The sequence below is a fragment of the Lachnoclostridium sp. An118 genome (genome assembly GCF_002160985.1).
GTDB classification, from domain to species: Bacteria; Bacillota; Clostridia; order Lachnospirales; family Lachnospiraceae; genus Claveliimonas; species Claveliimonas stercoravium.
The window spans coordinates 56,876-114,546 of record NZ_NFLQ01000009.1 but is presented as its reverse complement, the minus strand read 5'-3'; the positions used below and the strand labels follow the sequence as shown (position 1 = coordinate 114,546).

The 57,671-nt window shown below is 50.9% G+C and carries 52 protein-coding genes, 1 tRNA gene and 1 pseudogene (2 of these 54 running past the window's edge); 44 read left to right on the top strand and 10 right to left on the bottom strand.

Going from position 1 to position 57,671, the window contains the following annotated elements; genetic code table 11:
* From B5E62_RS09665 to B5E62_RS09630, 8 genes are all read left to right on the top strand, one after another.
* Window positions 1-426, top strand: the 3' portion of a protein-coding gene (locus B5E62_RS09665; protein ID WP_087174378.1) for a zinc-dependent dehydrogenase. Its footprint begins 615 nt before the window's first position; the window shows 426 of its 1,041 coding nt (coding positions 616-1,041); its start codon lies beyond the left edge, outside the window; its stop codon occupies window positions 424-426.
* Between the two features lie 55 nt (window positions 427-481).
* On the top strand, window positions 482-1,327 hold the full coding sequence (locus tag B5E62_RS09660) for a class I fructose-bisphosphate aldolase (RefSeq protein ID WP_087174377.1): 846 nt from the start codon (window positions 482-484) through the stop codon (window positions 1,325-1,327).
* Between the two features lie 54 nt (window positions 1,328-1,381).
* Window positions 1,382-2,932: a xylulokinase gene (locus B5E62_RS09655; protein ID WP_087174376.1), complete on the top strand. Its 1,551-nt coding sequence runs from the start codon at window positions 1,382-1,384 to the stop codon at window positions 2,930-2,932.
* Entirely contained in the window at window positions 2,929-3,900 is a 972-nt protein-coding gene (locus tag B5E62_RS09650; protein ID WP_087174375.1) for a D-2-hydroxyacid dehydrogenase, read from the top strand. The genes B5E62_RS09655 and B5E62_RS09650 overlap by 4 nt, the downstream gene beginning before the upstream one ends.
* Before the next feature lie 13 nt (window positions 3,901-3,913).
* Window positions 3,914-4,972 (top strand): 2-keto-3-deoxygluconate permease, encoded by a 1,059-nt coding sequence (locus B5E62_RS09645; RefSeq protein WP_087174374.1) that lies wholly within the window; start codon window positions 3,914-3,916, stop codon window positions 4,970-4,972.
* 263 nt (window positions 4,973-5,235) lie between these two features.
* On the top strand, window positions 5,236-6,939 hold the full coding sequence (locus tag B5E62_RS09640; RefSeq protein ID WP_087174373.1) for a hypothetical protein: 1,704 nt from the start codon (window positions 5,236-5,238) through the stop codon (window positions 6,937-6,939).
* A 419-nt stretch (window positions 6,940-7,358) separates the two neighbouring features.
* Window positions 7,359-9,893 carry a cation-translocating P-type ATPase gene (locus tag B5E62_RS09635; RefSeq protein WP_087174372.1) on the top strand — a complete coding sequence of 845 codons (2,535 nt, stop codon included), beginning with the start codon at window positions 7,359-7,361 and terminating at the stop codon, window positions 9,891-9,893.
* A 1-nt stretch (window position 9,894) separates the two neighbouring features.
* Window positions 9,895-11,073, top strand: a complete 1,179-nt coding sequence (locus B5E62_RS09630) for an AI-2E family transporter (protein WP_087174371.1) — start codon at window positions 9,895-9,897, stop codon at window positions 11,071-11,073.
* 152 nt (window positions 11,074-11,225) lie between these two features.
* On the opposite strand, the gene B5E62_RS09625 is transcribed toward B5E62_RS09630, so the two are convergent.
* Window positions 11,226-12,167 carry a LysR family transcriptional regulator gene (locus B5E62_RS09625; protein ID WP_087174370.1) on the bottom strand — a complete coding sequence of 314 codons (942 nt, stop codon included), beginning with the start codon at window positions 12,165-12,167 and terminating at the stop codon, window positions 11,226-11,228.
* Window positions 12,168-12,197: 30 nt separating this feature from the next.
* On the opposite strand from B5E62_RS09625, the gene B5E62_RS09620 reads away from it, so the two are divergent.
* The 3 genes from B5E62_RS09620 (at window position 12,198) to B5E62_RS09610 (ending at window position 15,775) form a co-directional block, all read left to right on the top strand.
* Window positions 12,198-13,148 carry an aminotransferase class I/II-fold pyridoxal phosphate-dependent enzyme gene (locus B5E62_RS09620; RefSeq protein WP_242957812.1) on the top strand — a complete coding sequence of 317 codons (951 nt, stop codon included), beginning with the start codon at window positions 12,198-12,200 and terminating at the stop codon, window positions 13,146-13,148.
* A gap of 195 nt (window positions 13,149-13,343) precedes the next feature.
* Window positions 13,344-13,964 carry a nucleoside recognition protein gene (locus tag B5E62_RS09615; protein ID WP_087174390.1) on the top strand — a complete coding sequence of 207 codons (621 nt, stop codon included), beginning with the start codon at window positions 13,344-13,346 and terminating at the stop codon, window positions 13,962-13,964.
* 155 nt (window positions 13,965-14,119) lie between these two features.
* Window positions 14,120-15,775, top strand: a complete 1,656-nt coding sequence (locus B5E62_RS09610; RefSeq protein ID WP_087174369.1) for an RNA-binding domain-containing protein — start codon at window positions 14,120-14,122, stop codon at window positions 15,773-15,775.
* Window positions 15,776-15,857: 82 nt separating this feature from the next.
* Here B5E62_RS09610 and B5E62_RS09605 read toward each other — a convergent pair whose 3' ends face one another.
* Window positions 15,858-17,246 carry an MATE family efflux transporter gene (locus B5E62_RS09605; protein ID WP_087174368.1) on the bottom strand — a complete coding sequence of 463 codons (1,389 nt, stop codon included), beginning with the start codon at window positions 17,244-17,246 and terminating at the stop codon, window positions 15,858-15,860.
* 126 nt (window positions 17,247-17,372) lie between these two features.
* Here B5E62_RS09605 and B5E62_RS09600 point away from each other — a divergent pair, with 126 nt between their 5' ends.
* Window positions 17,373-17,903, top strand: a complete 531-nt coding sequence (locus tag B5E62_RS09600) for a spore maturation protein (protein ID WP_087174367.1) — start codon at window positions 17,373-17,375, stop codon at window positions 17,901-17,903.
* 238 nt (window positions 17,904-18,141) lie between these two features.
* Here B5E62_RS09600 and B5E62_RS09595 read toward each other — a convergent pair whose 3' ends face one another.
* Window positions 18,142-18,609, bottom strand: coding sequence for an HAD family hydrolase (locus B5E62_RS09595; protein WP_087174366.1), 468 nt, complete (start codon window positions 18,607-18,609; stop codon window positions 18,142-18,144).
* Window positions 18,610-18,825: 216 nt separating this feature from the next.
* On the opposite strand from B5E62_RS09595, the gene B5E62_RS09590 reads away from it, so the two are divergent.
* Window positions 18,826-19,143, top strand: a complete 318-nt coding sequence (locus tag B5E62_RS09590; RefSeq protein WP_087174365.1) for a helix-turn-helix domain-containing protein — start codon at window positions 18,826-18,828, stop codon at window positions 19,141-19,143.
* Window positions 19,113-19,370 carry a hypothetical protein gene (locus B5E62_RS09585; RefSeq protein ID WP_087174364.1) on the top strand — a complete coding sequence of 86 codons (258 nt, stop codon included), beginning with the start codon at window positions 19,113-19,115 and terminating at the stop codon, window positions 19,368-19,370. The genes B5E62_RS09590 and B5E62_RS09585 overlap by 31 nt, the downstream gene beginning before the upstream one ends.
* Before the next feature lie 604 nt (window positions 19,371-19,974).
* On the opposite strand, the gene B5E62_RS09580 is transcribed toward B5E62_RS09585, so the two are convergent.
* On the bottom strand, window positions 19,975-21,690 hold the full coding sequence (locus tag B5E62_RS09580) for a DUF885 domain-containing protein (protein ID WP_087174363.1): 1,716 nt from the start codon (window positions 21,688-21,690) through the stop codon (window positions 19,975-19,977).
* A 271-nt stretch (window positions 21,691-21,961) separates the two neighbouring features.
* On the opposite strand from B5E62_RS09580, the gene B5E62_RS09575 reads away from it, so the two are divergent.
* From B5E62_RS09575 to B5E62_RS09560, 4 genes are read left to right on the top strand one after another with little or no spacing between them, the layout of a single operon-like run.
* Window positions 21,962-23,290, top strand: a complete 1,329-nt coding sequence (locus B5E62_RS09575) for a Wadjet anti-phage system protein JetA family protein (protein ID WP_087174362.1) — start codon at window positions 21,962-21,964, stop codon at window positions 23,288-23,290.
* A 7-nt stretch (window positions 23,291-23,297) separates the two neighbouring features.
* Complete coding sequence (locus B5E62_RS09570; protein ID WP_087174361.1) at window positions 23,298-23,942, top strand: DUF4194 domain-containing protein; 645 nt, start codon at window positions 23,298-23,300, stop codon at window positions 23,940-23,942.
* Window positions 23,893-27,249 (top strand): ATP-binding protein, encoded by a 3,357-nt coding sequence (locus B5E62_RS09565; protein WP_087174360.1) that lies wholly within the window; start codon window positions 23,893-23,895, stop codon window positions 27,247-27,249. Before B5E62_RS09570 ends, B5E62_RS09565 begins: the two co-directional genes overlap by 50 nt.
* A 44-nt stretch (window positions 27,250-27,293) precedes the next feature.
* On the top strand, window positions 27,294-28,547 hold the full coding sequence (locus tag B5E62_RS09560) for a Wadjet anti-phage system protein JetD domain-containing protein (RefSeq protein WP_087174359.1): 1,254 nt from the start codon (window positions 27,294-27,296) through the stop codon (window positions 28,545-28,547).
* Here the strand turns inward: B5E62_RS09560 and B5E62_RS09555 are convergent.
* Both B5E62_RS09555 and B5E62_RS17745 read right to left on the bottom strand, forming a co-directional pair.
* A pseudogene (locus B5E62_RS09555) lies at window positions 28,540-28,811 on the bottom strand (Fe-Mn family superoxide dismutase). The gene B5E62_RS09560 and the pseudogene B5E62_RS09555 sit on opposite strands and share 8 nt — an antisense overlap.
* A complete protein-coding gene (locus B5E62_RS17745; RefSeq protein WP_330398088.1) occupies window positions 28,798-28,935 on the bottom strand; it encodes a hypothetical protein in 138 nt (45 codons plus the stop codon). The pseudogene B5E62_RS09555 and the gene B5E62_RS17745 overlap by 14 nt, the downstream one beginning before the upstream one ends.
* Before the next feature lie 180 nt (window positions 28,936-29,115).
* Here B5E62_RS17745 and B5E62_RS09550 point away from each other — a divergent pair, with 180 nt between their 5' ends.
* The 5 genes from B5E62_RS09550 to B5E62_RS09530 all read left to right on the top strand — a co-directional run bounded on the left by B5E62_RS09550 (window position 29,116) and on the right by B5E62_RS09530 (window position 35,933).
* Window positions 29,116-29,892, top strand: a complete 777-nt coding sequence (locus B5E62_RS09550) for an SDR family oxidoreductase (RefSeq protein WP_087174358.1) — start codon at window positions 29,116-29,118, stop codon at window positions 29,890-29,892.
* A gap of 208 nt (window positions 29,893-30,100) precedes the next feature.
* The gene (locus tag B5E62_RS09545) at window positions 30,101-30,802 is read left to right on the top strand and encodes a hypothetical protein (RefSeq protein WP_143468836.1); all 702 of its coding nucleotides are present in this window, start codon (window positions 30,101-30,103) and stop codon (window positions 30,800-30,802) included.
* A gap of 188 nt (window positions 30,803-30,990) precedes the next feature.
* Complete coding sequence (locus B5E62_RS09540; RefSeq protein ID WP_087174356.1) at window positions 30,991-33,270, top strand: hydratase; 2,280 nt, start codon at window positions 30,991-30,993, stop codon at window positions 33,268-33,270.
* A 175-nt stretch (window positions 33,271-33,445) separates the two neighbouring features.
* Window positions 33,446-33,928, top strand: a complete 483-nt coding sequence (locus B5E62_RS09535; protein WP_087174355.1) for an RNA polymerase sigma factor — start codon at window positions 33,446-33,448, stop codon at window positions 33,926-33,928.
* 16 nt (window positions 33,929-33,944) lie between these two features.
* Window positions 33,945-35,933 (top strand): beta-propeller domain-containing protein, encoded by a 1,989-nt coding sequence (locus tag B5E62_RS09530; protein WP_087174354.1) that lies wholly within the window; start codon window positions 33,945-33,947, stop codon window positions 35,931-35,933.
* 26 nt (window positions 35,934-35,959) lie between these two features.
* On the opposite strand, the gene B5E62_RS09525 is transcribed toward B5E62_RS09530, so the two are convergent.
* Complete coding sequence (locus tag B5E62_RS09525) at window positions 35,960-36,520, bottom strand: biotin transporter BioY (protein ID WP_087174353.1); 561 nt, start codon at window positions 36,518-36,520, stop codon at window positions 35,960-35,962.
* 682 nt (window positions 36,521-37,202) lie between these two features.
* Here B5E62_RS09525 and B5E62_RS17415 point away from each other — a divergent pair.
* From B5E62_RS17415 to B5E62_RS09500, 7 genes are all read left to right on the top strand, one after another.
* Entirely contained in the window at window positions 37,203-37,337 is a 135-nt protein-coding gene (locus B5E62_RS17415) for a hypothetical protein (RefSeq protein WP_275532584.1), read from the top strand.
* A gap of 295 nt (window positions 37,338-37,632) precedes the next feature.
* On the top strand, window positions 37,633-40,755 hold the full coding sequence (locus tag B5E62_RS09520) for a hypothetical protein (RefSeq protein WP_242957810.1): 3,123 nt from the start codon (window positions 37,633-37,635) through the stop codon (window positions 40,753-40,755).
* A 124-nt stretch (window positions 40,756-40,879) separates the two neighbouring features.
* The gene (gene glgB / locus B5E62_RS09515; protein WP_087174352.1) at window positions 40,880-42,799 is read left to right on the top strand and encodes a 1,4-alpha-glucan branching protein GlgB; all 1,920 of its coding nucleotides are present in this window, start codon (window positions 40,880-40,882) and stop codon (window positions 42,797-42,799) included.
* A 182-nt stretch (window positions 42,800-42,981) separates the two neighbouring features.
* Window positions 42,982-43,641, top strand: a complete 660-nt coding sequence (gene trmB, locus B5E62_RS09510) for a tRNA (guanosine(46)-N7)-methyltransferase TrmB (RefSeq protein ID WP_087174351.1) — start codon at window positions 42,982-42,984, stop codon at window positions 43,639-43,641.
* 88 nt (window positions 43,642-43,729) lie between these two features.
* Window positions 43,730-43,864: a hypothetical protein gene (locus tag B5E62_RS17410; RefSeq protein WP_275532583.1), complete on the top strand. Its 135-nt coding sequence runs from the start codon at window positions 43,730-43,732 to the stop codon at window positions 43,862-43,864.
* Between the two features lie 26 nt (window positions 43,865-43,890).
* The gene (locus B5E62_RS09505) at window positions 43,891-44,205 is read left to right on the top strand and encodes a thioredoxin family protein (RefSeq protein WP_162610291.1); all 315 of its coding nucleotides are present in this window, start codon (window positions 43,891-43,893) and stop codon (window positions 44,203-44,205) included.
* 175 nt (window positions 44,206-44,380) lie between these two features.
* A complete protein-coding gene (locus B5E62_RS09500) occupies window positions 44,381-45,640 on the top strand; it encodes a DUF1002 domain-containing protein (protein ID WP_242957808.1) in 1,260 nt (419 codons plus the stop codon).
* A gap of 125 nt (window positions 45,641-45,765) precedes the next feature.
* On the opposite strand, the gene B5E62_RS09495 is transcribed toward B5E62_RS09500, so the two are convergent.
* Window positions 45,766-46,305 (bottom strand): DUF6512 family protein, encoded by a 540-nt coding sequence (locus B5E62_RS09495; RefSeq protein ID WP_087174349.1) that lies wholly within the window; start codon window positions 46,303-46,305, stop codon window positions 45,766-45,768.
* 174 nt (window positions 46,306-46,479) lie between these two features.
* Between B5E62_RS09495 and B5E62_RS09490 the strand changes: the two genes are divergently transcribed.
* Both B5E62_RS09490 and B5E62_RS09485 read left to right on the top strand, forming a co-directional pair.
* Window positions 46,480-46,552 (top strand) — tRNA-Lys (locus B5E62_RS09490).
* A 130-nt stretch (window positions 46,553-46,682) separates the two neighbouring features.
* Window positions 46,683-47,807, top strand: coding sequence for a hypothetical protein (locus tag B5E62_RS09485; RefSeq protein WP_087174348.1), 1,125 nt, complete (start codon window positions 46,683-46,685; stop codon window positions 47,805-47,807).
* A 511-nt stretch (window positions 47,808-48,318) separates the two neighbouring features.
* Here B5E62_RS09485 and B5E62_RS09480 read toward each other — a convergent pair.
* Window positions 48,319-48,471 carry a toxin-antitoxin system protein gene (locus B5E62_RS09480; protein ID WP_076779718.1) on the bottom strand — a complete coding sequence of 51 codons (153 nt, stop codon included), beginning with the start codon at window positions 48,469-48,471 and terminating at the stop codon, window positions 48,319-48,321.
* Window positions 48,472-48,606: 135 nt separating this feature from the next.
* On the opposite strand from B5E62_RS09480, the gene B5E62_RS17250 reads away from it, so the two are divergent.
* Window positions 48,607-49,410 (top strand): hypothetical protein, encoded by an 804-nt coding sequence (locus B5E62_RS17250; protein ID WP_083582588.1) that lies wholly within the window; start codon window positions 48,607-48,609, stop codon window positions 49,408-49,410.
* Between the two features lie 68 nt (window positions 49,411-49,478).
* Here B5E62_RS17250 and B5E62_RS09470 read toward each other — a convergent pair whose 3' ends face one another.
* Window positions 49,479-50,366 carry a hypothetical protein gene (locus B5E62_RS09470; RefSeq protein ID WP_076779716.1) on the bottom strand — a complete coding sequence of 296 codons (888 nt, stop codon included), beginning with the start codon at window positions 50,364-50,366 and terminating at the stop codon, window positions 49,479-49,481.
* 297 nt (window positions 50,367-50,663) lie between these two features.
* On the opposite strand from B5E62_RS09470, the gene B5E62_RS09465 reads away from it, so the two are divergent.
* The 11 genes from B5E62_RS09465 to atpH form a co-directional block, all read left to right on the top strand.
* Window positions 50,664-50,945: a hypothetical protein gene (locus tag B5E62_RS09465; protein ID WP_076779714.1), complete on the top strand. Its 282-nt coding sequence runs from the start codon at window positions 50,664-50,666 to the stop codon at window positions 50,943-50,945.
* An 11-nt stretch (window positions 50,946-50,956) separates the two neighbouring features.
* Window positions 50,957-51,640, top strand: coding sequence for a hypothetical protein (locus B5E62_RS09460; protein ID WP_087174347.1), 684 nt, complete (start codon window positions 50,957-50,959; stop codon window positions 51,638-51,640).
* Between the two features lie 81 nt (window positions 51,641-51,721).
* Window positions 51,722-52,603, top strand: coding sequence for a rolling circle replication-associated protein (locus B5E62_RS09455; RefSeq protein ID WP_143468835.1), 882 nt, complete (start codon window positions 51,722-51,724; stop codon window positions 52,601-52,603).
* A gap of 21 nt (window positions 52,604-52,624) precedes the next feature.
* A complete protein-coding gene (locus B5E62_RS16925; RefSeq protein ID WP_157888458.1) occupies window positions 52,625-52,765 on the top strand; it encodes a hypothetical protein in 141 nt (46 codons plus the stop codon).
* 17 nt (window positions 52,766-52,782) lie between these two features.
* Window positions 52,783-52,995, top strand: coding sequence for an excisionase (locus B5E62_RS09450; RefSeq protein WP_076779707.1), 213 nt, complete (start codon window positions 52,783-52,785; stop codon window positions 52,993-52,995).
* A gap of 201 nt (window positions 52,996-53,196) precedes the next feature.
* Window positions 53,197-54,273 carry a tyrosine-type recombinase/integrase gene (locus B5E62_RS09445; protein ID WP_242957806.1) on the top strand — a complete coding sequence of 359 codons (1,077 nt, stop codon included), beginning with the start codon at window positions 53,197-53,199 and terminating at the stop codon, window positions 54,271-54,273.
* A gap of 963 nt (window positions 54,274-55,236) precedes the next feature.
* A complete protein-coding gene (locus B5E62_RS09440) occupies window positions 55,237-55,743 on the top strand; it encodes a DUF2798 domain-containing protein (RefSeq protein WP_087174346.1) in 507 nt (168 codons plus the stop codon).
* A gap of 393 nt (window positions 55,744-56,136) precedes the next feature.
* A complete protein-coding gene (locus B5E62_RS09435; protein ID WP_087174345.1) occupies window positions 56,137-56,799 on the top strand; it encodes a F0F1 ATP synthase subunit A in 663 nt (220 codons plus the stop codon).
* 35 nt (window positions 56,800-56,834) lie between these two features.
* Window positions 56,835-57,062 (top strand): ATP synthase F0 subunit C, encoded by a 228-nt coding sequence (gene atpE / locus B5E62_RS09430; RefSeq protein WP_076779695.1) that lies wholly within the window; start codon window positions 56,835-56,837, stop codon window positions 57,060-57,062.
* Window positions 57,063-57,117: 55 nt separating this feature from the next.
* The gene (gene atpF, locus B5E62_RS09425) at window positions 57,118-57,621 is read left to right on the top strand and encodes a F0F1 ATP synthase subunit B (protein ID WP_087174344.1); all 504 of its coding nucleotides are present in this window, start codon (window positions 57,118-57,120) and stop codon (window positions 57,619-57,621) included.
* Window positions 57,599-57,671, top strand: the start of a protein-coding gene (atpH, locus tag B5E62_RS09420; protein WP_087174343.1) for an ATP synthase F1 subunit delta. Its footprint extends 464 nt past the window's final position; 73 of the gene's 537 nt are visible here — the first part of the coding sequence; the start codon lies at window positions 57,599-57,601; its stop codon lies off the right edge, out of view. The genes atpF and atpH overlap by 23 nt, the downstream gene beginning before the upstream one ends.

Sequence of the window (57,671 nt, the reverse complement as noted above, 5' to 3'; positions counted from 1 at the left end):
GGCAAAGCGCTTGAGTGTGGAGCGGATATCGTTGTGGACTCAGCGAAGGAAGATTTAAAGGGGATCGTGATGAGTGAGACAAACGGAGTGGGAGCGGATGTTGTCATTGTCGCCATCGGCATCCCGGCTCTGGTCAATCCAAGCATTGAGCTTGTCAGAAAGAATGGAAGCATCTGCCTGTTCGCCGGATTTACAAAGGGCGTGAAGGCAGAGATAGACCCGAACCTGATCCACTACGGCGAGATCAGGATGTGCGGCTCCAGCGCTTACCGGCGCCAGGACTACCAGGAGGCGGCCCAGATGGTCATGAGCGGAGCGGTAGATATGAAGCCGATCATCACAAATGTATTTAAAATAGAAGATTTTCAGAAGGCTTACGAGGCTGTAAAGAGCGGAGCGGACCTGAAGGTAGAGATCGAACCATAATAAACAGAACAATTTATAAATCCAGATAAAAGATATAAAAAGGAGTGTATGAACAATGGCAATGATGGGAAAAGAAGTAAGACTTGCGAGACTTGTTAATCCGAAGAGCAACAAGATGATGGCGATCACAGTGGATCACGCAATTTCAAGAGGGATTGCACCGATGACTGGTATCCATGATATCCAGGGAGCTATTGACAGGATTGTTGCCGGAAGACCGGACGCTATGACAATGACAAAGGGAATCCAGGAGAGATGCTGGGGACCTCACGTTGGATCCGGAATTTCCGTACTGCAGAAAATCTCCAACTACTCTCCCACAGCTCCGACCAACGACATTGTATTCGGGTCTGTGGACGCCGCCATCAGAATGGGCGCTGACGCTGTATCTATGGGAGCCATGACACTGGGCGACTTCCAGAACGAGCAGTTCGAGCGTATCGGAGAGGTGTCTGACTACTGCGACAAGATGGGCATGCCTCTGATCGGACATGTTTATCCCAAGGGAGAGAGCGTTCCGGTTGACAAGAGGACCGCATGGGAGAATATCGCTTACTGCGTGAGAAGCGCCTGCGAGCTTGGAATGGACGTTGTAAAGACAACCTATACAGGAGACCCTGACAGCATGGCAAAGGTCATCGCTTGCGTGCCCTCCTCCTTCCGCGTGGTGATCCAGGGCGGCGATGCCTGCAAGACGCTGGATGACTATCTCCAGATGACACGAGACGCCATGGACTGCGGAGTAGGCGGTGTCACAATGGGACGCTTTGTGTGGGATTACAGGGATGTAACGGCCCTTGTCATCGCCCTGAGATATATGATCCACGAGGGATACAGCGTAAAAGAGGCAAAGGAGCTGCTGGCACAGCTTGAGAACGACAAGAATTACGATCAGTTTTGATCAGACACGGTCAATTTTAAGTTTTAAAGGATAATTTTACAGGCGGGATGTTGTATGGAAAAAGAATATTTACTCGGCGTCGATGTGGGAACGACCAGCATCAAAGTGGCCATCATCGACAAAAATGCTGATCTGCTGGGCATCAGCAGCAGCTCTTACCGTCTGATCACGCCAAAACCGGACTATGTGCAGATTGATACGGAGGATATGTGGGAGGCCTATCTGAAGTGTATGAGGCTTCTGTTCGAGGGAAAGGGGATCGATCCAGGAAAGATCGCCGGCATAGGAATCTCAAGCCTCTGTCCGGGGCTGGCCGCGTTTGGCGAAGACGGGGAGATTCTTGTAGATCCTATTATTTATTCTGACAGGAGAAGCACAAAGGAGGCTGAGATCATCCTGGATGCAGTGGGAGAGAAGAAGCTCTTTGAGATCACGGCCAACAAGTGCATGTCCGGGGCTCATTCAGGAACCTCCATGCTCTGGATCAAGAGAAATCTGCCGGATATCTACGAGAAGACAAAATACTTTGGCCATGTCAATACGGTCATGGCCCAGAAAATGACAGGGAACTATGCCATTGATTACTCCAACGCCTCCTACACGAATCTGTTTGAGACGGTGAAGGGGCACGACGGACAGTGGTCGGATTACCTTTGCGAAAAGATAGGGATCCCCAAAGAGAAGTTGCCGCCGCTGATGGACTCCGCGGATGTCGTGGGAGGTCTTATCAGCAAGGAGATGATCAGGATGGGTATCCCGGAGGGAACGCCCGTCGTGATAGGCGGAGCCGATACCCCCTGCGCCACTCTTGCGGCCGGGGTAAAGAAAAATGGGGATGCCTGCGAGTCTGTGGGGACCACGGATGTCCTGACAATCTGCGTGGATAAGCCCAACTTTGACGAGAGCTTCATCAACCGCTGTCATGTGGTGAGGGGCACCTGGATCTACCAGGGAGCCATGTCCTACACCGGGGCTGCCTACCAGTGGTTCAGGGATAAATTCTGCAGTGACATGAATGAGAAGGCGGCAGGCAGCAATCAGAACGCGTTCATGCTGATGAATGAGGAGGCGGCCCGGTCAGAGCCGGGAGCGGGTGGAATCGTATTTCTTCCCTATATGCAGGGAGAGAGAAGCCCGGTGTGGGACTCCTACGCAAGAGGGGTGTTTTTTGGCGTGTCCCTGCGAAGCTCCAGAAAGGACTTTAACCGGGCTGTCATGGAAGGCTGCGGCTACGGCCTGCGGCAGCTCTGTGAGATCGCGGAGCGGGTGACCGGCCACAGGATGACAGGCTTTTCCTCCATAGGCGGCGGGGCAAAGAGCGAGCTGTGGGCCCACATCAAAGCGGATATCACAGGAAAGGATATCGAAATCCTGGATATGAACGACACGGCTCCGGTGGGAGCGGCTCTGCTGGCCGGAGTGGGAGCCGGAATATACAGGGATGCAGTGGAGGCGTCCGACAAGGTGAAAAAGACCGTTTACAAGGTGATCAGAAGCAGTGGCGAGAATAAGGACGCCTATGAAAAGGGATACCAGGTCTACACGAACCTGTATCCGAGGATAAAGGACCTTTACAGGATCGATCAAGGGAGTTTTGCTGAATGAAGATTGTAGTATTAGACGGATATACAGAAAACCCCGGGGACCTGAGCTGGGATAAGCTGAGGGAGTTTGGTGATCTGACCGTATATGACAGGACCCCGGTGGACGATGAGGAGGAGATCATCAGAAGGATCGGTGACGCGGAGGTGGTATTTACCAACAAGACGCCCGTCTCCGGAAAGGTCATTGATGCCTGCCAGGGCATGCGCATGATCAGCATGCTGGCCACTGGCTACAATGTGGTAGATCATACATACGCAAAGGAAAAGGGCATACCGGTCACGAATGTGCCCACATACGGGACAGCGTCAGTGGGGCAGTTTGCCATCGCGCTGCTGCTTGAGATCTGCCATCATGTCGGGCATCACGACAGGACCGTGCATGAGGGAAAATGGGAGAGCTGTGAGGACTGGTGCTACTGGGACTATCCTCTTATCGAGCTGGACGGCAAGACGATGGGAGTCATTGGATTTGGCCGCATCGGCCAGACTACCGGCAGGCTGGCGAAGGCGCTTGGCATGCGCGTGCTCGCCTACGACTCTTACCCGAACGAGGCGGGAAAACAGATTGCGGAGTATGTGGATCTGGACACGCTGCTGGCGCAGTCGGATGTGATCGCGCTCCACTGTCCGCTCTTCCCGGATACCGAGGGAATCATCAATAAAGAAAGCATCGCCAAAATGAAGGACGGGGTCATCCTGATCAATAATTCCCGGGGACCGCTGGTAGTAGAACAGGACCTGGCGGACGCCCTGAATACGGGAAAGGTTGCCGCGGCGGGACTGGACGTTGTCTCCACAGAGCCGATCAAGGGGGACAATCCGCTTTTGAAGGCGAAAAACTGCATCATCACACCCCACATTTCCTGGGCGCCCAAGGAAAGCAGGCAGAGGATCATGGACTGCGCGTATGACAACCTGAAGGCGTATGCAGAGGGAAAGCCGGTCAATGTGGTCAACACTGTGTTTTAAAGGAGGAGAAAAAATGAAAGAAAATAACAGCGCTGTTCAGGAAAACAGGCCAAAGGATCTGGATCTGCTGAACAAGATGAAAAACCTGCCCGGAGGACTGATCATTGTACCTCTGCTGATCGCCGTACTGCTGGCTACGTTCTGCCCTCAGGTATTTGAGATAGGCGGCTACGTGACAGCTCTGTTCTATGAAGGAAATTCCTGTATGATGGGCTTTTTCCTCATTGTCTGCGGATCTGCCATTAATGTAAAGCAGGTTGGTATGCCTCTGTACAAGGGCGTGACGCTGACAGCAACCAAGTTCCTTCTCGGTGTAGCCATCGGTATGATCGTGAGTGCTGTATGCGGACCGGAAGGCTTCCTCGGGATTGCCCCCTTTGTGTGGATCGCAACTATCACGAACTCAAACGGGTCCCTGTACATCTCCCTGTCCTCTCAGTTCGGTAATGCGACAGACACAGGAGCCATCTCCATCCTGTCCCTGAACGACGGACCGTTCTTCACCCTGGTAGCCCTGGGTGCGACAGGACTTGCATCCATCCCCTTTAATTCCTTTATCGCAGTGCTTGTTCCGCTGCTCATCGGTTTCATCTGGGGCAATCTGGATGCTGGCTTCAGAAAAGCCTGTGCGACAGCGCAGCCGATCGTCACCTTCTTCATGACGATTCCCATAGGAGCGCAGACAGATATCAATACTATCGTGACCGCCGGAGCGGCCGGTATCATCCTTGGCCTTGTATCTGCGGCAACAGCAGTTATCTTCTTCTTCACAAACAACATCCTTCTTCCGAAGAAGGAGAGGAATGCGATGGGCGCTGCCATCGGCACGACAGCCCTGAACTCTGCCATGACGCCTGCGGCGGTAGGCGAGGCGGACCCGTCCATGGCTCAGTACGTGGACATGGCGACCGCACAGTGCGCCACCGCATCTGTTGTCACCCTGTTCCTCTGCCCCTTTATCACAGCGTTCTTTGACAAGCTGATGCAGAAAAAACAGATGGGCATCTACTCGCCGGAGGGCTGGGCACGCTATAAGGTTGACCCGAGTGTGCCGACTCCCGCTGAGATGTAGGCGAACAAGGTACATAATTAATATAATATGAAGAAGTAAACAGGCGGACATGTATCCAGAGGAGCGATTCCTGGATGTGTGTCCGCTTCTTTTTCTTTTTTGGGGAGCGTTTCCGTATAACTGATACATTTTTCCAAAAAAATAGTGTACAGGAATAGAATAGGATTGACGAAATACATGGGGGGGTATAATATACATGGCTAGTTGCGTTTACAGGAAAAAAGAAAAATAAAAAAACAAAAATTCATGGGGAGGAAGACGCTATGAAAAGAAAAATGCTGACCGCGTTTCTGACGGCGGCGATGATCACAAGTCTCACACCCGCAATGGCCTTTGCAGCCCCGGCACAGGATGGGGATGTGCAGGTCCAGGAGGCAGGAGACACAGACACTGAGACAGAAGCTGATACTCTGGATGGTGATACGGAAGATGCATCTGTACCTACTACTACAGAGAAGACAGATGTGCCAGAGGAGACAAAGACGGGAGCAGATGTGAAAGAGGATACTCCGGCAGTACAGAATGACGGGGGCTCAGGTGAGACAAAAACAGTTGGAAAAATATCTTCGCAGAGTGAGTTAGAAGCCGCTATCGAGGCTGCGGGAGACTCTGAAATATTGGATTTTGATGGTCAGACTGTTCATCTTACAAGTCCTCTTTTCATTGAAAAAACAGTAAGGATATCTAATCTTAACTTAGTGAGTGATGGAGTAAGTGCTAATCTTATTACTCTCCGTGAAAAAGGATTGGTCCAGTTTGTAAATGTAAGTATTACGACTGCAAGCTCAGATAAAAGCGCTATCCATGTGTATGAGTCAGAGCTTGCAGCGACAAATCTGACAATTGATCATCAGAAGTCAGCAAGTGGGGCGCCGGTCATTGTTAATAATGGATGTATCGCCAATTTTGAGGGAAATCTTACATTTAATCTGGGAGAAAATTCCTGGTATGGGATCAATGTAGACGGGGCAGGAAGTATGGTGGGGCTTATTGATGCAAATGTGGATATTAGCTATGCCACAGACACCCAGTCCGCAGTCTGCTGTGAGAATGGCGGAAGTATTTATGGAGCTTCTTTGTTGCCGGTTACCCAGTTCACTGCTGTAGTTACAGAGAAGGACGGCGGTGAGGGCCACCCGCAGACAGCCTATGTAGAGGACAAAAATCTGGCGCAGTTTGTAGCTGCCAAGAGCAAAGGACAAAAGGATATTTCTTCCATTGACCTCTACCACGATGTAACTCTGACAGCGCCACTCATCCTCGACGAGGAATTAGGATTAAACGGAAATGGGCATACGATCAGCGGCTCAGAGAGTGTTGGTGCGCAGAACGTAGTAACAGTTAAAGCTGATAAGGTGACACTTGCCGATGTGACCATCAAGACTACATCAAAAAACAAATCTGCTCTGCATATTTATAAAGCAGCTGCGACTCTCAACAATGTGACACTGGATAACCAGGAGACAGCAGGCGGTGCAGGTATGATCGTCAACGCCGGGACAGCCAGAGTCAATGGCGCACTGAATATTCTCCTCGGAGCAAATTCCTGGGGCGGCATCAATGTAGATACGACATACGGACTGGCAAACGTAATCTTTGAAAATGGCTCCAAGGTATCCGTGACAGGCGGACAGGATAAAGCGGTCATCTATATAGACAGTGACAATGATGCCTCTCAAATGACCATCACAGGCGCAGAGGCAGCAGGCCTTGAGAAGGCAGCTGACGGAAGCTATGTGCTGGCAACAGAGAAGCCGGCTCCTGGCGATGGCGGTCAGGGAACCGGAAACGGACAGCAAAACCAGAACGGAAATAACGCAAACGCAGCAAATACGAACGGAAAGAATGTGACAAAGGCAGCAAGGACAGGAGACAGCAACTCCCTGTTCGGAGGAGCGGCAGCTCTTCTTGGCTCCGGTGCGGTAGCAGCGGCAGTTCTCAGAAAGAGAAGAGGACTGGCTGAGTAACAGACAGTAAGACTTATATAGAAAAGTCTATACCTAGAAGTAAACAGGCGGACATACATCCGGGGAGAGATTCCCGTATGTGTGTCCGCCTTGCTTTTGGGGGAGCGTTTCGGTATAGCTGATACATTTTCTGGAAAAAATAATGGTTGACACAAGGGAAAATATCGTTTATATTTGTTTTTGTAAATAAAAGGGAGTAACTGGCATGGAGGCCGGAGCCGGCCGCATGTTTGCGATATCGTCAATACGATGAGCACTCATCCGTATCGTAATGAAACAGTGAGACTTTTATTGCATAACAGATCGTATGCAATAAAGGCCTCTTTTTTATTGGACAGGAAATCGTATCTAATGTTTCCTTTTATATAAAAAAGGCTTTTACTGCAGATAAAAATGCAAATGAAGAGAGGAGAAATGCTATGTTAACGAGCGAGCAGGCCAGACAAAACCAGGAAAAATATGGTTTTAATGAGCTGGTGGAAGGAAAGAAGAAGAGCACGCTGCAGATCTTTCTGGAGCAGTATAAAGATTTCCTTGTCATCATACTGATCGTGGCAGCCATTGTGTCCGGATTTCTGGGAGATTTTGAGAGTGCCATCGTTATCCTTGTCGTTATCACTATGAATGCGATCCTGGGTACGGTACAGACTTTAAAGGCGGAACAGTCTCTGGACAGTCTGAAGCAGATGTCCGCACCGGAGGCAAAGGTCATCCGTGACGGCGTGTTAAAGCAGATCCCGTCCAGAGAGGTCACTATCGGAGACCGGGTGATCCTGGAGGCAGGAGACTGCGTGCCCGCAGATGGAAAGCTGGTGGAATGTGCCAGCCTGAAAGTGGATGAGAGCGCACTGACAGGAGAGAGTTTATCTGTTGAGAAATCTCTGGATGAGGTGCCGGAGGGAGCAGCCCTGGGCGACCAGACAAACCGGGTATTCTCAGGAAGCTTTGTCACATACGGGCGGGCGGCCTACGAGGTCACCGGCATCGGTATGGGTACAGAGGTGGGCAAGATCGCAAGCCTCCTGAAAAATACATCTGAGAAGAGAACACCGCTCCAGGTAAATCTGGACGATTTCGGAAAGAAACTTTCTATATTGATCATTATTTTCTGTGCGATCCTGTTCGGTATCAGCATTTTCAGAGGAGACCAGCCGGGAGACGCTTTCCTCTTTGCGGTTGCCCTTGCGGTGGCAGCGATCCCGGAGGCTTTAAGCTCTATCGTCACCATCGTGCTTTCCTTCGGTACACAGAAGATGGCCAAGGAGCACGCTATCATCCGCAAGCTCCAAGCAGTGGAGGGACTGGGAAGCGTGTCCATCGTCTGTTCCGATAAGACAGGTACACTGACACAGAACAAGATGACAGTGGAAGATTACTATGTGGACGGAAAGAGGATCCCGGCAGCGCAGATCGATCTTAACGACCCCAACCAGGACAGGCTGCTGAACTTCAGTATCCTCTGCAACGATTCCACCAATACAGACGGACAGGAGATCGGCGATCCCACAGAGACAGCCCTCATCAACCTGGGAAGCAAGCTGGGAAGAGAGGCGCTGGAGGTCCGGGATGTATATGAGAGAAAATCAGAGATCCCATTTGACAGCGACAGAAAGCTCATGTCCACTGCTCATATCCTCGATGGAAAGCACACCATGGTTGTCAAGGGAGCTGTGGATGTCCTTCTCACAAGGATGACTCATATCCGCCTCGGCGAGACAGTAGAGCCCATGACAGAGGAGCGGAAAGCCCGGATCGAGGCCCAGAACATGGAGTTCTCCAGGGACGGCCTCCGAGTGCTTGCCTTTGCCTATAAAGAGATCGAAGAGGACAGGGAGATTACCCTGGAAGATGAAAATGATCTTACATTCCTCGGCCTTGTGGCTATGATGGATCCGCCCAGAGAGGAGTCCAAGGCGGCTGTCGAGGAGTGTATCCAGGCTGGTATCAAGCCGATCATGATCACAGGCGACCACAAGGTGACAGCGGCAGCTATCGCAAAGCGTATCGGGATCCTGAAGGACGAGTCCGAGGCCTGCGAGGGCGCTGTGATCGAGGACATGACAGACGAGGAGCTGCAGGAGTTTGTTCCGAAGATTTCCGTGTACGCCCGTGTGTCACCGGAGCACAAGATCCGTATTGTCCGGGCATGGCAGGACAGAGGCAACATCGTTGCCATGACAGGAGACGGTGTCAATGACGCGCCGGCTCTGAAGCAGGCCGACATCGGCGTGGCCATGGGTATCACAGGAACAGAGGTTTCCAAGGATGCGGCCGCCATGGTACTGACTGACGACAACTTTGCAACCATTGTAAAAGCGGTGGAGAACGGGCGTAACCTGTACAGGAACATCAAGCTTTCCATCCAGTTCCTGTTATCCGGCAACTTTGGAGCTATCCTCACCGTGCTCTTTGCGTCTATCGTGGGACTTCCGGTTCCATTTGCACCGGTACATCTTCTGTTCATCAACCTTCTGACAGACAGTCTCCCGGCTATCGCACTGGGACTTGAGCCTCACACGAAGGACGTGATGTCAGAGAAGCCGAGGCCGATTAATGAGTCTATCCTGACAAAGGATTACCTGCTCCGGATCGGCACGGAGGGACTGTGCATCGGCGCCATGACTACCATCGCATTCCTGATCGGACTCAACGAGGGCGGCAGCCTGCTTGGAAGCACTCTGGCCTTTGGCACGCTGTGTACATCCAGGCTTGTGCATGGATTTAACTGTAAATCAAATAAACCTGTTATCTTTACAAACAGATTTTTCAACAATATTTATCTGATCGGCGCATTTGTACTTGGACTTCTCCTGATCACGGGCGTTCTCATGATCCCCGGACTTCACAACCTGTTCAATGTGCAGACGCTGGACGGAGCACATCTCCTGATCGTGTATGGACTTGCGCTTCTCAATCTGCCGATCATCCAGCTTTTAAAGAAATTGAGGAAATAGAATGGACTTAAGCAGGGAAAACATTAAAAAGATAAGAGGACTCATTATTTTCACGGCACTCCTTGTGGTGTGCCTGTGGAAATATGACGTGGTATTTGCGGTGCTGCGGTTTATCTTTGGCGTGACATTTCCGTTTATCCTGGGAGGAGCCTTTGCCTTTGTGCTGAATGTTCCCATGAACTTCATACAGAGGCACCTGTTCCCGCCCAAAGTGACAGAAAAGAGTAAATTTATGAAAAAGGCGGCCCGGCCCTTGAGTATGATCGCAGTGATCCTGCTCGTCATCGGAGTGGTGGCGCTTGTCATGCTTGTGCTCCTTCCTCAGCTTGGGAGTACGCTTGGAACACTGGGGAACAGCATCCAGGCTTTCATCCCGAGAGTGCAGAAGTGGGCGGAGGATATATTCCGGGACAATGACCAGATCAGCCGGTGGCTGGGGGGCCTGAATTTTGACTGGAACCGCATCATGGAAGTGGGCATGTCCTTCTTCAGCAGCGGCGCCGGCAATATGCTGGACTCCACCATTACCGTGGCCCGCAGCATCATAAGCGGTCTCACTACATTTTTCATTGCCTTTGTGTTTGCCTGCTACATCCTCCTTCAGAAGGAGAAGCTGAATGTGCAGGTGCGCAAGGTGCTTTATGCCTTTGTCCCCAGAGGGAAGGCGGAGGCGGCTCTGGAGGTGTTTTCGCTGACCTACAGTACGTTCTCCAGCTTCCTCACAGGGCAGTGCGTGGAGGCTATCATCCTTGGGACCATGTTCGTTATCGCCATGACGATCTTCCAGATGCCTTACGCTCTCCTGGTGGGCGTGCTCATCGCCTTCACGGCGCTGATCCCTATATTCGGGGCTTTCATCGGGTGTGCCATCGGAGCTTTCCTGATCTTTATGGTGGACCCTGTCAGGGCACTCGGGTTCATCGCGCTGTTCCTGGTGCTGCAGCAGATCGAGGGGAATTTCATCTATCCCCATGTGGTGGGCAATTCCGTGGGACTTCCCTCCATCTGGGTACTGGCAGCAGTCAGCCTGGGCGGAAGTCTGATGGGGGTTGTGGGCATGCTCATCTTCATCCCCATCGTATCGGTAGTCTACGCTCTCTTCCGCGAGATCGTGTACCTGAAGCTGAAGAAGCAGCAGATCACGCCGGAGGAGATCGAGGCGGAAGTGAAAAGAGAATAGAGAGAAAAGCAAGGAGAAGACCCCTGTCATGCGGCAGGGGTCTTTTTCTGTTTAAATATAGCTTTTACGGGGCGGTTTTATATCCCTATATAGGCGTAATACTGCACGACCGGACAGGATTTTTTAAGTGGCAGATCCCTTGAGCAGCCCCCCTATATTGTCATATGCATGATCCGCAGAAATTCCTCCATGGCCCGGGCCTTGTACTTGTGATTTTTATAGTAGAAGAATACCTGTCTCCTGGCGGCCTCGCCCTCCAGCTTATAGTAGGACAGATTTTCAAAGGAGGGCAGCTGCCCCACCAGGATATCGCTGATGAAGGTGGCCCCAAGCTGGGTGGAGGCGGCCATGTAGGCCGTGGACTGCTGGTTCAGCTCCAGGATGATGTTTGGGTGGAATCCAGCCTCCCGGCACAGCCGGTCGCCCCGAACGCGGGTATCATTTCCGTGGGCAAGCATAATAAATGGAATGTCTGAGAAGGAGGCAAGAGGCACGGCGGAGATGGAGGTGTCAAGGTAACTTTTGTTTTTTATGTTCTCATAAGAAAGCCGATAGCTGGACAGCGTCTGGTTGACAGGGAAGTGGTTGGGAACTGCCAGGAGGATGTTTTCGCTGCAGTAGAGCTCACGGCTATACAGAGTATTGTCATAGCGGTAGTTATCGATGACAAGGTCAAGAGAATTGCTGCTGAGCATAGCTTCAAGCTGGGCTGTATTTCCTTCCGTGACCTGGATCTGTACGTCCGGAAACTCCTGTTTAAAGCTGGTAATGAGGGGAGGCAGGACGTAAGCGGCAAAGAGGTTGCTGGCACCCAGGCAGAGAGTGCCGGTCTTCAGGGTAGTCAGATTGTTGATATAGTTTTCCACCCGCTGCTCGATCTGAAAGATTTCCTCCGCTGCCTTGATATAGACCTGGCCGACTTCGGTGAGCTGGAGAGGGCTGGTACTCCTGTCAAACAGAGGGAAACCGATCTGGTCCTCTATTTTTTTTATGCGCGCGCTCAGAGAAGGCTGGCTGATGTAGAGGTTCTGTGCCGCTCTGGAAAAACTTTTCTCCCGGTATACCTCATATACATATTTTTTCCATGTGAACATGAAAAACCCTCCTATAGTTAAAAGTATATAATGATTAAATATGTGCATTCGGATATCCGGGGACCTCTGTATGCGAAGGCCATGGAGATGCAGGCGCAGGGAAGAGATGTGCTGAAGCTTAATACGGGAAATCCGGCAGCTTTTGGGTTCGGTCTTCCGGACAGTATCAAGAGGGCGCTGGAGGGGCATCTGGAGGAGGGAGTCGGATACTGCGACTTTAAGGGAATGCCAGCCGCAAGAGAGGCCGTATGCGATTACGAAAGGAACAAGGGCATCAGGGGCATCACGCCGGATGACGTCTTCATCGGAAACGGGGTCAGTGAGGTTGTGTCTTTTGCGCTTCAGCCGCTTCTCGACAGAGGAGATGAAGTGCTGGTACCTGCTCCAAGCTATTCTATATGGGGGAATTCCGCGTACCTGGCAAGCGGGAGGCCGGTATTTTACACATGCGACGAGCAGTCCGGCTGGTATCCGGACATCAGGGACATCCGCTCGAAGATCACGGAGAGGACAAGGGCCATCGTGGTCATTAATCCTAACAATCCCACCGGAGTGCTTTACCCGAAAGAAATCCTGGAAGAAATCGTGGAAGCTGCGCGTGAGTATGGACTTCTTGTATTTGCGGATGAGATTTATGACAGGCTGGTGATGGACGGGCTGACCCATATCTCGCTGGCTTCCCTGGCGGAGGATATCCCGGTCGTCACCATGAACGGACTTTCCAAATCCCACTGTCTCTGCGGTTACCGCTGCGGCTGGATGGTCATCAGCGGCCCCCGGGAGCTGACGGAGGATTACCGGCAGGGGATCATACAGCTGACCTCCCTGCGGCTGTGCGCTAATACCCTCGGCCAGATGGTGATACCGGACGCGATCGAGGATATGGAGACGCCGGCCTCCATGGTCCGGCCCGGAGGGAGGATATATGAGCAGAGGGAAGCGGGTTTGACTGGCAGCAGCCGGACCATTTCCGTATCGTGATGCTGCCGGAGGCGGATGTGCTCACGGACGCGGTGAAGCGCATGGGCGCTTTTCTGGATGGATACAGGCAGAGTTGAGGAGACGGACAGAAAATAGAGGAGCCGGGATATGGCGGCAGATGGAAAAGACGGGCGGTATATCCGCCCGTTTTTTTCATAGGATATAAAAAGGATGATTTTTACAGGGGGGACAGACATGCTGAACTATCTCTGGGCGGGAATGATCATCGTCGGCATCGTGTATGCGGCGTGTACGGGAAACATCGTGGAGGTGACGAACGCGGCGCTGGACTCATCCAAAGAGGCCATCACTCTGTGCATCACCATGGCAGGGGTGATGGCCTTCTGGACAGGGCTCATGGAGATTGCCCGGAGGGGCGGGATGATCCGGGCGCTGACAGGGCGGATGGCGCCGGTGCTTAAGTTCCTTTTCCCGGGACTGCCGGCCGGGCATCCGGCGAGGGAGCATATCGCCACCAATTTCATCGCCAATGTGCTGGGGCTTGGCTGGGCGGCCACGCCGGCGGGGCTTAGGGCTATGGCGGAACTGGAAAATCTGGAGGAGGACAGAAGGGCAGGACGGGCAGCAGGCCCTGCAAGGAAACGGGGGATTGCCAGCAACGAGATGTGTACCTTTCTGATCATCAACATTTCTTCTCTCCAGCTCATCCCGGTGAATGTGATCGCCTACCGCAGCCAGTACGGGAGCGTGAACCCGGCGGCTATCGTGGGGGCCGGGATACTGGCCACGTCGGTGAGCACAGGGGCAGCGATCCTGTTTTGCAGGGTGATGGAGAGAAAAAGGAGAAGGGTGTGAAATTTTTCTTTAATGTTATCTGGTATGGCAATTTATTTTAATTTGATTTTAACGCAAATAAAAAGTAGAATAATAAATTTAACTCGACAATCGAGTTAAAATGCGTTAAAATCAAATTAGGAAATTGTTATATTCAGAAATGTGAGGTGGAACAAATGCGTACAATTCCTGTAGCTGAAAGTTTGGAAATAGAATTTAAAAGTGATTTAAAAGGATACTCAGACCACGATTTAATTGAAGAGATCGTTGGAATGACAAATACAGTCGGAGGAGTCTTATATCTTGGTGTAGAGGATAACGGCGTGGTTACAGGGGTTCATAAGAAGCATAAGGATGCAGTAGGAGTTACGGCTTTGATAGCAAACAGTACGGTTCCGCCCGTGTCAGTGAGAGCGGAAATAATTGATGAAGATGGAAAGGATATATTAAAGATTGAAATCCCAAGAAGCCGAATGATCGTATCGACATCTTCTGGGAAAATTCTCCGCCGAAGATTAAAATTAGATGGAAGTCCGGAAGTAGTTCCTATGTATTCCTATGAAATACCTTCAAGATTATCAGAGTTGGGGATGCTTGATTACTCGGCCCGGCCGCTTGCAGGAGCAACATTGGATGATCTGGATCCCAATCAGCGTGTCAGATTGCGCAAGATCATTCAGACAAGACAGGGAGGTGAAAAAAGCCTGTTGGCATTGCCGGATGACGAGCTGGATATTGCTTTACACATAGTAATGGAAGTGAATGGAAAATATGTACCTACAGTAGCTGGGATGTTGCTTATAGGTAAAGAAGAACGAATCGCAGAGTTAATGCCAACAGCCAAATCTTCTTTTCAGGTACTTGAAGGTACAGCGATCAGAATGAATGAAGACAGCAGTAAGCCGCTGCTTGAATTATTTGAAACATATGAGACATATCTGAAAGCGTGGAATCCTGAAAGGGAGACGGAGTATGGATTATTCAGAATTCCAATTCCGGAGTTTGACTGGGCGGCCTTTAGAGAAGCCTTAGTCAATGCGTTTTGTCATCGGGATTATACGATGCTTGGGAATGTTCGCGTGCTAATTGATGACGAGGGAATGGTCATCAGCAATCCAGGCGGATTTATAGATGGAGTAAATCTCAAAAATCTTTTGACAGTTGAGCCGCACGGAAGAAATCCGGCACTTGCCGATGCCATGAAAAGAATAGGCTTGGCCGAAAAGACTGGAAGGGGGATTGATAGAATATATGAAGGTTCGATCATGTTCGGCAGGCCATGGCCGGATTATTCGGAGTCTACAAGCAGAATGGTCAAGCTGTTTATTCAGAGAGCAAAAGCAGATATTCCTTTTGCAAAATTTGTGGCAGATGAACAGAACAGACAGGGGAAATCTTTATCTATTTATACATTGATGATCCTATCACTATTAAACAGTGAGCGGCGTGCAACGATTGAAAGGATCATGGAGGTTACAAATCTAAGTGAAAATAAGATACGGTCATCCCTGGAACGCATGACAGAGTCAGGTCTGATAGAGGCTTCCGGAAAAGGGAAATACCGCACATTTATGCTTGGTAAAAAAATATATCGGGAGAAAAAAGAAACGATACAGTATGTACGTCAGACAGATATCGATCGTATCAGATATCCGGAGCTGGTGATGAAGCTGGCTAAGGCGCAGGATGGGATTATTACAAAACAGGATATTGTGGAATTGCTGAAGATTTCTCCGTCACAGGCATATGCCGTGATCAAACAGCTTAGAAAGGATGGAAAACTTGAACTTTTCTGTGGAGGAAAGTATTCGAAATATAAAGTGGTAGAATAAATTTGTAATGATATAGGGAAAGGGATCAAGGATAAAAGAGGAAGCCGGACTCCATTTTGGTGTTCCGGCTTCTGTGATGTTATTAAAGAGTGTTTTTTGCCTCTTTTTCCTTCCGACTGAGCATAGGCCACACCGTCAGCAGCATGGTGACAAAGCAGGCTGTGCCGCCCACAAAGTTGGAGATGGGCTCTGCCAGGAACACGCCGTCCGTGCCAAGGCCGCCTACGGCCGGAAGCAGCAGGGTGAGCGGGATCACGATGATTACCTTCCGGAACAGGGAGAAGAAGACGGCCTGCTTTGAGCGGCCGAGAGCCACGGCTGTGGACTGACCGGCAAACTGCAGGGACATCATAAAAATGCCGGCAAAGTAGATGCGCATGGCGGGCACGCCCTTCTCGATGAGCTCCGGGTCACTGTTGAAGAGGTGGATGAAAAAGTGGGGGAAGAAAAACAAAAGGGCCCAGGCAAAAAAGGAAAATACAATACACGCCCAGGAGGTGAATTTGATCGCCGATTTTACCCGTTTGTATTCCCCGGCGCCGTAGTTGAAGCTCATGACAGGCTGGGCGCCGTTTGTCAGCCCGTTGGCGGGCATGGTGATGATCTCACGCACGGAGTTGATGACCGTCATGATGCCCACGTACAGGTCGCCGCCGTAGCGCTGCAGGGTGGCATTGCACATGATCTGGACAGAGCCGTTTGTGATGGACATGATAAAGCCGGACAGTCCCAGTCCGGTAATTTTCTTTATGACAGCCGGCTCCGGTTTCATGTAAGCGGGCGACAGAGTGATCACCGCCTTCTTCCCGGTGAGGAAATGGAAGACCCACACAGCGGAGACGAACTGGGAGATGATGGTGGCCAGCGCGGCTCCCCGGACGCCCATGCCGAACACGAAGATAAAAAGAGGGTCAAGGACCAGGTTCAGCACAGCCCCGATAGACACGGAGAGCATTCCTGTGACTCCGAACCCCTGGGCGTTGATAAAGTTGTTCATGCCAAGGCTTACCATCACAAAGAGAGTGCCGCACAGGTAAATGGTGAGGTAGGCGTCCGCATAGGGGTAGGTCACGTCGCTGGCGCCAAAAAGATACATCAGCGGACGACGGAAAACATAGCACAGGACAGCCAGTATCAGGCCGCTTACAAGAAGCATGGTAAAGGAGTTTGCCATGATCTTTTTTGCCTTTTCTGTCTCGCCGCCGCCCCTTGCAATGGAGAAAAGAGGGGCGCCGCCTGTGCCGAACAGGTTGGCAAAGGCAGTGATGATGGTGATGACAGGAAGGGTGAGCCCTATTCCGGTCAGTGCCTGGGTAGAGGTGTGGGGGATGTGGCCGATGTAGATCCGGTCCACCACATTATATAAGACGTTGATGAGCTGCGCGCAGGTCATGGGGACGGCGAGCCTAAGGATATTTCCGGCCACACTCCCCTTGCTGAAATCGCTTGTATTCTGTGCTGTATGCTGCATGAGATCACCTTCTGCTGTGTGAAATTTCTGTAAATAGTATAGACTTTTTTGAGATTGTTTTCAAGATTGGCACATATACATAAAAGAGATGTAAAAGAGCTGTGAGCAGTGGAAAGAGGGATGTAGATGGAAATATTTATGATCATCTCAAATATGATCATCCCTGTGGTGATACTGGGGGTCGTCTGCTTTGGGGTGTCCAGGCGGGTGCAGGTGTACGATGCGTTTATCGAGGGGGCAAACAGCGGATTTCACATTGTGGTGAAGATCATGCCTACCATGGTGGCGCTGATGATCGCGGTGGGTATCCTGAGAGCGTCGGGATTTCTGGATATGCTGGCCTCTCAGCTCGGGAGGATGACAGACTATATTGGATTTCCGGGAGAGCTGGTGCCGCTCACTGCCGTGAAAATGTTTTCCTCCTCGGCGGCCACCGGGCTTCTCCTGGATATTTTCAAGGAATTTGGCACAGACACCTACATAGGGCTTGTGGCTTCCATCAGCATGTCCTGCACGGAGACCATTTTCTATACCATGAGCGTGTATTTTATGACGGCAAAGGTGACAAAGACAAGGTTTACTCTGGCGGGCGCCCTTATCGCCACATTTGCCGGGCTGGCGGCCAGCGTGGTGCTGGCGGCGGGGATGATGGGATAGGGAGAATTATGTTGATTTAATCCAGCTTTTGATATTCATTGTAGCCCTTGTAGGTCTATGTTATCAGATCTTCAGAGAAAAAAAGTAGCCGCCACTATCTGACCATAGTGACGACTAAGCTATAAAAGTTTTGTCAAACTATCGAGGGTAGCCGCTTGTGGTTTCCCTTTTCTATTATCAATATAACATAATATACTGGAGAAAACAAGCAGAAAAAACGGCATATACTGTTTTCTGATCATCCCCGCAGCGATGCGATGATGCGGTGGGGCTTCAGGAAGAGCTCCAGGGCGTCCAGGACAGAGGGGACGCACAGGTCCGTTGCAGTCATAAGTCTTCCGTACATGCCCTCCTGACCAAGGACAGAGACGGAGAAGGCGGCCTCCCGGCACATGAGAAGATCGTTGCGCCCGTTGCCGATGGCAGCGCAGTTCTCCTTGCCAAGGGAATAGAGGATATTCTGCTTTTCCTGCATGGCGGCGTCGTTTGGGAAGGTCAGTATCTCCACCGGCAGGCCCTCGCACATCTGGCGGGCAGTGCCGTTTGTGTCAGCCGTCAGCACGTAGATCTGGAACAGGTCAGAGAGCTGACGGATCTTGTTGGCAACAGCCTCTGAGATGATGCCGTCCAGGGCGATGGTGCCGTTGTAGTCCAGAAGAAGATATTTCAGGTCCAGTGATGGGTAGCCGGGGATTTCTATTTTCATAAGTCTTGTTCCTTTCTGTGAAAGCCGGGCAGCCGGCGGTTTTATGTGCGGATCTGGAGGGCTCCGGGAGGAGGCCTGCTTAGAATAACATAGCATATTTATGAGGAAATATCTATATGCGCAAAGAGAAACAAGACAAAAAGCAAAAGTAAAAAAATTAATTTATTTACATATAAAAGCCTTATGATATCCTGAGAATAGAAGGGAGGGAGCGGTATGGAGAAAGAGCAAAAGCTTCTTTGTAAGTGCCTGGAAATCTTCGGGACGGACGATCCGGAGCAATGGAAGAAAATTATGAAAAAGGCGAAGAAGTACGATAATCTGATGCGCGGAGTCAGGCCGGTAAACCCCAGGGGAGCCGGGAGAAAAGGGCTGAAAGAGGAAAAGGCTGATACCATACGGAGAATGTACCGGAAGGGTGTTTCCGTTGCAAGGATTGCAAGAGAACTGTCTGTCAGCCGTCCTACTGTCTATCGGTATGTTGAAGAGATCAGGCGGTCTATGTGGAAAATCGTACGGATCAGCTTCCCCTGACAGCTTTTGGCGTCAACAAAACTCCCGGATGGGAAGAATTCAGGGAGTTTCTGGAGGACAGATGTGTTCCCGGGACAAGGTTTCACTTAAAGGAGCTTCTGAGAGATATGGGTGTCGACTTTTACGATCCCATGCTGATCATAGAAGAGACAAAAGGAAGAATGGCTGAGGACGATCAGTGGATCAGAATACATTACAGGGAGGATGCGTTATGTCAGAATGGATAAAGCTGGATATTCTGAACCGGGATGATCTGAGGGGGCACTCATCAAAGGGAAACCAGCTGAAGGCAAAGGATGGAATATACTGGTATAAGGCAGACTGCATGGGCTATGAAGGGCTGACGGAGACAGTCGTATCATCTCTTCTGTCCCGCTCGGATATTTTGGCAGCCGTTGACTATGAACCGATGAAAATGGAGTTTAAATCACATGTGTATACCGGATGCAGGAGCAGGAGCTTCTTAATAGAGGGAGAGTCTCTTATCACAGTCGAAAAGCTGATCCGTCTGTACACAGGGAAAAGTGCGGCAAGGACCATGGCTTCTATGGCGGACGTGAAGGAGCGGATCTGTTATTTGGCCAATGCGATCGCAGAGATCACAGGAATGACAGATTTTGGGAAATATCTTACAGCTATGCTGGAGATAGACGCTTTTTTTCTGAATGAGGACAGGCATACCAATAATATTGGGGTAGTCTATCACCCGGAAACCAGACGGTTTCGACATTGCCCTTATTTCGATCATGGACTGGCTTTACTTGCGGATACAATGACTGACTTTCCCCTGGGAGAAGATTTGGAAAAATGCATTGCAAAGATGTTCCGTTCCTATTTTTTCTCCTTCACCGCCTTCTCCACGATCTCAAACGGCGCAGGCCCTGTGTCCAGCACCGCCCTGTGGAAACGCTTCTGGGAGAAATCCTCTCCCCACTCTTTTACAGCTGTCTTTTTCAGTTCCAGAAATTCCACATACCCGATATAGTATTTCAGATAATTACCGGGATCCCCGATGATGAGGTCGTAGATCTCCCGGATTGTCTCTATGTCCGTAATGCCGAAACTCCGGAAAAAAGAGACCGTCTCGGTGAGGGACCATCCGTCGTAGTGGATACCCATGTCGGCAAGGGCGTAGAGTCCCAGGATGAGGGAAGCATTTTTCTGCTCCAGGAGAGCTCTGTCTTCATCTATACCGGTGAAGTAGTAGGAGAGCATCTCCACATAGGTGGCCCAGCCCTCCGTGTAGCCGCCAAAGGAGAGGAGACTGCGGATGGGATCCGGATCTGTGGAGGCATAGTACACGTTCTGGTAGAGATGCCCCGGGTAGCCCTCGTGGGCCAGTGTGGTGAAGAGAGTCAGGTCGTCCGGGAGATGTCCCCGGTTGATGTAGATCACGTTCTCCTGGGAATTGTCCACCGGGGGAACCATGTAGAAGGCAGGGCTTACATATTCAGCCATCTCCTCCTGCACGAATTTGATCTCGGTGGTTACCTCCGGCAGAGAGGGAAAGGACCCGGCTGTCTTTTCTTTCAGGTCTGCCAGGATGGCCTCCGGGCTGCTGTCCGCCAGCGCAAAGGAAGAGTCTTCGCCGGATAGAGGCGCCACGGACTGCATGGCAGACAGATCCTCTGCCATCTGCCTGCGGGTCAGGTTCTGAAGCTGGGGGACTGTGCGGGCGGAGCCGGTGTCCCTCTTCACAATATATTCATAGTATCTTTTTCCGTCCGGATAGTAGCAGAGTCCTCCGTCGTTTGTGCCGGTGTCCTTCAGGGCAGCTATGGCGGCGGCCAGCCGGTTGTAGGCGGGAAATACGCAGTCATAGATGAGATCCCGATGCTGGGAGATGCAGGCTTCTTTCTGAACAGGGGGCAGATCCGATAGTCCTTCCAGCCTGGAGATGAAGGAAGAAAAAAGGTAATGGCTGTCCCCGAGTGCAGTGAAGGCAGCGCACTCGTCGATAATGTCCTGGGCATTCCGGGATGACATAAAAAGTCCGGCGTCCGCTTTTGCCTGCTCAAAGGAGATGAGAGACGTAAAGTAGGACGGCATTTCCTCCAGGAGGGACAGATAGGTATCCACGTCCTCCGGTGTGTCAAAGGAGAACTCGCACAGAAGGATGGGAAGCTGGGACTGGATCCCGGTCAGAGGGCTTAATGGTTCCTCGTAGAGGGTGTAGGGGGCGCCCAAAAGGGCTGTCTTCAGATAGGATTTGAGAACATCGAAAGTGAGCTGGTTTTCCGGAGAGAGCTTTCTGTATCTGAAATCCTGAAGGAGGGAAAGGCAGTTCTCGATAGATGCGGCGGAGACAGCTGTGTCGGTGCTGAAAGAGCCAAGGCTCGCCGGTGTATCCTGGATGCCGTAGCTTTCCGGCTCCTGTACTGTATAGTGCAGGGTGATGGTGTCAGCGGACACTTCCTGACGGAAAAGATCCAGGGTAAACTGCCGGAAGAGAGCATCTTCGTCGGGGACGGGAAGATGGCCGCAGGAGGCCAGAGCCGGGAGAAGGATGGAAAGCAGAAGGATAAGGGCAGTACATTTTTTTCGCATAGAACGCCTCCTGGAACGGGCGGAGCATTTTATCTATAGATATGCGGCTGGTTTTGAGAAAATTCCATGGGAGAAAACCGGTTTCCACGGGTTTGGGAGATATGGTATAATATGAACACTTGGCGAGGTCCTTTCGAGCCTAGTGTGAATATATACCTGCGCATAGAGCGGTTTCTGCGGAACCGCAGAAACCCGCTGCGCATCTGCCGGAGGCCCATGGCCGCTGTGCGGCCATGGTATAATAACTCCATATACAAGACAGGAGAAATTTATGAAGTATATATATGAGATCCCGGACTCCTTCTGGAGTTTGTTCCGCTCCAGGAACCGGGATATTTATGTAGAAGCGTTGCTTCAGATCAACGAAGAATACGAGTATAACAACTATTTCCTGAGCCGGGAGGTGTGCCTGGAGATCCTGGGAGATTTCTATACCCAGAAAAAGATCACCCTGGAGGCGGAGGAGACGGAGGATGAGCTGGACATGCTGGAGACGCCGGCGTCCAGGATACTGAACTGGCTTCTTAAGGCACAGTGGCTGAAAAAGATCGAGGATTACAACACGCTGGTGACCCACATTGTTATCCCCGACTATGCGGCTATTTTTATAGAGGCCTTTGACCGGCTGACCCGTGAGGGGATGGAGGACACGGAGCTGTACATCCAGAATGTGTACGCCACTTTGTATTCCTTCCAGAACAATCCCAGGCTGAACAGCGCCATGCTCCGGTCGGCCCTTGTCAATACGAGAAAGCTGAACAAGGCACTGCAGGACATGCTCCACAATATGGACCGGTTTTACGGGCGTCTGCTGGAACACAGAGAGTACGGACAGCTTCTTTCAGAACACCTGGAAGGGTATGTGGAGGAAGTGGTCCGTAAGAAATACCACATTTTAAAGACAAGTGATAACTTCTACATTTACAAGATGGATATAAAGGAGTGCCTGGAGAAAATGCGGGAGGATGAGAGTATCTATGACCGCATTGGCGAGGAGGGGCTGGATATACTGGACCGGATCGAGAGGAGCTTTGATGATATTGAGCGGCGCATTGCCAATATGGACAAGGAGAACACAAAGTATATCCGGGCCACAGTGACCAGGCTGAATTATCTTCTGAACGGGGAGACAGACACAAAAGGGCTTGTGATCCAGCTTCTGAACCAGCTTGGAAAAGAGGGCAGGGAGGAGGAGCGGATCAAAGAGACAGCTTCCCGGATGAATCTGTCTCTCTTTGAGATCCTCTCGGAGAAGTCCCTCTATAAGAGGAGAAAGCCCAGGAAAGATTTTGTCAGCCAGTTGGAGCGGGAGGAGGACTCTCAGGAACTTTCCAGGGAGGATGTTCTGAAGCTGAATCGCATCCACACCCGGTATACGAGAAAGCAGATCGAGGAATTTATCGAGGAGCACATGGACGGCGAGCAGATGCGGCTTGCGGATCTGAAGGTGGAGGATGACGAGGACTTTGAGAAGATCATCCTTGCCTATGATTATAGTACAAAGCACGGCAGCAAGTATCAGGTCATCGAGGAAGGCGGTCTGGTGGAGAGCGGAAAATACCGCTATCCGAAGCTGACATTTGTGCGCAGGAGGGTTTAAGAAGAATATGATCGATTATATAGAACAGCTGAGTGATGAGGAGAAAGAGCAGATCACGGAGGTGATCCGGCTCCTTTACAGACAGACATTCATTTTGGAGCGAAAATACGACAGGCGGGCTGAAAAGTGGCAGTACAGCAGGGAGTATAAGGTCTGCGCCATGCACATGGAATTTCTGAAGGAATATTTTCAGGTGGCAGGGATCGAGCTTGTGGAAAACATTTATCTGGGAGTGATCTATATACGGGACGGCATGCTCATGGGTGAGAAGATCCCGCGGCTTGCCACGATCTATATCCTGGTGCTGAAGATATTGTATGACGAGCAGATGGCCCAGGTGTCATCCAGCACAAGGATCGTGACAACGCTGGGAGCTGTGAATGGCAAGGCCGGGGAATTCCAGGTGATGAAGTCCCTGCCGTCCCCCACGGAGATACGGCGAAGCATTGCGCTTCTGAAAAAATATCAGATCATAGAACCTCTGGATATACTGGAGGAGTTAAATGAGGGGACAAGGATGATCATTTACCCTACTATAAATATGGTGCTCACCGGGGACGACATACGGGCCCTTTTAAAGACATTTGGCGAGGAGGAGAACAGTGGAGACGAAACAGGCGTTCAAAATATTATCGAAGATCTGTCTGAATAACTGGCATTACATAGACAGAAAGGTGCTGTCGCTGAACAAGGAAGTGAACTTTTTCACCGGCCACTCGGGAAGCGGAAAGTCTACCGTCATTGACGCGCTGCAGATCGTCCTGTACGCCAACACGGACGGAAGGGGCTTTTTCAACAAGGCGGCAGCCGACGACTCGGACCGGAGCCTGATCGAGTATCTGCGGGGCATGGTCAACATCAGCGACAACAATGAGTCCCAGTACCGGAGAAACAAAAATTTTTCCAGCACCATTGTGCTGGAATTTACAAACAGCGTCATCGGGGAGCAGGAGTGCGTGGGTATTGTCTTTGATGTAGAGACGGCCACAAATGAGATCAGCCGCCTGTTCTTCTGGCATCAGGGGCCGCTGCTCTCCAACCTGTACCGGGGAGAGGGGCGTGTCCTGTCCACCGTGGAGGTGCGGGAGTATCTGCAGAGAAACTTCCCCCAGGATGGCTACTATTGTGGTCCCAGCAACGAGAGGTTCCGCCGCCAGCTCTACGATGTGTATCTGGGAGGACTGGACAAGGAGAAGTTCCCCAGGCTTTTCAAGAGGGCGATCCCCTTCCGCATGAACATCCGGCTGGAGGACTTTGTGAAAGAGTACATCTGCATGGAGCAGGATATTGAGATCCAGGACATGCAGGAGAGCGTCATGCGATACGGGCAGATGCGCAGCAAGATTGAGGCCACATTGAAAGAAATACAATCATTGACAAAAATAGAAGAAAGTTTCTCCTTGTACGAAGATAAGAAGACGGAGGAAGAGAGCTGGCTGTACCGGGCCCTGCGCCTGGAGATCCTCCAGCTCCGACGCCGTCTGGAGGGTATCCGGGACCGGAGGGCCCAGGAGGAGAAGGAAAAAAAGGAGCAGCAAAAGCTCAAGGAGAAGACCGATCGGGAGGCGGAAGAGCTGCAGAGGCAGTATGAGGACATCATCGTCCGCATTGCCCAGACCGGGTACGAGGAGCTGAAGGACAAGCTCTCCCAGGTCAACCTGTTCCTGGAGCACCTGTCTGCCAGCAGGAGCAGCCTGCAGAAGACAAGGGAGAGCATGGAGGAGTGGAAGAAGCAGGACATGGTGTCCAACTCCATGCTCAGAGATATAGAAAGGCTCTGCCAGGGCAGCATCACAGAGGAGGAGCTTCAGCGGCTCAAGGAGAATTTTGCCGACATCCGGCGGGAGCTGGAGGAGGAGAGAGGGGATACGGGCGCCCAGCTTCGGTCCCTGAAAAAGGAGATGCAGGCGGGCCGGCAGGAGATTGCTGACCTGAAGCAGGGGAAGAAGGCTTATCCCCGGGAGCTGGAGGAGGCCAGATACTATATCCGGGAGGAGCTCCAGAGGAGAGCCGGAAAATTTGTGAATGTACAGATTTTGGCAGACATGCTGGAAGTAAAGGATGAGACATGGCACAATGCAGTGGAGGGCTATCTGGGGAACAACAAGCTGTCCCTCATGGTGGAGCCGGCCTACGCTAGGGAGGCCATGGAGATCTACGAGACCATGGACAAAAAGAAATTCTGGCGTGCCGCCGTGGTGGACACGGAGCGTCTCATGCAGGACAACCACCCGGTCAGGGAGGGAGCTCTGGCAGAGGAGGTGAAGGCGGGGACAGACTACGCCCAGGCCTACACGGATTTCCTTCTTGGCAGGGTGATCAAGTGCCGGGATATCGACGAGCTGCGGCAGCAGACCGTGGGCATCACCCCCGGGTGCATGCTGTACAAGAGCTATAAGCTGCAGCACATTGATCCGGAGAACTACACAGAGCGGGCCTGCATTGGAGAGAACAGTCTCCGAAAGAGGAGAAAGAGGCTGGAGGAAAAGCTGGAGAAGCTGGAGAAGCAGAGAGTGCCCTTGGAAGAGCGCCAGGAGGAGATCCGCTCTGTCCTTGCCATGGACTACCTGGACCGCCCCGCCGGAGAGTACTTGAGCATGATCAGGGATATCCGGATGATCGGCGAGAAGGAAAAGGAAAGAGAAATGCTGCAGAGCCGGATAGAGGAGCTGAAGGAAGAGAATGTAGGCAGGCTCGAGCGGGAGAAGGAGGAGTTAAGAGAGCGTCAGACAAGGAAAAAGCAGCAGGTGGACAGCATCCAGAAGGCTATCTGGCAGCATGAGAGAAAGATCCAGGAGGCGGATCAGGAGTATCTGGACCTGGATGAGGAGTTAAATGAGAAACAGAAAAGTTTCAAAGAAAACGAAGAATTTGCGGAAAGCTTCCAGTCCTACATGGAGAGCAGGAAGAGCTCCAACTATGAGTATCTGAAAAATCTCTGCTTCCGGGAGCAGGCTGCCTGCCGGGAGGAGAGGGAGAAGCGATACCAGGAGCTGGTGGATATCCGCAGCAGCTACCTGCGGGAGTATCCTCATCGCACCTTCTCGGCCAGTGCGGAGGACAATGGAGATTACGAGAAGCTCCTGAACACGCTCCAGTGCGACCACCTGGAGGAGTACAAGGAGAAGGCGGCAGAGCAGGCCAGGACCGCGGTCCAGCACTTCAAGGAGGACTTCATCTATAAGATACGCAGCGCCATCAAGGAGGCGCTCCAGCGAAAGGACGAGCTGAACCGGATCATCAGCAGGCTGGACTTCGGAAAGGATAAGTACCAGTTTGTGATCACCAGGAACAAGGGGGCCTACGGGGAGTACTACGACATGTTCATGGACGATGCCCTGGAGATAGACCCTTCCCGGCTCTCCTACAATATGGAGAACCAGATGAATCTGTTTACCATGGAGCACGAGGAGAAGTACGGGGAGCTGATAGGGGACCTGATCCAGATCTTCATCCCGCCGGAGAACGCCTCGGCGGAGGAGCTGGAGGAAGCGAAGCAGAACATGCGGAAATACTCGGACTACCGGACCTACCTCTCCTTTGACATGCAGCAGATCGTGCGGGGCGAGAAAAATATGCACATCGGTCTTGGGAAGATGATCTCCAAGAACTCCGGCGGGGAGGGCCAGAATCCCCTCTATGTGGCGCTTCTGGCCAGCTTTGCCCAGCTCTATCGTCTGGACTACTCGCCCAGAGTCAGGAGGAACCCCACTATCCGCCTTGTCATCCTGGACGAGGCTTTCTCCAAGATGGACGCGGAGAAGGTGGCAACCTGCATCGAGCTGATCCGGGGACTTGGCTTCCAGGCTATCATCAGTGCCACCAATGACAAGATCCAGAACTATCTGGAGAATGTGGATAAGACCTTTGTCTTTGCCAACCCGGACAAGCAGAACATCTCCATCATGGAGTTTGAGAAGCAGGAGTTCGAGGACCTTCTGGAGGAGGCTGAAGAATAAGCTGGAAAACAGGCGAAAGACAGACCAGGAGCGGAGGTGATCCTATGGACGGATACAGAGGCGGCTACATTGTCAGGAAGATCATTGAAAACTATGAAAAAAAGAAAAATGATTGGAACCATTCCCTTGAAGGACGCCGCAGCCTGAAGATCCATCAGGAGGATTTTGACAGGGCGGAGAGAGAGGCCGGCGCCCCGAGGGGAGCAGGACGTGACCTGGTGGTCCGGGAGATGCTGGAGCTGGAGCGCCTGGGCCTGATCCCCAAAAAGGAGGTGCGCTGGCAGAACTATAAGCAGGATTTCAGTGAATTCCACTACTATAACAAAGACATGCCCGTCTATTATAAACTGGCGGGGAAGACGCCCAAGTATGAGATTGCCGCTGCGTACAAACATGAGCTGGAGGAGCTGGGCGGAGCGCTGCGCAGACAGTGGCTCAGGGACTATGTCAGAGACCGCTGGAGGGAGGCGGACAGCGGAAAGCTGAAGGCAAAGGAGTTGAGCCGGATCTTCGGACAGGGGAGGAAGGAGCAGTACTTTGCCTGTCTGAAGGGGCTGGATGAGCTGGAGGAGCCTGTCTATGTACAGATATTCAGCAGCCGGTATCTGGGGCGTCCCAAGATCTTCAGGGAGGACCCGGCCGGGTTCAGAGGATGGGTGGTCCAGATGGCCAGGGATTACCACCCGGATATAGACAGGGCCATGGATGACGCTCAGGTGCTCTCCTGGCTCTACATAGAAGAGTACTCCCAGCAGATGGAGGTAAAAGGACCGCTGCGCCTGGAGATCGAAGGGCAGACTGTGGACCTGGGAAAGCTGCGGTACGGCACGGTCCTCAACAGCGAGACGCTGAAGAACGCCCGCATCTGCCGGGAGCAGGACATACGGCGGATCGTGACGATAGAGAACAGGGCCAGCTTTGTCTGCGAGCCCTTTGAGGAGGAAACATTGTATGTCTTCACCCACGGCTTCCTCTCTCCCAAGGAGAGGGATTTCCTGAAGGCCCTGGCGGGAGCGCTGAAGGGCAGGACAGTGGAATACCTGCACAGCGGGGATATGGATTTCGGCGGGCTTCGCATCTTCTGCTTCATCCGGGACAATCTCTTCCCGGATGTCAGGCCGCTGCATATGAATGCAGAGCTCTACCGCCGCCACCTGTCGTCGGGATATGAGATGGAGCCGGGAGCGCTCCGGGACCTGGAGAAGATGAGTGCGGCCCTGCCGGAGGAGCTGGAAGAGCTCAGGAAGGAGCTGCTGAAGACCGGCAAAGGTCTGGAGCAGGAGATGCTGCTCATATGATCCGGCAGCGGCGGAAACGGGCTTCCGCGCAGGACCAGTTTACGACCCGGAACCAGTCGTCGATGTAGGCGGCGCGCATGTTGTAATGCTTCAGATAGTAGGCGTGTTCCCAGACATCTATGGCCAGCAGCGGCACAGGTCCGGCGTGTTCTGGTTTGCGGAGGTGGTGATGCATAAACCGCCATTTTCCCAGATAAGCCACGCATAGCCGGAGCCGAACACGGAGAGGGCGGCCTCTTTAAAACAGGACTTAAAGTGCTCCATGCTGCCGAACTGCCTGGAGATGCCGGTCGTGGTGCAGCCGCATGGTCTTTTCATCGATGCAGGGCTCCAGGGCGTCATAGGCGTAGGGGAGAGGGGTGTTGAAAAAGGGATAGCGAGTATTCATGTTTATTTCCAACAAGGGTTTTTAAAGTGTATGCGGCAGAGGAGAAAACGTGATTTCCCGGCTGGGAAAGAGATAAAGCCGTTGCGGGAGGCGGCTGTTGTATTGTAAAATAATCTTATACAGTATATTTCAGATGATCCAGATATAATTTTTTAGAAAATTAAGGAAAGGAGCATTGTCATGGGAATTATTGAAAAGATGAGACTGGACGGGAAAAAGGGATTTGTTACAGGCGCCGCCAGGGGTATCGGAAAATGTACGGCCACTGCTTTTGCGGAGGCCGGGGCGGATGTGGCCATTGTGGATCTTGACCTGGCGGAAGCCAGGAAGACCGCGGAGGAGATTGCGGGGGAAACAGGGAGGAAAGTAATCGCGGTCGGAACAGACTGTACAGATCCAAAGCAGGTAGACGAGATGGTGGCCCAGGTTGTCCGGGAGCTGGGCGGCCTGGATTTCTGCCATAACAACGCAGGCATCTGTATCAATGCGCCGGCTGAGGAGATGACCTACGCGCAGTGGCTCAAGGTGATCAACATCAACCTAAACGGGATTTTTCTCACAGATATTGCCGCCGGGAAATACATGCTGGAACACGGAGGGGGTTCCATTATCAACACAGCCTCCATGTCCGGGCATATCGTGAATGTCCCTCAGCCTCAGTGTGCTTATAATGCCTCAAAGGCAGGGGTGATCCAGCTTACCAAGTCTCTGGCTATCGAGTGGGCGAAGCGGGGAGTGCGGGTGAACAGCATCAGTCCGGGATACATAGGGACAGAGCTGACGCTCAACTCTCCGACTCTTGTTCCGCTGATCGAGAAGTGGAACGAGATGGCGCCTTTGGGACGCATGGGCAGGCCGGAGGAGCTGCAGTCCATCTGCGTGTATCTGGCGGGGGATACGAGCACGTTTACCACCGGCGCGGACTTTGTTGTTGACGGAGCCTTCACCTGCTTTTAGTAGGGGGCTTGGATACTTCTTGTGGGGCTGAGAAGGAAAGCTGGATAACAAGAAGGGAATACAGTGCGGTTTTTCAAAGAAAATGTACTGCATTCCCTTTTCTGTTTTTTTGATCAGATCGCCCAGGAGATTTTCTGTCTTTTCATATATGATTCCGGTCTCAAGAAAATGGTGGGCGGAGTCCATGGGAGCATAGCAGGGAGGCAGTATGAGGAATATAAAAACAGTAATTTTGATGATAATGGCACTCTCTCTTCTGGCAGCCGGATGCAGCGCCGGCACAGAGGAAAAGAACGGAAATCTTAAGGAAGGAGAAAATATAAAAACAGAAAAGCTTTTAACTGTCGATGAACTGATCCGTTTATCAGAAATTACAGAAGCGGAGTACAGTGATGTGGATCTGCAGCAGTTTATCGATGACTATGCAATAACAGAAGAAAATGTGGATTCTTTAAATATCAAGCTGCTGCTCGAAAATTATGACGGAGAGGAAAGGGGAGATGTAAGCGATATATTTACCGGTACGGCAAAGGAGCGGACAGAGGATTTCACAGCGGGAGTGACGGCGGTTGCTTTTTACGAGAATGTGAATACGGGCAGCGAGTGCGTATACTATAATCTGGCTGCGGGGCAAAGATATCGGGCATCCAATTGCTATTTGTTTTCAGATTTGAGTCAGACAGAAGCAGAGCTGTATAGTGATGGGGAAATGCTTATAGATCAGATGGACAGTCTCGGAGTGTTTTCATGGGAAAGCAGCAGCGATTCGGAGGCTATGGAGGATGCACAGAGTATGGAGCTGGCTGTAAGCTATGAGGACGGTGCGGTATTTCATGTGTCATCAACAGGTATTCTGTCGAAGCTTTTGCCTGATACATATACAGAAATAAGAAGATTGCTGTTGGGGTAGCAAAAAGAACTAAGAAGGAAGGAGTAGGAAGACCCAGAGCCGCATCGGCTAAGGAAGCTATAACTGTGTTGGTGTGCCTTTTGATGGTATACGGGTATATATATCCTCCCGTTTAAATTGACTTTTCCACAGAACCGGGCTAAAATAAACTGACGAAGTAAGATCAAAAACAGGAGGAATTTGGAAAGATGATAAAGCTCTACGACAAAGGCGTTTATCTTGTGAACGGCACAGAGATCATGGAAGATGCGGCCGCAGTGCAGCAGAAGACCGGACGGGCCGTGACCCGGGAAGAAGCAGCAACGCAGACCATGGCATACAACATACTGAAGGACCACAACACCTCCGGAAATATGGAACGCCTTCAGATCAAATTCGATAAACTGACCTCCCACGACATCACATTCGTGGGAATTATCCAGACAGCCAGAGCATCGGGCCTGGAGAAATTCCCGGTTCCCTATGTGCTGACCAACTGCCACAACTCCCTTTGCGCGGTGGGCGGGACCATCAACGAGGATGACCACATGTTCGGCCTCACATGCGCAAAGAAGTACGGCGGCGTGTATGTGCCTCCTCACCAGGCAGTCATCCATCAGTTTGCCCGGGAGATGCTGGCCGGCGGCGGCAGGATGATCCTTGGATCTGACAGCCACACCAGGTACGGCGCCCTGGGGACCATGGCCATGGGCGAGGGCGGACCGGAGCTTGTAAAACAGCTCCTTGGCAAGACCTACGACATTAAGATGCCCGGCGTCATCGGCATTTATCTGGACGGAGAACCCATCAAGGGCGTAGGTCCTCAGGATGTGGCGCTGGCGATCATCGGCGCTACATTTGCAAATGGCTATGTGAACAACAAAGTCATGGAGTTCGTGGGCCCCGGCGTGGACAAGCTGAGCGCGGATTTCCGTATCGGCATTGACGTCATGACCACAGAGACCACCTGTCTGTCCTCCATCTGGAAGACTGACGAGACCATCCGTGAGTTCTTTGAGATCCACGGACGTCCGGAGGACTACAAGGAACTGGATCCAGGTGCGGTGGCCTACTATGACGGCATGGTGTACGTGAACCTGAGCGAGATCCGTCCCATGATCGCCATGCCTTTCCATCCTTCTAATGTATATACGATCGACGAGGTCAACGCCAACTTAAAGGATGTACTCCACGATGTAGAGCAGAAAGCTCTTGTCAGCCTGGACGGCGTGGTGGACTACTCCCTCCAGAACAAGATCGTGGACGGAAAACTCTACGTGGACCAGGGCATCATCGCCGGATGTGCCGGTGGCGGGTTTGAAAATATCTGTGCCGCGGCTGATATCATCCGCGGAAAATATATTGGCGCCGACGAGTTTACATTCAGTGTATACCCGGCAAGTACGCCTATCTACATGGAACTTGTAAAGAACGGCGCGGTGGCAGACCTTATGGAGGCGGGAACCATTGTGAAGACAGCCTTCTGCGGTCCCTGCTTCGGCGCGGGAGACACACCGGCCAACAATGCCTTCTCCATCCGCCACTCCACAAGGAATTTCCCCAACAGGGAGGGATCCAAGCTGCAGAGCGGACAGATCGCTTCCGTGGCCCTCATGGACGCCCGTTCCATCGCTGCCACGGCGGCAAACAAGGGCTTCCTCACACCGGCTACGGCCATGGATGTGGAGTACAAAGGACCCAAGTATCATTTTGATAAGAATATTTATGCAAATCGCGTGTTTGACAGCCACGGCGTGGCAGACCCCTCCGTGGAGATCAAGTTCGGCCCCAACATCAAGGACTGGCCCGAGATGTCTGCCCTTCCGGAGAATCTGATCCTGAAGGTAGTGTCTGAGATCCACGATCCGGTCACCACGACAGATGAGCTGATCCCCTCCGGCGAGACGTCATCCTACCGCTCCAACCCGCTGGGACTCGCGGAGTTTGCCCTCTCAAGAAAAGATCCTGCCTACGTGGGCCGGGCTAAAGAAGTGCAGAAAGCCCAGAAAGCCATCGAGGCGGGCGAGTGTCCGCTGGATGCCCTGGAGGAGTTAAAGCCTGTCATGGCAAAGATCCAGGAGACATACCCGGAAGTGGGCAAGGGAAATATCGGCGTGGGCAGCACCATCTTCGCTGTGAAGCCGGGAGACGGATCCGCAAGAGAGCAGGCCGCCTCCTGTCAGAAAGTGCTGGGCGGCTGGGCCAATATCGCCATCGAGTACGCCACAAAGAGATACCGCTCCAACCTCATCAACTGGGGTATGCTTCCGCTTCTCACAAAAGAGGATCATCAGAACCTGAGCTTTAAGAACGGCGACTACATCTTCGTCCCGGACATCCGCAGGGCTGTGGAGGAAAAGGCAGATGTGATCAGGGCATACCTGGTGGGAGACAGCTTGAAAGAGCTGGAGTTCACCATGGGCGACCTGACAGATACAGAAAGAGAGATCATCCTGAAGGGATGCCTCATCAACTACTACAGAGGATAAGCGCCGGAGAACAGGACCGGTGAGATAAAGTGCGGACAGCCCCGTGTCAGACAAAAGCATCTGGCCGGGGCTGTCTGTTTTTTTGCAAAGGATCATTTTCCATGCAACAGAAGGCCTGCCAAAAGACTCTAATATATAAAAGGAGCAGACAGGCAGTTACGAGGGAGGAAATACTATGAAGTGTGATGCGGAAGGCTTTGCTGCCCTGTACGGCACAGTGTACACGGACATGTACCGTTTTGCGCTCTGCATGATGAAGAGCTCTCACGACGCGGAGGACGCTGTCAGCGAGGCTGTGATACAGGCCTATGAGCACATCGGTTCCCTGCGCAGCGAGGAGTCCTTCAGGAGCTGGATCTTCACGATCCTGGCCAACACGTGCAGGCGGAAATGGCGGCAGCAGGAGAAAGACCAGGAAAAGGCGGAATGGACCTTTTTCTCGAATGAGGAGGAAAGCGCCCCGGACTGGGAGCAGGCCGTGGACGTGAGGAACGCCTTTGCCATCCTGGCGGAGGAGGAGCAGCTCATCGTGGGGCTGTCCGTGTTTGGCGGGTACACCAGCGGGGAGATAGGGGAGTTTCTGGAGAAGAGCCCCTCCACCGTGCGCTCAAAGCTGAGCCGGGCGCTGGCCAAAATGAGTCTGATACTGAAGGAGTAGGAAAGGAGAGGTCTGCATGGAAAAGAAAGAACAGGAAATGCTTGAAAAGATACGGTCTTCTTCAGGAGAGCTCCGGGTACCGGAGGCGCTGGAGCCTGAGCATGTGAAGGAGATGCTGGAAAAGCGCGACAGAGAAAAGGAAGAAGAGAAGGGAGAGAAGCGGAGAAGGACCGTACGTTTCCTGCGCTCTGTCCGGGGCCGTCAGGTGGCGGCGCTGGCGGCAGGACTGGCCCTGGTATGTCTGGCGGGAGCCGCCTATACGATGGGGGCCCGGGAGGCCAGCGGGTCTCCGGAAGGTGAGTCCTATCATATATCAACCAGCTCCGGCGGCGCAGGACCAGAGACAGAGACGGAGAGCGGAAAGCTGACAGCGGCCGGGAGCTACGATGATATCTACGCCTGTCTCGAAGAATACCAGGAAGCGTATGAAGAGAATGAGCCGGGCGGGATCAGCGGCTTCCATCCGGAGTCCCGGGAAGTGACCGCAGAGAGCGCCTCCCCGTCGGGAGCGGAGGAGAGTTCGCAGGCTGCGGCGGCCAGCGGGGCGGCCGACTATGCCGGCAGCTACTCTGACACAAACATCCGCCAGGAAGGTGTGGACGAGGGTGACGTGGTGAAGACGGACGGACGCTATATCTACACCCTGACAGATGAGGGCGAGATCTCCATTGTGGACACGGCAGACGGGATGGAAGAGGCCGGAGTCATCAGTGAGGACAGACAGATCCTGGAATTCTACGTGGCAGACAGCAGGCTTATGCTCTTCACCTATGCTGTGGATGCGGATGAGGAGAAGGCGGACTATGATATCTGGAGCAGCGGGACAGCCCTTGTCACCTATGACATCTCTGACAGGGGAGCGCCCAGGAAGCTGGGGGAGGTGACCCAGAGCGGAAGCTACCGGTCCTCCCGCATGGTGGGGGATCACGTGTACGTGTTTACCACCTTCTACGCGGATATGTTTGCCGAGGCGGAGGCCAGGGAGACATACATCCCACAGGCGGGCGGCAGCCTGATACAGGAGAGCTCCATCTACCTGCCCGAGACGGACAGCCCAAGCCAGTATCTGGTCATGACGTCCACGGATATAAAGACGCCGGACCGGATCGCGGACAGCAAGGCCCTCTTTGCGGGTTACGGGGAACTCTATGTGAGCAATGAAAATATCTACTGGTACGAAGTCTCCTCCGGGTACGATGGGTTTGGATGGGAGTACAGCACGCTCATCCGGAAGATTTCCTATAAGGAGGGGAGGCTGGAGGCAGTGGCCAAGGGCTCTGTCCCGGGCACGATAGACGACTCGTTTTCCATAGACGAGTATGAAGGGAACCTGCGGGTGGTGACTACGGACGAGAACGCCAACGGGCTCTATATACTGGGCCCGGATCTGGAGGAGACAGGACGCATTGACAATTTGGCAAAGGATGAGCAGGTCTACTCCGCCAGGCTGATGGGGGATATGGGGTATTTTGTCACGTTCCGGAACACAGACCCCCTCTTCTCGGTGGACCTGTCAGACCCGGAAAATCCCCAGATACTGGGAGAGCTGAAGATCCCGGGCTTCTCCGATTATCTCCACCCCTACGGAGAGGAGTGCCTCCTGGGCATCGGCATGGATGCGGACGAGGAGACGGGGGCCACGGGAGGCGTGAAGCTGAGCATGTTCAATGTCAGCGACCCCTCCGATGTACAGGAGGAGCACACGCTGATTCTGGAAAATGTCTACAGCGCCGACGTGCTCTACGACTACAAGGCGGCACTCATCGACCCGGACAGGAATATCATCGGTTTTTCCGCCTACAGGGGAGCGCAGGAAATATATTACGTGTTCTCCTACGATGCGGACAAGGGCTTTACCTGCCTTATGGAGGAGCGGGTAAACGGCAGCAGCCAGAGAGCGGCCAGAGGGCTCTACATAGAAAATGTGCTCTATGTGGTCAAGGGAAATATCATTGAGTCCTACGGGATGGAAGATTTTAAGAAGACAGGAGATATCATCCTGTAAAAAAGCAGAGTGCGCAGGCCGTATGTTCAGCGCACTCTCTTTTTCAGGACAGGCCCCAGGATCACCGTGAGGGCGATCTTGACAGCATCTCCCGGCAGATAGGGTATGACGCCTATGAAAAGGCCCTCCGTGATGCCCAGGTCAAGCTGCACGCAAAGCCACGCCGTGCCGAAGGCGTAGGTCACCGCCATGCCAAGCACGAGCCCGGCCACGCAGGCGCCCCGCCTCCAGTGGAAGTGCCCGGCCACGAGGCCGCCGATCACGGTGAGGAAGAGAAAGCCGATCAGGTAGCCGCCGGTGGGACCGGCAAATTTTCCTACGCCTCCCGAGAAGCCGGAGAAGACGGGAAGGCCGCACAGGCCCAGGAGCAGATAGATGATGCAGCTGGCTGTGGCTTTCTTCCATCCCAGCAGGAAAATAGAAAATCCCAGCACAAGGTTGGTCAGCGTCAGCGGCACGGGACTGAGCGGGATGGGAATGGACAGAGGCGCCAGTATGCAGGTGACCGCGGTCATAAGGGCGGTGAGCACCAGGCTGCGGGTGGAGAAACGGGAGCCGGATGAGACCCTTTCGTTCGTTGTGGACATAGATGTGAACCTCCTTCTGCTGCGATAAAAAGGGCAGCGCTGTGATGTTGTAAACTGATCAGAGTATATAATAAGACCACTAAGATTGTCAACTTAAAAATAATCAAAGTTAACAATTGGTGCGGTGAAAAGAAGTAATTATCAGAATTATTATAAACAATTAGAAAATTATAAATTAATTTAAAGTTATAAAAGAAATAGTGTTGACAAAAAGAAGACCTGGTGCTATTATATAGTCAATCCAAAAGAAATCCATTCCGAAACAGAGCTTCTGACGAGAAAGGGAGCTTTAAAAGCAAAAAGGAAGGATTTCAGAAAATAAATATCATATATTTCATATGTCGGTGAGGTGTATGGTATTTAGGTGGAAATCAAATGGAAGGAGGCTTAATCCATTGGACAATTCAGAATTTCATTTTCCATATGTCAGTGGTATGGCAGCAGACAGTTCCCAGAGAGTAAGCCTTGATGATAGAAGGACCGATAGAATTTTATAAGGAAAGTTGATCGGAGAGTACAAAATATCGGTATAATAAAAATCGATAAAGCTGCAGACATATCGGAACAGATACCACATATAGTTCAAAGATATTAGAAGATGCGTGAAGAAGCATCGGATAATATATCGGAATTTATATCAGGGAGCTGTATAAAATGTAAGTTATAGAAGGAATAGCTCAATATGGTTACAGACATAGTTATCGTAATAAGGGATGAGGCTGTAACAGCAACGGCTATAGATATTATAATAACTGAGGATATGTTTTATACAGATGATCATGAGGGAGATATAAATAAGAGATTTTGGAGATTTTGATCCGGACTTTGAGTTATAAATGTTCGAAGAAAAAGAGCAAAGGCGGGAACTGAAAAGTCGACATCCTATCCTCCGAGATAATATAAAATATGATAAAATTTAATAGGAGATAGCCACTATGACCAATAAAGTGATCGTAGTGGCTATTTTTGTGATATATTTTGACATTGACTACCCTGTATGATACACTAAAAGAGTTAAAATATATACATTGTTATATAGAAACATATTTGTTGAGGTGAGAATATTGGATAAATATGAATATCGGGTTAAAACGGAGCAGATGCTTGAATACATGGAAAAAAAGCAGTACAAGAAAGCCATGGAGATCGCTGACACGATCGACTGGCGCCGTGTAAAAAACGCGTCCATGCTCAACAACGTAAGTGAGATTTATGAATATAACGGGGAGTATCAGAAGAGCAGGGATGTACTGTTCATGGCTTATGACAGGGCTCCGGGGAGCAGGAAGACCGTCTATCGCCTTGGAACACTTGCTTTGAAGATCAATGACACGGATGAGGCCTCGGACTGCTATGAAGAGTTTGTCAGACTGGCGCCGAAGGACCCCAACCAGTTCATCTTAAAATATAAGATACTGAAGGCACGCCGCGCGCCGCTGTCTGAGCAGATCGAGGCGCTGGAGGACTTCAAGAAGGCGGAATATGTGGAGAAGTGGGCTTATGAGCTGGCAAAGCTCTACCATGAGGCCGGCATGACCGCGGAGTGCCTGGAGGAGTGCGATGACCTGATCCTCTGGTTCAGCGAAGGGAAATACGTCTACCAGGCCATGGAGCTGAAGATGAAATATAAACCGCTGACTCCTCTCCAGCAGGAGAAGTATGACAGCATGAGAGGCGTGCCCTCGCATACCCTCCCGAGAGACAGAGCGGCAGAGGAAGAGCCGGGGGAGGAGCCGGATGAGACGTCCCGGGAGTCTGCGGAGGACACGGAGGACGAGGGACAGGCAGCTCCGGAGGAGACGGAGCAGAGCCTGTTTGAACAGAGAGCTCCGGAGACGTCCGGTACCATAGATGCGGAGACAAGAGAAATCCGGCTGGATGAGCTCCGGGCGGCAAGAGAGCAGGCTGCGCAGGCCAGTGCGGCTGCTGAGGAGGGATCCGAGGCGGAGGAGTCCCGGAGGAGCCGGAAGAAGGTGAAGGAGGACTCTCCTATCCGCAAGACGGTGAAGGGGGCCACACTGGCTGAGGCCCTGGCCAACGGCGTCAAGGTTGCCAGCGGCATGGACATAGAGGACATTGAGAAAAAAGCCAGCCCCAAGCGGGATGAGGATATGCGCATCACAGGCCAGATGAAGATCGAGGAGATCCTGGCGGCCTGGGAGGCAAAGCAGAAGGACAATGCCGAGGCCATCGAGGCCCAGAAGAAGCGGGATGAAGAGAAGCTTGCCGAGAAGAAGCAGGAGGCACAGCGCCGCCGCGAGGAGGAGGCAAGAAGGATAGAGGAGCAGCAGAGAGCTGCCGAGGAGGCCAGGAGGATCGCAGAGCAGAAGGCTGCCGAGGAGGCCAGGAGGCTGGCCGAGGAGCAGGCTGAGCAGGAGCGGATCCTGGCAAAGCAGAAGGCTGACGAGGAGAAGCGCCTTGCCCGCCAGAAGGCGGAAGAGGAGGAGGCCCTTCTGGACCGCATCGCCTCCGGCCAGGTGACTGCTGAGCTGAAGGAGGCTGTGAAGAACGCCGTTCCCCGGGAGGAGGCAGAGGAAGCTGCCGAGGAAGAGACCGTGGAGTCAGAGCTGGAGACGGAGGTGACCGGAGGCATCGTCGAGACCGAGGAGGCCGAGTACGAGGAGGCTGACTTCGAGGCCGAGCAGGAGCCGGAGTACGAGGAAGCTGAGTACGAGGAGGCCGGGGATGAGGAGGCTGACTTCGAGGCTGAACAGGAGCCGGACCAGGAGGAAGCTGACTATGAAGAGGCTGACTTCGAGGAGGAAGCCGACTTTGAGGACGAGGACGATCGTCAGCAGGAGCCCGCGGCTGCGCCGGCAGAGGAGGAAGACTCCGCCACCGGCATGACAGCTGACCTGAGGCAGCTCATGGAAGAGCTGGAGGCCGAGGAGAGACAGTCCCGCAGAAAGGATGAGCCATCGGATTTTGATGACGAATTCCAGGCGGCTTTTGAAGAGGAGTCCTACGAGGAAGCCGACTTTGAGGATGAGGATGACTACGGGGAGGCTGACTTTGAGGACGAGGACGACTACGGGGAAGCCGACTTTGAGGACGAGGATGACTACGAGGAAGCTGACTATGAGGACGAGGACGGCTACGAGGAAGCCGACTTTGAGGATGAGGACGGCTATGAGGAGGACGACCTGGTAGACGACTACGAAGATTATGATGACATAGATGATGAAGATTACGACGATGATTTCTTCGATGAAGAGGAAGAGCCGGAGGAAGAGGAAGAAATTCCCGAGGAGCCTGACCACAAGCTGACCAGAAAAGAGAAGCGGGCCCAGAAGAAGGCGGAGAAAGAGGCCGCTAAGCAGGCGAGAAGGACAGAGGAGCTTGTCATCGAGGAGCCCACGGAGGAGGAGATCCAGAGAAGGATCCAGAAAGGAAAAGGCGGCGTGCCTTTTGACACCGGGTTTGTGGTGACAGGTCGGTATGACCTGAGCGCTACCAGCGAGATCGGCCTGAAGGCGGGACTTACTGAGGAGCAGAAGCAGCTCTTCTCCTATTTTGTTCCTGTCCGGGGCATGAGCGAGCAGATCGTGGAGGTGCTGGACAATGACCGGAGAGAGAGAAGGGGCGGCACATCCCGCACCGGCAACATCCTGGTCATCGGACACAAGGGCTCCGGAAAGACGGTCCTTGCTGTGGATATGGTGAAGGCCATCCAGAAGCAGAGGAACCTGAAGCAGGGCAAGGTGGCCATCGTGACGGGCGAGTCCCTGAACAAGAAGGATATACCCAATATCATCCAGAAGCTGCGGGGAGGCGCCATCATCATCGAGAAGGCAGGGAAGCTCAACGCGAGGACAGTCCGGGAGCTGAACATCCTGATGGAGAAGAAGACAGGCGAGCTGCTCTTTGTCCTGGAGGACCAGAAGAAGGCGCTGGAGAGGCTGTTTACGGCAAATCCGGAATTCAAGAAGAAATTTACATCCAGACTGGAGCTTCCGGTGTTTATCAATGATGAGCTCGTCACCTTCGGGCAGACCTACGCCAAGGAGAACGGATACAAGCTGGATGAGATGGGTATCCTGGCTCTCTACAGCAGGATCGATGTGATGCAGAGAGAGGACCATGCCGTGTCTGTGGCAGAGGTGAAGGAGATCATGGATGCCGCGATCGAGCATTCACAGAAGGCAAATGTCAAGCATCTTGCCCGCCGTATGTTCCGGAAGGGAACGGATGAGTCTGACAGGATCATTCTGAAGGAAGACGATTTCAGGATTTAAAAACTGTACAAAATGTATAAAAAAGAAGGAGTTTTGACAAAATAGATTGTTCAAAACTCTTTCTTTTTGTGGGGGGATAAAGTATAATAGATGTATTAGAAATTGAGCATGAGAGGGTGAAATCATGGCAGTAAAGAAGAACATAAAACCTTATGAGATCGGGGAGCTTGACCATTATCTGTTCGGTCAGGGAAACCATTACGAAATATACAGAAAGCTGGGCGCCCACCGGGTAAAGGACAAAGATCAGGAGGGCGTTTATTTTGCTGTCTGGGCTCCCCACGCGCAGGAGGTCTCTGTGGTGGGAGACTTTAACGGCTGGGACAGGGAGGCAAACCCGATGGAGCGGGGAGAGCCTCTCGGCATTTACACCTGCTTTGTGCCGGATCTGCCCGAGATGTCACTTTATAAATACTGCATCAAGACCTACAAAGGGGAGTATATCCTGAAGGCAGACCCCTTTGCCAACTATGCGGAGAAGAGGCCGGGGACAGCGTCCAGGGTGGTGGACCTGTCGCGCATTGCCTGGACAGACGGAGAGTGGATGGAGAACCGCAAGACGTGGGACCATACGGTTGAGCCTATGTCCATCTATGAAATCCACATCGGATCGTGGAAGAAGCACCCGCTGACAGAGGACGATGAGGACGGCTTCTACAATTACCGGGAATTTGCCAGAGAAATCGTGAAGTATGTGAAATACATGGGCTATACCCACATTGAGATCATGGGGATCGCGGAGCACCCCTTTGACGGCTCCTGGGGCTACCAGGTGACAGGATATTTCGCTCCCACGTCCCGTTACGGCACGCCGGAGGACTTTGCCTGGATGATCAATTATCTGCACCGCAACAGGATTGGCGTTATCCTGGACTGGGTGCCGGCTCATTTTCCCCGGGATACCCACGGGCTTGCGGACTTTGACGGGACACCCACCTTTGAGTACGCGGATCCCAGAAAGGGAGAGCACCCGGACTGGGGGACAAAGATTTTTGACTACGGGAAAAATGAGGTGCAGAATTTCCTTATCTCCAATGCCCTGTTCTGGATAGAGAACTACCATGTGGACGGGCTTCGGGTAGATGCCGTGGCATCCATGCTCTATCTGGATTACGGCAAGCAGGACGGCCAGTGGGTGGCCAACAAGTACGGCGGTAACAAGAACCTGGAGGCTATCGGATTTTTCAAGCATCTGAATTCCGTGGTCCTGGGGAGAAATCCGGGGGCGGTGATGATCGCGGAGGAGTCCACCGCATGGCCCAAGGTGACGGGCAAGGTGGAGGACGACGGCCTGGGCTTCAGCCTGAAGTGGAACATGGGCTGGATGCACGATTTTACTGAATATATGAAGCTGGATCCCTATTTCAGGAAGGGAGCCCACAACCTGATGACATTTGCCATGAGCTACGCATACAGCGAGAAGTATATCCTCGTGCTCTCCCACGACGAGGTGGTGCATCTGAAATGCTCCATGCTGAACAAGATGCCCGGGCTTGGATTTGACAAGTACGCCAACCTGAAGGCCGGCTATGCCTTCATGATCGGACATGCGGGCAAGAAGCTGCTCTTCATGGGCCAGGAATTCGCCCAGCTCAGAGAGTGGAGCGAGAAGAGGGAGCTGGACTGGTTCCTCCTGGCGGAGCCGGAGCACCAGGCTATCCAGAACTGGATGAGAGACCTTCTCCATCTGTACAAGAAGAACAGGGCCCTCTATGACCAGGACAGCACCTGGGAGGGATTTGAGTGGATCAATGCGGACGACAGGGACAGGAGCATTTACAGCTTCATGCGCCACGGAAAGGGCGGCAAGAAGAACCTTCTCTTTGTCATCAATTTCACCCCCATGGCCAGGGACGACTACCGGGTGGGCGTTCCCAGGAGAAAGCAGTACAAGCTGGTCATGAACAGTGACGACCTGCAGTACGGCGGGAAGGGCGAGGTGAGGCCCAAGGTCTATAAGGCTGTGAAATCTGAGTGCGACGGCAGGCCCTACTCATTTGCCTACAAGCTGCCTCCCTACGGAGTGGCTGTCTTTGAATTTTAGAGAGAGTTATGCTATGATTTACAGGCGGAAGGAAAAGGCGTTCCTCCGCCTGTAGTTTTTGTGCGATACACCCGGAGACCATCGGGCGGCAATGCCGCAAGATGAGCGGGGCGTCGCGGTGAGCGGGCAGGGGAAGGGAATTTCTTCCATCCGATCAAAGGTGAAAGGAGACGGCAAAGGAGATGCGTCTGAGAAATATACCCCGGGCGGAGGGCGTGCTGGAGGCCCACGACAAGGTGATAAAAAACGAGAAGGAGCTGAAGGGGCGGTGGAGGGAGGTCTTTGGAAACGACAACCCTGTCTATATAGAGATTGGCATGGGAAAGGGACAGTTCCTCACAGAGATGGCGGCCCGGCATCCGGAGCGGAACTATATCGGCATTGAGCGCTATTCCAGCGTCCTCCTGCGGGCTGTGGAGAGGCTGGATAAGCTGGAGGAGGACCGGGGCGGCCGGACTTTGGGAAACATCCGGTTTATCTGCATGGATGCGGCGCAGATCGCTGAAGTGTTCGGGAAGGGGGAGGTACAGGGGATCTACCTCAATTTTTCCGACCCCTGGCCCAAGAAGCGGCACGCCAGGAGGAGGCTCACGTCCAGAGGATTTTTTGCCAGGTATGACCAGGTGCTGGCGCCGGATGGACAGGTGGAGTTTAAGACAGACAACCGGGACCTGTTCCGGTTTTCCCTGGAGGAGGCTGAGGAGGCGGGCTGGAGAGTGCTCATGAGCACCTGGGACCTCCACGGCGACCCGGATATGAACAGGGGGAATGTGATGACTGAGTATGAGGAGAAATTTTCCGCAAAGGGGAATCCTATCTGTAAGCTGACTGCAGGAAGGTAAAGGCCGGACAGACCCGGGATGGAGAGTCAATAGAGGGAACGCTCCTGCATACTATATAGGGAGAAGAATTTGCGAAGGAGACTGGCATATGGGGAAGAGAAGACCCGGGAGCATCTCCAGATGGAGCTGTATGCTGTACCGGCTCAGAAGGAGAAGCCGTCTCATTGACTGTTTTCACAGGTCCATGCATGAAGTGTACCGCATGCTCAATCCCGGATGCTGACCCGAAAGAGCGGAAAGGATGTCCTTATGTATCACCTGACAGAGGAGAATTTTGATATAGAGGTCCTGCGTGAGACGGGGGCCGTTGTTGTCATGTTTTATGAAAAATGGTGCCCGAAATGCTCTATGACCAGACCCTATGCGGAGGAGCTGGAAGAGAAATACAGAGGAAGAGTCAGGTTCTGCGAGGTTGAGGTGGAGGAGAGTCCCCGCCTTGCGGCTGTGTACGGGGCGGATATCGTGCCTGCATTCCTGCTTGTGAGGGGAGGCGCGGTGAAGGCCTTCATGAAGGGCGTTGTGGGAGATGAGGTACTGGAGAAAAGGCTGAAGGAGCTGCTGTGAGAAGCGGCTCCTTCTCTTTTTCTTCATCCTTTTTTAAGAAAAGATCCGTGTACAATCGGGCCGTAATGTGTTATATTGAGTACGGTGAAAATCAGCTCCGGAATGTGCCGGCGCTGTACAGACCAGAAAATAATTAAAAAGGGAGACAAGGTTTTTAGACCGAAAGCGTATGAAAATGAAAAAAGTTTTGCCGCTTCTGATGGCGGCGGTAATGGTGACGGCCAGCATCCCTATGGCGGCCTCTGCATCGGAGACAGGCAGTACCGCACAGGATGCGGGAAGCGCGGAGTCAGGAACGGCGGGAACGGACAGCGCCGGCGTGACAGGAGGTACTTCCGGGGAGACAGGCTCCGCGGGAGGTGAGGACAGCGCGGCCGGCGGAAATGGCGGGACCACAGCTGACGGGACCGGGCAGACCGGTGCGGATACAGACGGGACCGGCCAGGGAACAGGGACTACAGACGGCACTGTGACAGAGGATGGACAGCAGACAGACGGGACAGCAGACGAGAGCGCAGATGCAGAAGAAGAGGATACAGCAGAAGAGACGGAGGGAAATACAGACAGCGGTAAGGTGGTCACCCTCGGCGAGAACTTAAACGAGGAGCAGCGGGCCTCCATGTACGAATACTTTGGCACTTCCCCGGATGAGGTGGAGACTATCGTGGTCACACACGCTGATGAGGTGCAGTACATGCAGGGGATCGCTACGGACGAGCAGATAGGGCCGACTACGAACAGCTGTGCCTACGTGGAGCCCACGGATTCCGGCGGCATCAAGGTGAAGACGGCGAACCTGAACTTTGTGACAAGCGCCATGATTGCCAGCACCCTGACCACAGCGGGGATGGAGAACTGCAATGTCATTGCTGCGTGCCCCTTTGAGGTGTCCGGCACCGGTGCCCTGACAGGCATCATCATGGCTTACGAGACGGCCAGCGGCGAGGAGCTGGACGAGGGACAGAAGGAAGCGGCTATGGAGGAGCTTGTGACCACAGGCGACCTGGCCGACAGTGTGGGACAGGAGAAGGCCACAGAGGTCATCAAGGACGTCAAGACCGAGGTTATTGACGAGGGGCTGACGGACCCCGAGGAGATTGGCGATGCTGTGGACAATATCGCGGAAGAGAATGAGATCACGCTGACAGACGACCAGAGAGCCCAGGTAGTGGCTCTGATGGAGAAGATTTCCCAGTATGATTACGATGTGAATGCGCTGAAGGACACGCTGGACAATCTGACCGGCGAGAGTGGCGCGCTCTCCAATATATGGAACACGGTAAAGACCTTCTTTGTGGGGTCTGACGACGGCATCCTCAGTGACACAAACGATGAGGCGCTCGGCTCCGATGTCGTTACGGACAGTACAGTCAACGAGAGCGGATTTAAAGACGGGCTCTTCACAAGGATCAAGAATTTTTTCACGGGCGAATAATATTATAAAAGCATGCAAAAGCGGACGTAATACTTTTAAAAAGTATTACGTCCGCTTTTGCCATCACCGGTGTCTTTTTGTGCAGATGCACCTGCCATATTGTGTCCGCTTTTGGCTGTTTTCTGTCAATTCATCTGTCCCGGCAGGGACTGTTCCATGCCGTGCGGGGGCGGGTAAAAGAGGAACAGGTCCGGCGGGAAGCAGGTAAAGGAGAAAAACAGGAGCGCAATGAGCAGCCAGCCCAGGAAGATGAGCATGGGGTCGGCGTGGCGGAAGCTCCTGAGCAGATGCCCGGAAATGACATAGGAAAAGCAGGTCCCTGTCAGGAAGATGAGGATATCGGCGGCGAGAAAACCTCTTCCGAGGATAAAGGTGTAGAGATAGTACAGGCTCACGATGATGACCATGCCGGCCGTGACGCCGGTCAGCCTTGCGCCGAACAGGGCCCGGGGATCAGGCCTGCGGATAAAAAATTCCACTGTGGTCAGGAGCAGTGAGGGGAAGAAGAGAAGCTTTAAATGTTCCCACACGGACTCGTTGACAGGTGAAATGAGTGCGGCGAAAGGGTTTTCGCCGGAAAAATCATACAGAAAATGCAAAGCGCTACCCAAAAGCGCGGCTGAGAGCATGTAGGGAAAATCCCTCCGTCTGCAGATCTGAAGCAATGCTTGTCCCTCCTTGTGCGGCCCTGGTGGATGCGGCCGGCGATGGTGTTATAAAAGATATATATGCCGGGAGAGAGAAAAAAAGAAGAAAAAATGAAAAAACAGCTTGCATTATCTGAAAAACTGTTATATAATACTCCTTGCGTTGAGGTTTGACTCGACAGAATAAAAAATGCGCGATTAGCTCAGCTGGCAGAGCACCTGACTCTTAATCAGGGTGTCCAGGGTTCGAACCCCTGATCGCGCACTCAAAAATCGCTGATTTTAAGGACTTGGAAGCCTTGGGGTCGGCGGTTTTTTTCTGTCTTTTATTGTGTTGCGGAGAAAAGTCTGTCCGGAATGAGGTATAATAATGTCAGAGGGAAAGGCAGAAAAACATGAAGGATAAAGAGACCAGGAAAAAAAGCAAAAAGAATAGATGGAAAAGAAGAGTGCTCGCAGTCTGTCTTGTGCTCGTCCTGATCCCGACGGGGTATATAGGGATCATCTTTGGCTGCATGGGGAAGGTGGAGCCAAAGACAGATGCCGTCACGACAAATGCGGAGAGCTCCCAGTATACGCTGGAGGAATTTTCAGAGCGCCTGCAGCCCTACAGCGGCCTCTATGAGGAGGCGGTGCTGGCCCATGCGGACGAGCCGGACAGCGGGACCTATGTGATACCCGGCCTTGAGTCGGCCAGGACGCTGCTGGACAACGGGGCCAAAAGATTTTCTGTATGTACAGGCATGACACCCCAGGGGATTGCCGTGTCCGGGCAGTATCTTTTTATCAGCGCCTACTGTCAGTCAAAGAACCACAATTCAGTCATTTTTGTGGTGGACAAGGAGACCCACGATTTTGTAAAAGAGGTTGTCCTGCCAAATAAGGCTCATGTGGGAAGCCTTGCCTACGACGCCCGGAATGATAATCTGTGGGTCTGCGGGAGCAGGAACGGGATCGCGCAGGTGAACGCGCTGGATATGGAGAGTATAGAAGCCTATGATTTTTCGGAAGGCTGGGAGCCGATAAGCTTCCTCCACGTAAATAACATACTGGATATCCCACGGAGCTCTTTTATGGCCTACCAGGCCCCCTATCTGTACGTGGGTTATTATTCCACGCAAGAGGACAGCACCATAAAAAAGTACGAGGTGCAGGATGACGGGAACATCAGGAGTGTTCCTGTCGAGCACCCTGCGTCAAAGGTCCGTCAGGGGGTGGCCGAGGAGGACGACCTGAAGATCTCGCCCTATGCGCAGGGCATGACTTTTCTGGGGGATATACTTTTCCTGTCCTATTCCATGGGGATTTTTCCGTCCCGCCTGGCGGCCTACCAGGTCTCGGACGGGATCAGGGATTTTACGGATGAGATGGCTCTGGAGGACATCCGGCTTCCATATATGCTGGAGCAGATTTATATGGATGGAGGTACTATGTATCTTCTCTTTGAGTCAGGAGCCTATCCGTACCGTTATCTTCCCGGCCTGTCTGTGGACAGGGTGCTGAAGATAGACATATTGTGATGGGGAAATATGTACAGACAACGAAAACCCGCCGGCCTTTCAGCCTGCGGGTTTTCGCCGTTGTTATAGTTATCTAAAGGAATGAGAGACTATGCTGTTAAACCATAACTTGTTATAGTGTTTTACAAAGCCCGAAAATAAGGGCTTTTTTTAATTTGGTGTTATTATAATTTATCACATTTTGTTGCCCGAAAGTGCCCCAAAGGTGCCCCGGATACGAGGGAGAGTATTTCTCTGTTTATTCTATTGAGTCCCAGCGTTCCGCAAAGCGGATGCACAGAGCGACGGTTCCTAACAGGGCGGCGGGTCGGCTGTGCAAGCGTCCTACTTACAAATTCCTAATACTTGATCAATCTACTCTGATACAAAAAGAGTATTTTAAATATAATATCTTTAACATAAAAAAATGTTAATGCTAATAATTTAGAAGTAATACAGTAAAATTAAATATTGGATAATATTCCTTATAGCAAAAAATCCCAGTCCATAAATTGGCAGGGGTTTTTTACTATTATTCATTTGAGGAATGTTCAGCAATCCACTTTTTTAAAATAAGATTAATGTATTGACTAAAATTCCGTTCATCTTCTTCGGCTAATTCTTTAATTTGATTAACTACATTTTCATCCAATGTAATACTTACTTTTGTTTTTAACGGCTTCATACTACACATCCTTTTTCTGTAATATACCACTAAGTTATATTTAGTATTGAAAAGTAGGATAAAGTAGGATAAAATAGGATATGCATAAAAGTATATTACATTCAAAGTAATAAATTTCTAAGGAGGAAAAGGAAAATGAAACGTAAAGTGATGCTTGCACTGATAGCGACTCTGACGCTTACAGTGGGAAGTCTGGGGGTAGTTTCAGCTCACGAACATAGCTGGGGTGACGCCTACTATGTAGTAGACCAGGAAGCAACCGAGGACACTAAGGAATGGGTTGTCGATAAAGAAGGTTGGGTAGAAGAGATTACTGAAATTCAGACTATTTGTTACAACTGTGAGTCTAAGGGTATCCATACTCAGTTTGTAAATGACAAAGTTGTTGGTACTGGTGAGAGCCTGGTGGATCATGTTAAGAATCACATGCGTAACGGTGAGTCCGGTCAGTACGGCAGCCGTGAGGTAGTAATTGACACCATCGAGCATCCTGAAGAAGGACACTGGGAGACTATCCCCGGTCTGCCGGAGCTGGGTCATTGGGAGCATGAGTGTAGCGAGTGTGGCGAGATCGAGAATTGTGAGGAGCCTGGAGACATACCAGAAGAGCCGACCGATCCAAGTGATCCGACCGATCCAAGTGATCCGACCGATCCAACTGATCCAACCGATCCAAGTGATCCGACCGATCCAACTGACCCAACTGATCCAAGCGAGCCTACTAATCCGGGAGAAGCTACAGATACACCAGATAATACACAGGATCAGCAGACCGATCAGACTACAAATGAGAAGGCTGACGATGCTACAGAAGAGACAGCAGAGAATAAAGCTCCAAGGACAGGTGATCCGGCCAGCCTTATCTATCTTGCAACTTTAGGAGGAAGTGCTGTTGCAGGGGGCACAGCCTTTAAAATGAGAAAGAAATTTAAAAAGTAATATATTTTACGGCAAAAGATCTGCTAATTCAAGATACAATGCTTGCTTTAGCAGATCTTTTGCTATTTTTAATTATCTTTATTATTCTTGAGTAAATTTTCATATAAGGTTATTGATTTCTTTGCGTCAATATATTCATAATAAAGACCAATTATTTCTTCAAAAGATAGCTTTAACTCTTTATAATTATATTCAAAATTTTTTTTGAAGAAACAGTTTGATTTTCCCGAAGACGGAGTATAGCTATTTATTTTCCCTATACTTAGTGGTCGCTTAACTGCTGCAATATATAAGTAGCAGTAAATGTACTCTTTTTTTCTTAAATACCCCAAAATACAATCTAAGGTTTCGGGAGCGAGAACTTCCTCCACGCATTTTTCAATAGATTGCTTTGGTATATTAAGAGATTCTTTTACTATTTTCATTGCTGAATGAAGATTATCCAGATTTAATTTATTTATAGAGGAAATATCATAGTCCGCTATTGCATCCATGTGGTTTAAGATTTCTTTTTCTATCCTTTCTTTATGTAATTCATCGAAAGCATTATTCAATATCCGATCAAGACGTTTACTATCTATATTTTTAAAAAATTCTTTAGATGGATCTTCTTGTTTCTCTCCATTGGTGGATTCGTATTGTTTTTGAGAGGATTCATAAAGCTTCCATGTAAAATCTAAATATAACTTTGAAGTAATATTAAGACTACTTTTTCTTTTTGTTGTTTCTTTTCTCCGCCTACGTATTTTAGTATAGTTTGAGTTTAACTCAACACTATTATAGTTCTTCAAAACACCCTTTGCATCATTAAGTATTTGATCTTGTATATAAAGATTCCAATATTTACCGCACAATGTAAATAGCGACAATAAAGACTCTTTAGCTTCTGGAAAAAAAGCATAGCGGTTATTCGATTTGTTTTCTATTTCTTCTAAAATAGCGTTATACATTGTCATAAAATAATCGCTCTCCTTAAAGGATTTATTTATGTAGGGATATAAAAAGTTTAATTATAAGTGCAGTTTGTTGGCATTGTAGGGTGGCACACTATTTTGCCGCACTATTCAAATGTCTGATATGATAGGTTTACCTCAAGTAGAAGGGAGCAAAGCCTATGATAAAAATCCGGTCACCAACAAGAATATACCCCTACAGAAGGTAGGGGCATACGTAGCAACCATCAACAAAATGTGGTCGCAATCTGTGACATGATTATTATACCACAACCTATTCATTTTTAAAGGAGGACTTCTATGAAATATCAAGAAGTTATTCGCCTCGTTGCGTTATCACGTCTCAAATCCAAGAAGACTGGCGACGTTTTGTACCGTGTCTCTCTCAAAAAGTCGAACCCGGATGGATTGCCCCGGACGGCGGAGTTTTGGCTCGATAAATCCATCGGTGAGGAGTGCATCCGGTTGGGGCTGACCGAGGATGTAGACGTCCGTGTCGTGACGGGATTTGACGAATTCCTTCGTCTGGCAATTGTGCAGATTCTTCCGGCAGACTTGGATGAGGAACTAGATTTGAACTAAGGAGGATTAACATGAAAATAACAGTGTCTAGCGCTTTAAAGCAGGTCGGTACATTTTTCATTAAATTGTGCCGGGACTACTGCGAGAAACAGAAGAAGGCGCGAATCGAAAAGGAGAAGCAGGCGGAGAGAGACGCAACGGTAAAGATGTTGACTCTATGGCTTGCGTATTTGAACCATGACAAAGCGTTGAAGCTATATCGTGGCTTGAAACCGGACATACACACAAAAAAAGATCAGTTCTTTGTGTTGTTCAATCCGGGTCTGGAGGCAAAGCAGGCGGAGAGAGATTATGCCTCTCTCTGCCGGGGCTGCTGGATTGACTTCCTGAATATGCTTAACCAGAAATTGGCGGAGTATCAGGAGGAGCTGCGAAAAATCGAGCAGATATATGCGGAGAAATGCCAGCAGCATCAGGAAAACTTTTTGTTGATCGAGGCTTTGCAGAACGATCTGCAATTAGAAGCTGATCGCCGGGTGCAGACAAAGTACCTACAGCAGGTCAGGGAGCTTACTGCTGAAAACAGGAAGCTTTTCCGTGAAGGGCAGGAACTTTGCTCACAACGCGCGAAGATCGAGGACATATGTTCGGAGATATATCAAATATTGACTCTTGCCAAAAAGGGGCGGAGACCTACGGATGGTTATTATAACAACCAGCCGGATCACAAGTTATTTGTCCTGCATGTGAAGTGAGACAAGCCGCAAAGCTGTGACGGAGCGGAGAGCGACGGAGCAGCTTTGCGGTGTCTCTCTAAATCAGGGAATAGAAAGGATTTGATCTACTTGACTATAGAAACGATTTGTACATCAGACCCCGGTTTTGGCTATAATATCCGTTTAATTGAATACCCCAATGGTTCAGCTCAAATTAGGCTGTATGATGAACCATTGACCTTACGCTCGGAAAACCCTTACGAGTCGGACGAACTGCCATCTGGAATGGTCTTAGAACCTTTTACAGGGAAACGGGTTCGGGAAATCAAGGACTTTTCTGACCTCGAACCTAAAACTGATCCTCTTGATCTGCGTCAGATCAGCTTATCCAGAACGAAACAGATGATTGCTACATACGCTCGGTGTGTAAAATGGGAATGGTTTTGTGCGTTCACTTTCTCGCCTGATAAGGCGGATCGAACTAATTACAAAAGCTGCTGTAAACAGATGCGAACGTGGCTTAAAAATACTCGAGATAGGAAAGCTCCCAACCTTGTTTTTTTAGCTGTACCGGAACTCCATAAGGATATGGAGAGCTTTCATTTCCATTGCCTTTTATCCAACACGGGAAGCCTGACATTTGAAGATTCAGGCATAATAAAAGACGGTCAGATTATTTACAATATTCCCGGTTGGACTTTAGGTTTTAGTACAGCAACAAAAGTTCGTGATACTTACAAAATCCAGAAGTACATTATCAAATATATGACAAAAGAATGCCATATTATGAGCCGGGGCGAACACCGTTACTTTGTAAGTCGGGGATTACCGAAACCAAAACAGAGCTATTATCTTGCTGGTAAAGGCGAGGAAATGGATCAGGTAAAAGAGATTGCGGATCAACTGGGGCTTGAAATGACATGGGTTTCTCATTTGGACGGCGGTTACACAAATGTGACTTATATTGAGCTTCAGCCGGATAAAGATAATGAAACGGAATAAATGCAACAGGAGGGATTAAAATTGAAAAGAAGATTTTTAGAGGATTTTGTAACTATATTAACCAAACAGATCGAGGAGACAAGGAAACTTTGTACTCTGGAGATTGTACCTGATCCATCGGAGCCGGACTCCATGGAAACAAGGACGTTCTATCTTGCCTGATTTAAGGGGGTGAGTTGATGCTGAATGAAAAAATAACTCTAACGGTAAATGAAGCGTCCGAGTATACCGGGATCGGCAGGACAAACCTGCGTCAACTGATTGCGTGGGGAAAGATTTCCTCCGTGCGGATCGGTAGAAAGATATTGATCAGGAGAGAGGTTTTAGACGAATTTATACGTCTGAACAATGGTAATAATTTAATGAATAAGTATGAAGTAATTGCAGTTTAGTATGCAGGAATATGTTGTTATAATATTTAGTAGGTTTGAAGCATAGTCCTTGCGGAAGAAAGGAGCGTAAAAATGGGCAAGGACTTACAAGGAAAACAGTTGCCTACTGGTATTATGCAAAGACCCAACGGGACATACAGAGCACGTTTTAAATTCAGAAATGAACAATATACACTGGATAATCCGAATTTAAAACTTCTTATGGAGCAGATGGAAGACCTCAAATATGAGGTTAAGCACGGGATCAAGGGGAAAGGGGATTATCTCACTTTAAACGAGTGGTTTGACGTATGGCTGAATACCCACAAAAAGAAGTCTATAAAAGAGAGTACCCTATCCCGCTATGATTATTGCTATAAGAACTACGTGCAAAAAAAGCTGGGAAAGAAGAAGCTGGCTGATTTTAAGCCGATCCTGTTGGAGCGACTGTTTCAAGATATGGCAGACAATGACTACAGTACGAAAACAATCCGTGATATCTGCAATATCCTCAGTGCCGTGTTCAAATATGCGGTACATAACCGTCTTATCACATATAATCCATGTGACGGCGTGGAGCTTCCCAGGACAAAGAAAAAGCCGATCCGTGTTTTATCATTACAAGAGCAGAGAGAAGTGCTAAAACATGCCCGGGGAAGACTTCACGAAAATTTGATTATTGTAGCCTTGGGGACTGGGATGCGTGCCGGGGAGCTCCTGGGACTGACAGACGAGGATTTGGACTTTCAGAAGAAGGAGATCAGGATCAATAAGACGCTGGTGTATATAAAGGATCTGACAACAGGAAAATATGTGTTTAAGTACCAGACGCCGAAGACTGAAAGTGGAAAGCGTGTCATTCCCATGCAGGAAAGCGTGTATAAAGCCTTAAAGCGTCAGCGTATCCAGAAAAAGGAGATGCAGATTGCAGCGGCCGCATGGGAACCGTTAGAGGGTTTTGAAAAACTGGTATTTGTCGGCAGAAATGGAAGGCCAATAGCGGAGCACGCATTTCAGTCAGCTCTCAACTGGATAGTCAAGGCGGTAAACAAAGACCGGGAGAAACAGGCCCAAGAAGATAAAACGGACTTCGTTCCAATGGAGCATATCTATCCACATGCACTGCGACATACATTTGCGACCAGATGCTTTGAAGCTGGGATTGAAGCAAAGACAGTCCAGAAGTATCTCGGCCATTCTTCCGTGGCGATCACATTAGACATATATACGCATGTTACGAATGATAAGGCAAAGGAAGAAATGAATAAACTTGAAAATTTCTATCAGAAAATCATATAGCAACTCTAACATCAACTATCTACCACCGCAACATTCCGTTAGATGCAAGGTGCCCCAAAGGTGCCCGAAGCGGTCAGGAAGCAGCCCTCACAGGCAACGAAAACCCGCTAACCACAAGGGCTAACGGGCTCCGTCGTTGTTATAGTTATCTAAAGGAATGAGAGTAAAGTGTGATGCCGTTCTGCCAGGCATCTGTACTTAATGAGGGGGTGATAGTTGATGTGTCCTTCAACTATCTGTCCTTTATTATAGTGGGGAAATATGTCCAAAGTATGGAGGAAAACTTAAAGAACACGAAAATTTCTTAAAGCGGGATTAAGAAAATCTAAAAAACAGATCCATGGCACAGGAGACAGGCCCTGTTCCCGGATCCGGGCAATGAAAAACCCGCCGGCTTGAATGACCGGCGGGTCTGTCTGTTCTATAGCTGTTAAAAGGAATGAGAGTAAAGTATGGTGCAACGAAGGGGAGGACCCTTCGTTGCGTCTACTTTATGAGGGGGGAGATAGTTGATGTGTTCTTCAACTATCTGACACTTATTATAGAGAGAAAATGTGTCCAAAATGTGTTTATTAAATGAAGAAAGAAGAAAAAATATTAAAAACCTCTTAACTGGAACGGGAAAATAAAGATCAGGAAAGATTTTTCTTGACTGTATGACCGCTGCACACTTTATGCTAAGATGGAAAGCAAGAGGAATTTTCGGAGCTGTTGCGAACCTTCTTCCATCTGTATGGATTATGCAGAATGCTGTAAAGATTAGTGCGGGACGGGGGTGGAAGGATATTTTTTTGTACATTTTTACCTCTTGATTTCGAGTGAAAAACACAGGATGAGCAAAATGACGAATTTGAAAATGCCACTTATTTGCAGCGGCGCCCGGATGCTAAGATAGTACGGCAAAAATGTAAGGTCATTTTTGAATGCATATTTGGATCATATTAAAGCAACAGGAGGAGAAAAATGCCAAAGAATAAAAGAGAGAGTCTGATCTATACAGTTTTGATGTGTTTTACAATGGTGCTGTGGATGAGTATTTATAATATAGTGCTCCACAAAGGGGAACTGTCTTTTGCGGTCCTGCAGGATGCCTGGATGGGGTTCCCCATAGCTTACGTGTTCGCCGTGGCCTGCGACTGGTTCCTTGTATCGGGGCTGGCCAAAGGGTTTGCCTTCCGCTATCTGGTAAGGCCCGGCGTTTCCAGTCCATTAAAGACGGCCCTCGCCGTGTCCATCTGCATGGTAGTGCCCATGGTCGTCATCATGTCTTTTTACGGGGCTGCGGAGGCTTGCGTAAGGGCAGGTCAGTGGAGCGGGATGCTTTTCAACTGGCTGGTCAATATCCCGAAGAATTTTGTCATGGCGCTGCCTTTCCAGCTTTTGATCGCGGGTCCGCTGGTGCGTTGCCTGTTTCGGAAAGCCTTCCCGGAGGGATGTATCCTGATGGTGGAGGAGCGGCCGGAAAGATAACAGAAGGACGGGGAAGGACCGGGTTTGTAAAAAACGGGGAAATACCACCGCGATTTACGGGGGAAGATGGAGGTATTGTATATTTTAAAAAACTGCGGCGGAGAAAAAATCTGTCGAAATGACGAAAATGAAAATCTAAAAAAGTGATAAATTGGTAAAAAATAATCTTGAAAAAACCGCAGCCGGGGATGGGACGGATTTCCTTGCAAAAAACACATAATTTTGCGGAGGAGAAGAAAGAAAAAAGCAGAAAAAATCCATAAAAAACAGGCGAAGCTCCGGCGCGTGAGCCGGGCGCAAAATTTATTGACAAATGTATTTGTTAGCAGTAATATTCACAGGAAAAAATAAGAGAAGGAAGGGGATAGTACGGGAGAATTAACAGAAAAACTGATGGAAGAGCTGAACTGTACGCCGGTTTTCGAGATTCCCGTTTTCGGCGGTATTGCCGTGAATGAATCCATTGTCGTCACGTGGATCATCATGGCGGTCCTGACGGTACTGTCTGTCGTCCTGGTCAGAAACTTAAAAGTAGAAAATCCCGGGAAAGTCCAGCTAGCGCTGGAGTCAGCGATCGGATGGGCGCAGGATTTCTTTGAAGGCATCATTGGAAAAGAAAACAGGCGCTATGTCCCTTATCTGATCACCGTGGCCCTCTACCTTGCAGTTTCAAATGTGATCGGGCTGACAGGCTTTAAACCACCGACAAAGGATTTAAATGTGACGGCGGCGCTGGCCATTATGAGTATGCTTCTGATCGAGTATTCAGGCATACACAGGAATGGTCTGAAGCACTGGGCAGGGCACTTCGCCAAACCGGTTCCCTTTGTGGCGCCGATCATGGTGATGGAGATTTTTATCCGGCCTCTGTCGCTGTGCATGCGTCTCTTCGGCAATATGCTGGGGGGATTTGTGGTAATGGAACTGGTCAAAGCAGTGGTTCCATTATTAGTACCTATTCCGTTGAGTTTCTATTTTGATATATTCGACGGACTTTTACAGGCGTATGTCTTTGTATTTCTGACTGCGCTTTTCATGAATGAAGAAATGGAATAATCAAGAAAAGAGTAAAGAAAAGGAGATTGAAAATTATGTCAGGAACAATTATTGCAATCGGAGCAGCTATTGCTGTACTTACAGGTATTGGAGCAGGTGTTGGTATCGGTATTGCAACAGGAAAGGCAGCTGAGGCTATCGCGAGACAGCCTGAGGCGGAGAGCAAGATCAGCAAGACACTTATCCTTGGATGTGCCCTCGCTGAGGCGACCGCTATTTACGGTTTCATCATCGGCCTTCTTGTGATCTTCTTCCTTCAGTAGGATATAACAGACGGAAGGCGGATAGTTTGATTACAGGAAAGGCAGGTACTGGAAGGTGCTGAGTTTAGACTTTAATTTTGTCCTGGAAATGATCAACCTGGTCATCCTCTATCTGCTCCTGCGGAAATTCCTGATCGGACCGGTCATGAATATCATGGAGAAGCGCAGGGCGATGATCGCTGACGGCATCCAGAACGCCAATGACCAGCAGGCCAGGGCGATGGAGCTGAAGAGCCAGTATGAGGATGCCCTGAGCGGAGCGAAGGATGAGTCAAGGCGTATGATCGAGCAGGCTAAGGAGGACGCAAAAAAGGAGTATGACCGCATACTGAAGGATGCAGACGCCGAGGCCGGAAAGCTCATGAAGACAGCCAGGGAAACTATTGATCTGGAGAGAGAACAGACACTGAGACAGATGAAGACAGAGGTCGCCGGACTTGCCATGGACGCTGCAAAGAAGATCATGCTGGAAAGCTGCAGCGAGAAGGACAGCCAGGCGGTCTATGACCAATTTCTGAGAGAAGCAGGTGAGCCACATGAAGACAGTGAAGAGCAATAGCCGCGCGTACTGTCCTATGTCCGCGGTCCGCTATGCCAGGGTGCTGTTTG

Coding starts and splice junctions, on each gene's coding strand:
- B5E62_RS09660 (WP_087174377.1), top strand. CDS start 482: ATGGCAATGATGGGAAAAGAAGTAAGACTTGCGAGACTTGTTAATCCG.
- B5E62_RS09655 (WP_087174376.1), top strand. CDS start 1,382: ATGGAAAAAGAATATTTACTCGGCGTCGATGTGGGAACGACCAGCATC.
- B5E62_RS09650 (WP_087174375.1), top strand. CDS start 2,929: ATGAAGATTGTAGTATTAGACGGATATACAGAAAACCCCGGGGACCTG.
- B5E62_RS09645 (WP_087174374.1), top strand. CDS start 3,914: ATGAAAGAAAATAACAGCGCTGTTCAGGAAAACAGGCCAAAGGATCTG.
- B5E62_RS09640 (WP_087174373.1), top strand. CDS start 5,236: ATGAAAAGAAAAATGCTGACCGCGTTTCTGACGGCGGCGATGATCACA.
- B5E62_RS09635 (WP_087174372.1), top strand. CDS start 7,359: ATGTTAACGAGCGAGCAGGCCAGACAAAACCAGGAAAAATATGGTTTT.
- B5E62_RS09630 (WP_087174371.1), top strand. CDS start 9,895: ATGGACTTAAGCAGGGAAAACATTAAAAAGATAAGAGGACTCATTATT.
- B5E62_RS09625 (WP_087174370.1), bottom strand. CDS start 12,167: ATGTTCACATGGAAAAAATATGTATATGAGGTATACCGGGAGAAAAGT.
- B5E62_RS09620 (WP_242957812.1), top strand. CDS start 12,198: ATGATTAAATATGTGCATTCGGATATCCGGGGACCTCTGTATGCGAAG.
- B5E62_RS09615 (WP_087174390.1), top strand. CDS start 13,344: ATGCTGAACTATCTCTGGGCGGGAATGATCATCGTCGGCATCGTGTAT.
- B5E62_RS09610 (WP_087174369.1), top strand. CDS start 14,120: ATGCGTACAATTCCTGTAGCTGAAAGTTTGGAAATAGAATTTAAAAGT.
- B5E62_RS09605 (WP_087174368.1), bottom strand. CDS start 17,246: ATGCAGCATACAGCACAGAATACAAGCGATTTCAGCAAGGGGAGTGTG.
- B5E62_RS09600 (WP_087174367.1), top strand. CDS start 17,373: ATGGAAATATTTATGATCATCTCAAATATGATCATCCCTGTGGTGATA.
- B5E62_RS09595 (WP_087174366.1), bottom strand. CDS start 18,609: ATGAAAATAGAAATCCCCGGCTACCCATCACTGGACCTGAAATATCTT.
- B5E62_RS09590 (WP_087174365.1), top strand. CDS start 18,826: ATGGAGAAAGAGCAAAAGCTTCTTTGTAAGTGCCTGGAAATCTTCGGG.
- B5E62_RS09580 (WP_087174363.1), bottom strand. CDS start 21,690: ATGCGAAAAAAATGTACTGCCCTTATCCTTCTGCTTTCCATCCTTCTC.
- B5E62_RS09575 (WP_087174362.1), top strand. CDS start 21,962: ATGAAGTATATATATGAGATCCCGGACTCCTTCTGGAGTTTGTTCCGC.
- B5E62_RS09570 (WP_087174361.1), top strand. CDS start 23,298: ATGATCGATTATATAGAACAGCTGAGTGATGAGGAGAAAGAGCAGATC.
- B5E62_RS09560 (WP_087174359.1), top strand. CDS start 27,294: ATGGACGGATACAGAGGCGGCTACATTGTCAGGAAGATCATTGAAAAC.
- B5E62_RS17745 (WP_330398088.1), bottom strand. CDS start 28,935: ATGAATACTCGCTATCCCTTTTTCAACACCCCTCTCCCCTACGCCTAT.
- B5E62_RS09550 (WP_087174358.1), top strand. CDS start 29,116: ATGGGAATTATTGAAAAGATGAGACTGGACGGGAAAAAGGGATTTGTT.
- B5E62_RS09545 (WP_143468836.1), top strand. CDS start 30,101: ATGAGGAATATAAAAACAGTAATTTTGATGATAATGGCACTCTCTCTT.
- B5E62_RS09540 (WP_087174356.1), top strand. CDS start 30,991: ATGATAAAGCTCTACGACAAAGGCGTTTATCTTGTGAACGGCACAGAG.
- B5E62_RS09535 (WP_087174355.1), top strand. CDS start 33,446: ATGAAGTGTGATGCGGAAGGCTTTGCTGCCCTGTACGGCACAGTGTAC.
- B5E62_RS09530 (WP_087174354.1), top strand. CDS start 33,945: ATGGAAAAGAAAGAACAGGAAATGCTTGAAAAGATACGGTCTTCTTCA.
- B5E62_RS09525 (WP_087174353.1), bottom strand. CDS start 36,520: ATGTCCACAACGAACGAAAGGGTCTCATCCGGCTCCCGTTTCTCCACC.
- B5E62_RS17415 (WP_275532584.1), top strand. CDS start 37,203: ATGGTTACAGACATAGTTATCGTAATAAGGGATGAGGCTGTAACAGCA.
- B5E62_RS09520 (WP_242957810.1), top strand. CDS start 37,633: ATGGAAAAAAAGCAGTACAAGAAAGCCATGGAGATCGCTGACACGATC.
- glgB (WP_087174352.1), top strand. CDS start 40,880: ATGGCAGTAAAGAAGAACATAAAACCTTATGAGATCGGGGAGCTTGAC.
- trmB (WP_087174351.1), top strand. CDS start 42,982: ATGCGTCTGAGAAATATACCCCGGGCGGAGGGCGTGCTGGAGGCCCAC.
- B5E62_RS17410 (WP_275532583.1), top strand. CDS start 43,730: ATGGGGAAGAGAAGACCCGGGAGCATCTCCAGATGGAGCTGTATGCTG.
- B5E62_RS09505 (WP_162610291.1), top strand. CDS start 43,891: ATGTATCACCTGACAGAGGAGAATTTTGATATAGAGGTCCTGCGTGAG.
- B5E62_RS09500 (WP_242957808.1), top strand. CDS start 44,381: ATGAAAAAAGTTTTGCCGCTTCTGATGGCGGCGGTAATGGTGACGGCC.
- B5E62_RS09485 (WP_087174348.1), top strand. CDS start 46,683: ATGAAGGATAAAGAGACCAGGAAAAAAAGCAAAAAGAATAGATGGAAA.
- B5E62_RS09480 (WP_076779718.1), bottom strand. CDS start 48,471: ATGAAGCCGTTAAAAACAAAAGTAAGTATTACATTGGATGAAAATGTA.
- B5E62_RS17250 (WP_083582588.1), top strand. CDS start 48,607: ATGAAACGTAAAGTGATGCTTGCACTGATAGCGACTCTGACGCTTACA.
- B5E62_RS09470 (WP_076779716.1), bottom strand. CDS start 50,366: ATGACAATGTATAACGCTATTTTAGAAGAAATAGAAAACAAATCGAAT.
- B5E62_RS09465 (WP_076779714.1), top strand. CDS start 50,664: ATGAAATATCAAGAAGTTATTCGCCTCGTTGCGTTATCACGTCTCAAA.
- B5E62_RS09460 (WP_087174347.1), top strand. CDS start 50,957: ATGAAAATAACAGTGTCTAGCGCTTTAAAGCAGGTCGGTACATTTTTC.
- B5E62_RS09450 (WP_076779707.1), top strand. CDS start 52,783: ATGCTGAATGAAAAAATAACTCTAACGGTAAATGAAGCGTCCGAGTAT.
- B5E62_RS09445 (WP_242957806.1), top strand. CDS start 53,197: ATGGAGCAGATGGAAGACCTCAAATATGAGGTTAAGCACGGGATCAAG.
- B5E62_RS09440 (WP_087174346.1), top strand. CDS start 55,237: ATGCCAAAGAATAAAAGAGAGAGTCTGATCTATACAGTTTTGATGTGT.
- B5E62_RS09435 (WP_087174345.1), top strand. CDS start 56,137: ATGGAAGAGCTGAACTGTACGCCGGTTTTCGAGATTCCCGTTTTCGGC.
- atpE (WP_076779695.1), top strand. CDS start 56,835: ATGTCAGGAACAATTATTGCAATCGGAGCAGCTATTGCTGTACTTACA.